A 53,110-nucleotide genomic window follows, 5' to 3' on the forward strand; every position below is an offset into this window, starting at 1 on the left:
GAGGTTCACATGCATCTGGAACCTCATTCGACCAGCATCTTACGGGCGCTTTGCCGTGGTCACGGGCGGAACACGGGCATTGACCCGACAACATTCGCGAACTAGGGCGTTTCCCGACAAAAGGATCATCGTCGAGGGTACTGTCACCGGCCGTCCGGCGGCATTCGTGGCCGGATCCGGTCAGCCGGCGTGGAACTCGTTCTGTGCCGCCGCCAGCCCCCGCGCCAGCAGCGCCTCCACCGCGTCCGCCGCCCGGTCCACGTCCAGATCGAGGCCCTTGCGCTCCGCCGCGGAGAAGTCCTTCAGGACGAACGCCGCCGCGTCCATCCGCCCCGGCGGCCGGCCCACCCCGAACCGCACCCGCAGGTACTCCTTCGACCCCAGCGACTTCGTCACCGACCGCAGCCCGTTGTGACCGTTGTCACCGCCGCCCTGTTTCAGCCGCACCGCGCCGAACGGGATGTCCAGCTCGTCATGGACGACGACCAGCCGCTCCACTGGGACCTTGTAGAAGTCCCGCAGCCCCTTCACCGGCCCGCCCGACTCGTTCATGAACGAACGCGGCTTCGCCAGCACCGCCCGCGCCCCGGCCAGCCGGCCCTCCAGCACGTCCGCCCGCGCCCGGTGCGACTTGAAGCGGCCCCCGGCCCGCGCCGCCAGCACGTCCAGCACCATGAACCCCGCGTTGTGCCGGTTCTTCGCGTACGCCGGGCCCGGATTGCCCAGCCCCACCACCAGCCAGAGATCCGCGCTCACCCGAACTCCTCACGCACGAGCACGGCCCCCGCCGGTGCGCACACACCCGCGGGGGCCATGGAAGAACGATGCGGCCGGCTGAGCGCGGCCGCGCCTGCGTCACTCGCCGGCGGGCTCGCCCTCGCCCTCGGCGCCCGCGCCCTCGGCCTCCGCCTCGGGAGTCTCCGGCTCGGTCGCCGCCGTCGCGTCGGAGATCTGCAGGATCAGCGTCTCCTCGTCCGCCACGAGCGTCGCCCCCGCCGGGAGCTTCAGGTCCTTCGCGAGGACCTGCGAGTCGACCTGCAGGCCGGTGATGTCGAGGTCGACCGACTCCGGAATCTTGGTCGCCTCGGCCTCGATGGAGATCTCCACCACCGTCTGCGCCACCTGGCCGCCCGGGACCACGTCGCCGATGACGTTCACCGGCAGGTCGACGACGACCTTCTCGCCGCGCTTCACCAGCAGCAGGTCGACGTGCTCCAGGAAGCCCCTGATCGGGTCGCGCTGGACGTCCTTCGGCAGCGCCAGCTCCGCGCCGTTGCCGAGCCCCTCGATGGTCAGCAGCACGTTCGGGGTCTTGAGCGCCAGCATCAGGTCGTGCCCCGGCAGCGAGATGTGCTGCGGGTCGGTGCCGTGACCGTAGAGGACGGCGGGCACCTTGCCGGCCCGGCGGGTGCGCCGCGCGGCACCCTTACCGAACTCGGTGCGCGGCTCGGCGGCAATGCGTACCTCGGACACGGCGAAAACTCCTTGTTGTTGCGATCCACGGCCGTCCGGCACTGGACGTCCGCTACGGACAGAGCGAATCAGGCGATGCTCGATGCGTCAGGCGCCTCGAAGACTCTTTGCGTTCCCCGGGGAGTGCGGCTCCTGTACCGGCACCGCACTGAACGACCCGAGGCATGCGCGATTCAAAGAGTCTAGCCGATGGCCGCGCCGCCCCACGCCACCGGCCGCCGGGACTCCCCCCGCCTCGCACCGGCACGCACCGGCACCCGGCGCCGCGCGGAACTAGCTGTGGCCGCCGAAGAGGCTGGTGACCGAGCCGTCGCTGAAGACCTCGTTGATCGCGCGGGCGATCAGCGGGGCGATCGGCAGGATGGTCAGCTTGTCGAACTGCTTGTCCTCCGGGATCGGCAGCGTGCTCGTCAGCACCACCTCGGAGATCCGCGAGTTCTTCAGCCGGTCCACCGCCGGGCCCGACAGCACGCCGTGCGTCGCCGCGACCACGACCCTCGCCGCCCCCTGCTCGAACAGCGCGTCCGCCGCCTTCACGATCGTCCCGCCGGTGTCGATCATGTCGTCGACCACCACGCAGGTGCGGCCCTTGACCTCGCCGACGACGTCGAAGACCTTCACCTCGTTCGCCACGTCCGGGTCGCGCTTCTTGTGGATGATCGCCATCGGCACGCCGCCCAGCCGGTCCGACCACCGCTCGGTCACCCGCACCCGGCCCGCGTCCGGCGCGACCACCGTCACCTGCGAGGTGTCCAGCCGGCTCTCGAAGTGCCGGGCCAGCAGGTCCAGCGCGAACAAGTGGTCCACCGGGCCGTCGAAGAAGCCCTGTATCTGCGCGGTGTGCAGATCCACGGTGATCAGCCGGTCGGCGCCCGCCGTCTTGAACAGGTCCGCCATCAGCCGCGCCGAGATCGGCTCGCGGCCCCGGTGCTTCTTGTCCTGCCGCGCGTACCCGAAGAACGGCGCCACCACGGTGATCCGCTTGGCGGACGCGCGCTTCAGCGCGTCCACCATGATCAGCTGCTCCATGATCCACTGATTGATGGGAGCCGTGTGGCTCTGGATCACGAAGGCGTCCGAGCCGCGGACGGACTCCAGGAACCGTACGAACGTCTCACCGTTGGCGAAGTCGTACGCGGACGTCGGAGTCAACTCGATCTGGAGGTTGTCGGCGACTTCCCTGGCCAGGTCCGGGTGGGCTCGGCCGGTGAAGAGCATCAGCTTCTTCTGACCGCTCGCTTTGATCCCACTCACCTCTGACAACTCCCCCTCAATGGAACTGTTCCTCTACTTGTGGGTTGTTGTCCCCACTCACCGCGCGCGCATGAGCCGAGCACGCGGGTTGCTCTGTTGTCATCGGAGGACGCCGCTGTCCTCCACATCCCCGCCCTTGGCGGCGGGGCAGTCCTCACCGAGCGCCCAGCTACGGCGCGCCCTCGTCGTCGCTCTTCGCCCGCCGGGCCGCCTCGGCCGCCGGCGTTCCCGGCCGCCGCCGCTCCACCCAGCCCTCGACGTTGCGCTGCCGTGCCCGCGCGACCGCCATCGCGCCCGGCGGGACGTCCTGGATGATCACCGACCCGGCCGCGGTGTAGGCGCCGTCGCCCACCGTCACCGGAGCGACGATCATGTTGTCGCTGCCGACCTTCACGTGCGAGCCGATGACGCTGCGGTGCTTCTCCACACCGTCGTAGTTCACGAACACCGAGCCGGCGCCGATGTTGGAGCCCTCGCCGATCTCGGCGTCGCCCACGTAGGTCAGGTGCGGCACCTTCGTGCCCTCGCCGATGTCGGCGTTCTTCGTCTCGACGTACGTCCCGACCTTCGCCTTCCGCGCCAGCCGGGTACCGGGCCGCAGGTACGCGTAGGGCCCGACCGAGGCCTCGGGCCCGATCTCCGCCTCCACGCAGACGGCGTTGATCACGGACGCGCCCTCGCCGACCCGCGTATCGGTCAGCGTGCACCCCGGCCCGACCCGCGAGCCCTCCGCCAGGTGCGTCTTCCCGTGCAGCTGCGTCCCCGGGTGGATCTCGGCGTCCTGCTCCGCGGTGACGTCCACGTCGATCCACGTGGATGCCGGGTCCACGATCGTGACCCCGGCCCGCATGTGCGCGTCGAGGATCCGGTCGTTCAGCTGCCTGCGCGCCTGCGCGAGCTGGACCTTGTCGTTCACGCCCTGGGTCTCCACCCAGTCGGCGACCAGGTGCGCGCCGGCCCGGTGGCCGTCCCCGCGCACGATCGCCACCACGTCGGTGAGGTACTCCTCGCCGCCCGCGTTGTCGGTGGTCACCCGCTTCAAGGCGTCCGCGAGGAGGGCTCCGTCGAACGCGTACATGCCGACGTTGATCTCGTTGACGGCGCGCTGCTCCTCGGTGGCGTCCTTGTGCTCGACGATCGCCTCGACGCTGCCGTCCGCCGCCCGGACCATGCGCCCGTAGCCGGTCGCGTCCGGCATCTCGGTGGTCAGCACGGTCGCGGCGTTGCCCTCGTCCTCATGGACGCGCACGAGCGCCCGCAGCGTCTCGCCCCGCAGCAACGGGTGATCGCCGTTCGTGACGACCACGGTGCCGTCCAGGGCCCCGGTCTCCTCCAGCGCGATCCGCACCGCGTGCCCGGTTCCGCCCTGGTACTCCTGGACGACGGCCTCGGCATCCGGCGCGTGCTCGGCGAGATGCTCGACGACCTGTTCGCGCCGGTGCCCGACGACCACGACGAGCCGCTCCGGCTCCAGCCGCCGCGCGGCGGCCAGCACGTGCCCGAGCATGCTGCGCCCGCACAGCTCGTGCAGGACCTTCGACTTGCGGGACTTCATCCGGGTGCCCTCGCCCGCGGCGAGAACGATGACGGCGGCCGGTCGGCTCGCAGCGCTCACAAGGAGGCTCCTCGGCATCGCGGACGGGATCGGTCTCGGACGCGCCCACCTGCGAGATCACACCAAGGCAGGCCGGTACGCACCCGACACGGGCAGGATACCGCCCGCTCCCCACCTGTCACCCCGCCGCCCGCCCGCTCCGCCGTGCGCCGATGATGTGGGGCCGACGGCTCCGACTCGGTATCGTTGGCCGTGGCAAGGCGGGCGCCCACCGTCGAGGGACGTCCGATTTGCCCTATCCCGGGTCGTCTAATGGCAGGACTGGGCGTTTTGGTCGCTCATATGGGGGTTCGAATCCTCCCCCGGGAGCCCGTCCGACCTATTCACACCCAACTTCTCACCCCGACTTCCCCCCGACCGCGCAGAGCGTCCCGCCCCGTGGCGCCGCGCGATCCGCAGTGGCATGAGCTGGTGATTTGCCCCAGATCGGTTTACTGCGTCCGTTATAAGGCAAGCCCTCTTCGTATCCGGCGCCCCGGTGGGGAGCTTGCGACCGGGCTACGTTGCGCCTGGACGGAGGGCGTTGGCTCACCGGCTCGCAGCTAGCGGGGCAGACGAGGGTTTTGTGGCCGTAGAGGCAGTTTCCCACTGAATTTACCGTTCGAACCTGTCCAACTTACGGTTGCGTAGGTTACGTTGGCGTAGGTAAGGCTTCCCCTAGTCACAGGAAGTGGTGACGCATGACAACGGCTCCAACCGTGGACCCTCCCCGCCCGCAACCGCGTCCCGAGATCAACGCCGACGCGCGGGGCAACGGCGAACGCGTGCTCATCGCACTGTTCACCGGTGTGCCGTTCCTCGCGCTGTTCGCGGCGGTTCCACTGGCCTGGGGCCGGTTTCTCGGCTGGACGGACGTCGTGCTCACGGCGGTGTTCTACGTGCTGTCCGCCGGCGGCATCACGGTCGGGTACCACCGGTACTTCACGCACGGATCGTTCAAGGCCAAGCGCGGCCTGAAGATCTTCATGGCGCTGGCGGGGAGCATGGCCATCGAGGGACCGGTGATCACGTGGGTCGCCGACCACCGGCGCCACCACAAGCACTCGGACAAGGAGTTCGACCCGCACTCGCCGTGGCGGTTCGGCGACGACTGGAAGGCGCTGGCGAAAGGGCTGGTGTGGGCGCACTACGGCTGGCTGTTCGACGCCAACCGGACGTCCAAGCAGCGGTTCGCCAAGGACCTGCTGAACGACCGTGACATCCGGCGCATCCACATGGCCTTCCCGGGGCTCGTGGCGGTGTCGTTCCTGCTGCCGGCGGTGATCGGCGGGCTGGTCACGATGTCGTGGATGGGCTTCCTCACCGCGCTGTTCTGGGCCGGGTTCGTCCGGATCACGCTCGTCCACCACGTGACGTGGTCGATCAACTCGATCTGCCACACCTTCGGCAAGGAGGAGTTCGAGGTCCGCGACAAGTCCCGGAACGTGTGGTGGCTCGCGATCCCGTCGCTGGGCGAGTCGTGGCACAACCTGCACCACTCGGACCCGACGTGCGCGCGGCACGGGGTGCTGAAGGGGCAGGTCGACATCAGCGCGCGGATCATCCAGGGCTTCGAGAAGGCGGGCTGGGCCTACGACGTCCGGTGGCCGAACAGTGACAGGCTGGCGGCGAAACGCACGAAGCAGGCGGTTTGACCGCCACAATTGATCCCGTGACAGAACCCGCTCCCAGGCCCCGCAGAAAGCGGATGACCGGCAAGGAACGCCGCGAGCAGCTCCTCGACATCGGCCGGTCCCTGTTCGCCGAGCGCGGGCTGGACGGCACCTCGGTGGAGGAGATCGCCTCGGCGGCCGGCGTGTCGAAGCCCGTGGTCTACGAGCACTTCGGCGGCAAGGAGGGGCTGTACGCGGTCGTCGTCGACCGCGAGTTCGAGCGGCTGCTGAGGCTCGTCACGGACGCGCTGAACTCGGCGATCCACTACCGCGGGAAGCTGGAGAAGGCCGCGCTGGCGCTGCTGGAGTACATCGAGGGCCATCCGGACGGGTTCCGGATCCTCGTCCGCGACTCGCACGGCGGCACGGGCACCGGCAGCTACGCCAGCCTGCTGAGCGAGATCGCCGGTGAGGTGGAGCACGTCCTCGCGCAGGAGTTCGACCGGCACGACTACGACGACAAGTTCGCGCCGATGTACGCGCAGATGCTGGTCGGCATGGTCGCGATGACGGGCCAGTGGTGGCTGGACGTCCGCAAGCCGCGCCGCGAGGAGGTCGCCGCGCACGTGGTGAACCTCGCGTGGAACGGCCTGGCGGCGCTGGAGCCGAAGCCGTCGCTGGACCCGCGCCGCCGCCGCAAGGAGCAGGAGCGCCGGGAGCGGGCCGCGGAGAAGGCGGCGGCGAAGGCCGAGAAGGCCGAGGAGAAGGCGGCGGCGAGGGCGGAGCGGGCGCAGCGGGCCCAGCGCAAGGCGCGCCGGGACCTGGACGGGCTCGCCGACCCCTCGACGTGATGGAGCGGGCATGACAAACCGGTGGCCGCCCGGAGTTCGTCTGGGCGGCCACCGGCCAGGGGTCGCCGGGCTCGGGTCGCGAGTCCGGGATCTGCGGACGCCGCCCTCCCCGTCCGAGCTGGCACACCGCAGGGGAACGAGTCGCTTCCCTCGGCGGGCCGGGCGGCATCCCGTCTAGGTGGTGTTCCGGGTGGCGATCACGAAGATCCTCCTGAACGGGAACACGGTGCCGTACGGGGCGGCCGGGTAGGCCCGGCGGAGCCGGTCGCGGTAGGCGGCGAGGAATTCGCCGGTCTCGGCCGGGCCGAGGGCCGACAGGACGGGCCGCAGCGCGGTGCCCTTGACCCATTCGAGGACGGGGTCGTCGCCGTGGAGCACCTGTAGGTAGGTGGTCTCCCACGCGTCGACGGCGCATCCGCGGCGGGCGAGGAGGCCGAGGTAGCCGGCCGGGTCGAGGACGGGCGCGTCCCGCTGGAGGTGGCCGAGCTTCGCGCGCCAGCGGTCGGAGCGGGCGAGTTCGCGCAGCAGGACATGGCTCGGGGCGCCGAAGTTGCCGGGGACCTGGAAGGCGAGCCGGCCGCCGGGCGCCAGGGCGTCCACCCATGCGGGCAGCAGGTCGAGGTGCTCCGGGACCCACTGCAGGACGGCGTTGGAGACGATGAGGTCGACGGGCCCGTCGGGCTTCCAGGCGGTGACGTCGCCGACGCGGAAGGAGAGCCGTCCGGGGATCTCGTGCTCGCGGGCCTCGGCGATCATCTCGGGCGAGCTGTCCAGGGCGTCGATGACGGCGCCGGGCCAGCGGGCGGCGAGGGCCGCGGTCAGTTCGCCGCTGCCGCAGCCGAGGTCGGCGACGCGGGCGGGCGCGGCGTCGCCGAGGCGGGCGATGAGCTCGGCGAACGGCCTGGCGCGCTCACCGCCGAAGATCCCGTACTGCGCGGGGTCCCACTCGGCACCATTTTCTCTCGACATCAAGACACAGGATGCCCCGCCTGTATCTTGATGTCAAGAGTCCTTGCGGGCCCAGGTCTCGCCGCCGATCGGCGGCGAAGCGGATCGGCGGAGTCCGCCGGCTTGATCCGGGGCGTGTGTCTCGATATCGAGACAGGTAGGCTGGCGGGATGCGCGATGAGGTCGACGGGCTGGTCGAGGCGTGGCAGACCGAGCGTCCGGATCTGGACGTCCGGCCGCTGCAGGTCCTCAGCCGCGTGTCCCGGCTGGCCCGGCACCTGGACCGGGCCCGGCGCGCGGTGTTCGTGGCGCACGACGTGGAGTCGTGGGAGTTCGACGTCCTCACCGCGCTGCGCCGGGCGGGCGCGCCGTACCAGCTGAGCCCCGGGCGGCTGCTGCGCGCGACGCTGGTGACGTCCGGCACCATGACGAACCGCATCGACCGGCTGGCGGCGGCCGGGCTGGTCGAGCGCCATCCGGACCCGCAGGACAAGCGCGGCGTGCAGGTCCGCCTCACCGAGGCGGGCCTGACGCGCGTGGACGCGGCGTTCGCGGACCTGCTCGAACGGGAGCAGGCGATCCTGGAGGGCCTCACCCCCGAGCAGCGGGACGCGCTGGCCCATCTCCTCCGCACCCTCCTGATCCCGTTCGACCGGGACTAGGCCAGCGCCGCCTCCAGGGCGGCGGCGAGCCCGCAGAGCCGCTCCTCTCCCCCGGCCGGGCCGATGAGCTGGACGGACGCCGGCAGGTGCGAGCCCGGCAGCGGGACGGGGAGCGCGAACGCGGGCAGCCCGGCGACGTTGACCTGGCCCGTCAGCGCGGTCAGCAGGAGGTCGGATTCGTCCGCCTCGTCGGGTTCGGGGGCCACGCAGGTGAGGACGGGCAGGGCGATCGCCGCGTGCCGGGCGAGGATCGCGTCGAGCTCGGCCCGGAGCGTCTTCCGGGCGCCGAGCGCCCAGTCGAGCATCCCGGCCTCCGACACGTCCTTCATCTGCTGGATGCGCCGGTGGATGCGCCCGCTCAGCTTGGCCGGGTCGCCTAGCAGGTGGCCGTTCTGCTCCCAGCCCTCGGCGCTGACGATGACGCCGTTGACGGTGGCCGCCTCCTCGTAGTGCGCGGACGTCACATCGGCGAAGGGGCCGAGGCGGCGCAGCGCGTCGTCCACGGCCGCGTCGATCGCGGGATCGACACCGGGCACGCGGAGCCGCGCGACCGGCAGCGACGCGTCGTACGGGACGGGCGTGAACCCCGGCTCGATGAGGCCCATGCCGAGGACGACGGCGGCGACGTCGCGTCCCATCGGCCCGACGACGTCCAGGGTCGGCGACAGCGGGTACACGCCGTCGAGCGGCACCCGCCCGCCGGTCGTCTTCAGCCCGGCGATGCCGCAGCACGCGGCGGGGATGCGGATCGACCCGGACGTGTCGGTGCCGAACGCGACGTCGGCCTCGCCCGTGGCGACGGCGACGGCGGAGCCGCTGGACGACCCGCCCGGCACCCGCGACGGGTCGAGCGGGTTCACCGGCGTGCCGGACCACGGGTTGACGCCGTCGGCGGCCATGCACAACTCGTTCAGGTTGGCCTTGCCGGCGATGCGGGCGCCCCGCGCGCGGGCGGAGGCGACGACGGGCGCGTCCGCGGCGGCAGGCTCGGCGCGCTCGGCGATCGCCCGGCAGCCCGCCGTGGTGGGCAGCCCGGCCACGTCGATGGCGTCCTTGACGGCGAGCCGCGGGCCGTCGCCCGGCGCGTCCGTCTGGATGATCCAAGTCGTCATTGGGGGATCATCCCCGGTCGGCCCCGGTTACTCCACCGCCGTCCTGCTAACCGAGATCCTCGGCGAGCATCAGCCACTCCTCCTCGACGCCGGCGGCCTCGGCCTGGACCTCCCGCAGCCGGGCGTCCAGCTCCTGGAGCTTGGCGTAGTCGGTGGCGTGCGCGGCGAGCTGCTCGTGGAGGCGCGCCTCCTGCGCGGCGAGCTTCTCCAGGCGGCGTTCGAGCCGGTCGAGCTCCTTGCGGGCCTTCCAGTCCTGCCCGCCCTTCGGCTTCGGCGGCGCGGGCCTCCCGTCGTCCTTCCGCACGGGCGCCGCGCCCGGCTTGGGCGCGGTGCCGGCGGCGCGCCGTTCGAGGTACTCGTCGACTCCGCCGGGCAGCATCGACACGCGGCCGTCGCCCAGCAGCGCGACCACATGATCGGTGATGCGCTCCAGGAAGTACCGGTCGTGGCTGACGACGACGAGCGTGCCCGGCCACCCGTCGAGCAGGTCCTCGACCTCGGTGAGCGTCTCGATGTCGAGGTCGTTGGTGGGCTCGTCCAGCAGGAGGACGTTGGGCTCGCCCATCAGCAGCCGGAGCAGCTGCAGGCGGCGGCGCTCACCGCCGGACAGGTCGCCGACGGGCGTCCACTGCCGGTCGCCGGCGAAGCCGAGCCGTTCGAGGAGCTGGCTCGCCGTCCAGTCGCGCTTGCCGACGGTGATGCGGCGCTGGATCTCCTCGACCGACTCCAGCACGCGCCGGGCCGGGTCGAGCTCCTCCAGGTTCTGCGACAGGTGCGCGAGCTGGACGGTCTTGCCCTGCACCACCCCGCCCGACACCGGCCGGACCGCCCCGTCCAGCAGGCGCAGCAGGGTGCTCTTGCCGCTGCCGTTGACGCCGACGAGGCCGACCCGGTCGCCGGGCCCGAGCCGCCACGTCATCCGCGTGAACAGTTCCCGGTCGCCGAGCCGGACGGTGACGTCCTCGAGGTCGAAGACGGTCTTGCCGAGCCGCGCGGTCGCGAACCGGGTCAGCTCGACGGAGTCGCGCAGCGGCGGCTCGTCGGCGATGAGGGCCTGCGCGGCGTCGACCCGGAACTTCGGCTTGGACGTGCGGGCCTGCGGGCCGCGGCGCAGCCACGCCAGCTCCTTGCGGAGCAGGTTCTGCCGCTTGGCCTCGGTGGCGGCGGCGATCCGGGACCGCTCGGCCTTCGCCAGGACGTAGGCGGAGTAGCCGCCCTCGTAGCGTTCGACCTTGCCGTCGACGACCTCCCACGTCCGGTCGGTGACCTCGTCGAGGAACCAGCGGTCGTGGGTGACGACGAGCAGCGCGACCTTGCGGGCCTTGAGGTGCCGGGCGAGCCAGTCGATCGCCTCGATGTCGAGGTGGTTGGTGGGCTCGTCCAGCATCAGCAGGTCGGACTCGGGGACGAGGAGCCGGGCCAGCGCGACGCGGCGGCGCTCGCCGCCGGACATGCCCGCGAGCGGCGCGTCGAGGTCGAGGTCGGCGAGCAGCCCGGCGAGGATGTCGCGGACGCGGACGTCCCCCGCCCACTGGTGCTCGGCGCGGTCGCCGAGCACCACGGACCGGACCGTCGCGCCCTCCGCGAACTCGTCCCGCTGGGTCAGGTAGCCGAGCCGCACGCCGCGCGCGTGCGTGACGCGCCCGGAGTCGGGTTCGGTCTCCCGGGCCAGGACGGACACGAGGGTGCTCTTGCCGCCCCCGTTGCGGCCGACGACGCCGACGCGGTCGCCCTCGTCCAGGCCGAGGGACACGGCGTCGAGCAGCGGCTCGGGCCCGTAGGCCTTGGCGACGTTCTCAAGGTTGATCAGATTCACGACACCGTCAACCCTATTGCCCCCGCCGCGCGGCTCAGGCCCCGGACGCCCCCGGCCGCTCTCCGGGCGGAGTCTCCGGCTGATTCGCTCAGCGGACGGCCGGGGGCGCGGAGGTATCTCCGGCATGATCGCGGACAGTGACGTCCGGTGCGGTCGCCCCGGGCGCATTGTGGCGTATGTCACGGTCGCGGCGCACGGCCAGGACGACCAGCGCCGCCATCATGGCGAGCGCGACCATACCGAGGAGCCCGGACAGAATCGTCATCGCCCCACCTCGCCGAGGGGATCGGTGGGGAAGGAAATCGCTGTCACGGAGAGTAGGACGCCCGTCGCACACGGGAGGTTCACACGGCGGGTTCACATGACGGTCGCGCCGGGGACGGGGCCGGACGCCCGGACGATCTGCTCGGCGACGCCCGCGCCGTGCAGCGCGTCCGCGAGGTCGGCGGCGTCCTCGGCGCTCTCGGCGAGGAACGCGCAGGTCGGGCCGGAGCCGGAGACGAGCGCGCCGATCGCGCCGAGGTCGTGGCCGGCGTCGAGGGTGCGGCGCAGCGACGGGCGCAGCGACAGCGCCGCCGGCTGCAGGTCGTTGGAGAGCGCGGCGCCGAGGGCCTTGGCGTCGCCGGTGGCGAGCGCGGTCATCAGCGCCTCCGACACCGCCGGCTCCGCCTGGAGGGGCGTCGCCGTCCACCCCGCCTCCAGGCGGAGCCGGTCGCATTCCCCGTACACGGCGGGCGTGGACAGGCCGCCGTCGGCGGTGGCGAACACCCAGTGGAAGGTTCCGCGGGCGAGGGCGGGGGTGAGCCGCTCGCCGCGCCCGACACCGACGGCGGTGCCGCCGAGGACGGCGAACGGGACGTCGCTGCCGAGGTCCGCGCCGATCTCCATCAGGTCGTCCCGGGACAGGACGGGCCGCTCCCGCTCGTCCCACAGCCGGGCGCAGGCGACCAGCGCGGCGGCGGCGTCGGCGCTGCCGCCCGCCATGCCGCCCGCGACCGGGATCGCCTTGCGGATCCCCAGCGCGACCCGCGGTTCGACGCCGAGCCGGTCCGCGACGAGCCGGGCGGCCTTCGCCGCGAGGTTGTCGTCGCCGGTGGGGACGCCGCCGATCTCCACCCGCGCGTGCGGCGCGGCCTGGACGCGCACCTCCAGCCGCGGCGCGGGCTCCGCCGTCACCTCGTCGAACAGCGACACGGCGTGGAAGACGTTGACGAGGTCGTGGTAGCCGTCGTCGCGGATCGGCCCCACACCCAGCTGGAGGTTCACCTTGGCGGGGACGCGTACCCTCACTGCGCTCACGATCGAAACCCTACGGGACCGCTACCCCCCGCTCGTGACGGGGAGGTTGCGGGGGTTGAAGTACGGGGTCGTCGCCAGCTCGCGGAGCGCGGACATCGCGTGCTTGTCGCCGTTCACCGAGTAGGCGCGGCGCTTGTCGCGGGCGTCCTCGGCCTGCTCGTCGGAGTTGAAGTAGACGACGGCCTTGACCTGCGGGTCCTGCAGGGTCTTGGCGGCCTCGCGGAGCCAGTCGGCGCGGCGCGTGCCGTAGGCCTTCGGCGCCCCGAACTCCGCGACCATGATGGGCTTGCGGTGCTTGCGGGCCCACTCCATGAACAGCTTCACGGCCTCGGACAGGTCGCGGTAGTCGTAGTCGCCGCCGGGCTGGGCGTCGGCGCAGATCCAGTCGACCTGGTCGTCGCCCGGGTAGTAGGAGCCGGCGTCGGCGCCGCCGAACCCGCGGGCGGTGGGGCACCAGACCCACGCGACGTTGTCGACCTTCTCCTGCTCGAACACGTCGCGCAGGTGCTTCCACGCGGCGATGAAGTCGTCCGGGGAGTGGACGCGCTTCTCGGCGGACGCCCTGTCCATGTCCCGCGACCAGCGCAGGAACACCGGCTTGCCGAGGGCCTTCACGGCGCGGGCGCGCTTGGCGATGAGGTCGTCGTACTTGCCCTGGACGATCTCCCGGGTGTCGGCGCCGGCCCAGGTCAGCAGGAGGTAGCGGTTGCCGTCCGCGACGGACTTCTCCAGGTCGCCGGGGAAGTCGCTCTTCCACCCCCGGTAGCTCTGCACGATGTCGAGCTGCCGGCCGAGCCGGCTCTCGAAGCTTGCGATGGGCGCCATGCCCGGCTTGCCCGCGTCCCTGCCGGACGGCGAGCCCGAAGGCGACCCGGACGGCGAGCCGGACGACAAGCCGGACGGCGAGCCGGACGCGGCCGGGCTCGGGGACGACGACGGCCGCCCGGTGCCCTCCGGCGGCACCCAGGCCCCGAAGTAGGCGCCCTGCTTCGGCGGCACGGGCGCGACCCCGGCCCGCGCCGTCGTGGTGATCTTCGGTGCCGCGCCCGCGCCGTCCCCGCAGCCCGCCGCCACCGTCGCGATCATGCCTGCGGCCGCGAGCAGCGCCGTCCCCGCGAGGGGCACCCTCCTGCCCAGGAGGGGCACCCTGGTCCGCGCCGTCCGCGAACGCGCCTTCACATCGACCTCCGGCTAGTGCTGGTGTTGTGCCGCCCGCCCCGCGCGGGCGCCGCGCCCCCGGGGAAACGCCCGCCTAGGGGTTCGGGGATCGATCTCCCCGGCGTGAAGGACCATACTCGGCAATGCGGGCGAAGGCGGCCACGTCCAGAGCTTCTCCTCTGGCGCGCGGATCGACGCCCGCCGCGCGCAGCGCCTCCTCGGCGGCGGCCGCGGAGCCCGCCCAGCCCGCGAGGGCGGCGCGCAGCGTCTTGCGGCGCTGCGCGAACGCGGCGTCGACCACCGCGAACACCTCCGCGCGGGACGCGGTGCCCGGCGGCGGCTCGCGGCGGCCGAACGCGACGAGCCCGGAGTCGACGTTCGGCGCCGGCCAGAACACCGCACGGCCGACGGCGCCGGCGCGCCGGGCGTCCCCGTACCAGGCGAGCTTCACCGACGGGATGCCGTAGATCTTCCCGCCGGGCGCCGCGACCATCCGGTCGGCGACCTCCGCCTGCACCATGACCAGCGCGGTCCGCAGCGACGGCAGGGTCGCCAGCAGGTGCAGGACGACCGGGACGGCGACGTTGTAGGGGAGGTTCGCGACGAGCGCCGTGGGATCCGGCCCCGGCACACTTGTGATCTTCATCGCGTCGGCGTGCACGACCTCCAGCCGTCCCGCGAGGCCGGGTTCACGGGCCGCGACGGTGGCGGGCAGCTCGGCGGCGAGCACCGGGTCGACCTCCACCGCGACGACGCGCCGCACCTCCGGCAGCAGGGCGAGCGTGAGCGACCCCAGCCCGGGCCCGACCTCGATGACGACGTCGTCCGGCGACAGCTCCGCGGCACGGACGATCCGCCGGACGGTGTTGGCGTCGATGACGAAGTTCTGCCCGAGCGTCTTCGTCGGCCTGATGCCGAGCCGCGCCGCCAGCGCCCGCACGTCGGCCGGGCCGAGCAGCCCCCGTGTCTCCCCCATCCGGTGATTGTCTCAGCTCGGCGGAGGCTCAGGAGAACAGGTACTTGCCGCAGTTGGGCCACTGGCCCTGCCAGCGGCCGTTGACCTTGTTGTAGAGCAGCTGGGCGCGGTAGGTCTGCTCGCCGGCGCTGGCGTCCGAGGGCTTGCCCTGCCCGCCGACGCTCGTCCAGGTCTGCATGGAGAACTGGTAGAGGCCGTAGTACCCGGCCGGGTTCACGGACTTCGGGTTGTTGCCGGACTCGCACTTGGCGAGCCCCGCCCAGTTCAGGTTCGCCGCCGAGCCGGTGCCCGCCGACTTCGGGCCGACCGCGAGGATCCGCGCGACCGGCTTGCTCTTCACCTTCTGCGCGAGGACCTTCGGCACCTTCCTGCCCTTGCGCCGGACGTACGCCCACTTCACGATCTTGACGCCGTCCTTGCCCTCGCGCAGCACCTTCTCGCTCCACGGCGGCACCGACGAGCTCTTCTTCCGGACCGTCTTGGCGGGCGTCTTGACGACCTTGAGCTTCGGCGCGGACAGCAGCCGCATGATCTTGATGGTCGCGCCGGCCGGCTGGTCGACGGCCGGCTTGATCAGGTCGTGCGGGCCGAGCGCGATCTTCGCCTGTTCGAGCACCTGCTGGACGGTCGTGCCCGTCGTCATCGTCTCCGCCGTCTTGCCGTCGACGACGATCACGACCTTGTGCGGTGCCGGCGCGCTGGTCTCGGGGGCGTCCGCCACGGGCGCGGTGTTCTTCGGCCCCGCCGAGCCGTCGCCGCCGCACGCCGTGGCCAGCATCGCCGTGGCCAGCACGATCGAGACGGCCGGAAGCATGGGTGCGCGGCGGACCGTATTCGGAAGCACGGGGGTTTCCTCCAGGGGGGCCGGGCTCGGGGGCGCCCGCTCAATGGCCAGAGATTAGAGGCAGCCGGGCGTGCTCCGCCACCTCAACGGCCTCAGCGGCCCCCGTCGCCCCCTCGCGTCCCAGCTCACCAGGGGCCGAAGACGCGCTCCCCGTTCGCGGCGATCGCCTCGCACAACTCGGCCACGTCCACGCCCTTGACCTCGGCCATCGCCCGGACGGTGTGCGGGATCAGGTAGGACGCGTTCGGCTTGCCGCGGTGCGGGATCGGGGTGAGGAACGGCGCGTCGGTCTCCACGAGCAGCAGGCCCAGCGGCGCGGCCCGCAGCGCCTCCCGCAGCGGCTCGGCGTTCTTGAACGTGACGTTCCCGGCGAAGCTCATCAGGTAGCCGTGCTCGGCGCAGACCTCGGCCATCCGGGCGTCGCCGGAGTAGCAGTGGAAGACCACCTTCTCCGGCGCGCCCTCCTCCGCCAGGATCGCGAGCACGTCGTCATGGGCCTCGCGGTCGTGGACGACCAGCGCCTTGCCGGTCCGCTTGGCGATCGCTATGTGCGCCCGGAACGACCGGTGCTGGTCGTCCTTGGGCGCCCAGTCGCGGTAGTAGTCCAGGCCCGTCTCGCCGATCGCGCGGACCTTCGGGTGCGCGGCCAGCCGCGCGATGTCCTCCAGGACGGCGTCGGAGACCCCCGTCGTCTCGTTCGGGTGCATCGCGACCGCCGCGTACACGTCGTCGAACTCGCCGGCGGCCTCCACCGCGAACCGGGACGACGGCAGGTCGCAGCCGATCGTGACGATCCGCGCGATGCCCGCCGCCTTCGCCGCCTTCAGCTGCTCGTCGACCGGCGTCCCGACGATGTCGAGGTGGCAGTGGCTGTCGAAGACGTCGACGGGCAGGCGCTCGGGCAGCGGCGGGTAGGACCGCGAGGCCTGCCCGTCCTCGTCTCGGGTCACGTGTTCTCCAGCCTGGCGAGCTCCTCGTCCACGACGGACGGGTCCAGCTTCTTGAACAGCGGGGTCGGCTTGGCCAGCGGCACGCCCGGCTTGATCGGCGCGGACTCCCAGCGCGCCTCGGTCGCGTAGTCGCCGGTAAGGACGCGGTAGTCGGGGCCGCCCTCCTCCGACACCGTCTCCAGCCGCGGCATGCCGCTCCACACGCCCTCGCCGCCGAGCATCTCGTACACCTTCTGCGACGAGTTCGGCAGGAACGGCGTCAGCAGCGTCTTCGCGTCGTCCACGACCTGGAGCGCGGTGTGCAGGATCGACTTGACGCGGTCGGGGTCGTCCTTCAGCTTCCAGGGCGCCTGGTCCGACAGGTACCTGTTGGCGTCGCGGACGACGTCCAGTGCCTCGCTGATCGAGTTCTTGAACCGGGACCGGCCCAGCTCGGCGCCCACCGCCGCGAACGCGTCCCGGCTGCGCCGCATCAGCGCCCGGTCGGCGTCGGTGAGGTCACCGGCCTCCGGGATCGCGCCGAAGTTCTTCGCCGCCATGTTCACCGACCGGTTGACGAGGTTGCCCCACGCGGCGACCAGCTCGTCGTTGTTGCGGCGGACGAACTCCGCCCACGTGAAGTCGGTGTCCTGGTTCTCGGGCCCGGCGACCGCGACGTAGTAGCGCAGCGCGTCGACGTCGTAGCGCTCCAGGAAGTCCTTCACGTAGATGACGACGTTGCGGGACGAGGAGAACTTCTTGCCCTCCATCGTCAGGAACTCCGACGACACGACCTCGGTCGGGACGTTCAGCGCGCCCAGCGAGCCCGGCGTGCCGCCCTTGTCGCCCTGGCCGCTGTAGCCGAGCAGCATCGCCGGCCAGATCTCGGCGTGGAAGACGATGTTGTCCTTGCCCATGAAGTAGTAGGACAGGGCCTCCGGGTCCTGCCACCAGGCGCGCCACGCCTCCGGGTCGCCGGACCGCCGCGCCCACTCCACCGACGCCGAGAAGTAGCCGACGACCGCGTCGAACCACACGTACAGCTTCTTCGCCGGGTTGTCGCGCCAGCCGTCCAGCGGGATCGGCACGCCCCAGTCGAGGTCGCGGCTGATCGCACGCGGCTGCATGTCGTCCAGCAGGTTCAGCGCGAACTTCAGCACGTTCGGCCGCCACGCCAGCGACCCGGCCTGCTTGCCGCGCAGGTACCGGCCGAGGACCTCGGTGAACGCGGGCAGGTCGAGCATGAAGTGCTCGGTCTCCACGAACTTCGGCGTCTCGCCGTTGATCCGCGACACCGGGTTGATCAGGTCGACCGGGTCGAGCTGGTTGCCGCAGTTGTCGCACTGGTCGCCGCGCGCCCCGTCGTAGCCGCAGATCGGGCAGGTTCCCTCGATGTAGCGGTCCGGGAGGGTGCGGCCGGTGGACGGCGAGATCGCGCCCATCGTCTTGGTCGGGAAGATGTAGCCGTTGTCGTACAGGCCCTTGAAGACCTCCTGGACGACCGCGTAGTGGTTCAGCGTCGTCGTCCGGGTGAACAGGTCGTAGGTCATGCCGAGGCCGTGCAGGTCCTCGGCGATCACGGAGCTGTAGCGGTCGGCCAGCTCGCGGGCGGTCACGCCCTCCCTGTCGGCCTGCACCTGGATCGGCGTGCCGTGCTCGTCGGTGCCGCTGACCATCAGGACCTTGTTGCCCGCCATCCGCTGGTAGCGGCTGAACATGTCGGCGGGCAGCGCGAAACCGGAGACGTGCCCGATGTGGCGGGGCCCGTTGGCGTACGGCCAGGCGGGCGCGGTCAGGATGTGACGGCTTGACGGGGACATGCAATCAAGGGTAGTCGCGTCACGGGGGCCGCGGCACGCGAGTAACCTGGTCCGGGTTCCGGGGCAGGTTGATCAGCGGAGGCGGGGAGCCCAGGCATGGCCCAGACCACGTCCGACGAGGCCGTCGGCCGGACGCCGAGCGACGCCGGACCGGACGCCCCGCCGCGGCGGCTCGCGGCGCGGCTGGCCGGCCGGGCGCGGCGGACGAAGCGCGTGGTGTGGCTGTCCCTGCTGGTCGCGGCGTCCGCGGTGCTCGCCCAGTGGGTGATCATGCCGCCGCCGCTGTACTTCGACCCGTACTACGTGTGGCTCGCCGCCCGCGACTGGCCCGACATCCCGCTCGCCCAGTGGCCGTTCGACGAGGTCCCCCACCAGGTCACCCGGATCGGGCTGGTGCTGCCGGCGCGGCTCGTCCAGGAGGTCCTCGGGCCCGGCCAGGCCGCGTACTTCACCGTCGCGGCGCTCGGCGGGATCGCGTTCTTCACCGGGACGTACCTGGTCGTCCGGTCGCTGTTCGGGGACGTGGCGGGCCTCGCGTCCGCGGCGGTCCTGCTTGTCCACCCCTTCTTCACGATGACGAACCCGTTCGGCCACGAGATCACCTGGTCGACCGGCGTGATGCTGCCGGACATGCCGGGCGCCGGGCTGTTCGCGATCGGGATGGCGGGCCTCGTCGTCGCGAGCCGCAGGACCGGCCGCGCGCAGACCCGGATGCTGCTCGCCGCCGGGGTGCTCCTCGGCGCGTCGTTCCTCGTCCGGGAGTTCCTGGCGTTCCTGTTCCTCGCCATCCCCGCCTACCTGGCGCTGCTGCGGATCCCGTGGCGGCGCAACATCACGGTCGGCGCGCCGATGCTCGCGATCCTGGTGTTCAACTTCGTCCACAACCAGCTCGTGTGGGGCAGCCCGCTCGCCGGGCTGATGTCGGCGGCCGAGCACGGCGGCCAGTCCCGCGACTACGTGACCCGCGGGCTCGCGGCCCGCTCGTTCCTGCGCGCGATGCACGACTGGAACCCGCTCGGCGTCGTCTTCACCGCCGCGCTCGCCCTCACGATCGTCGGCTGGGCCGTCACGCGCGACCGGCGCCTCGCGCTGGTCCTGGTGTGGTTCTTCACCCTCGCCGTCCCGCTGACGGTCTTCTCCGGCGTGCTGGACCCCGGCGACATCAAGCTGCGGGCGTGGCTGCAGCGGTACTGGTTCGCGGTGCTGCCCGCGCTGCTCGCCGGCGGGTTCGGCTCGCTGGTCCTGATGTTCCGCATGCTGCCCGCGCAGTGGGCGTCCCGGCTGCGGCTGAAGACCGTCGTCGTGCCCGTCCTCGCGGTCGCGCTCGGCGGGACGTACGCGGTCGCCGCCGTCCGCGCCGTCCCCGACCTGCCGCGCGACAAGGCGTGGAACGAGCTGCGCGGCTACCTCGGCGACCACCGCGGCATCACGCTGATCTGCGCCGACCGGCGGCTCGCGCAGACCCTCACGTTCTACACGCGCGACATGTGGGGCGACCGGATCTGGCGCGGCGAGATCCGCGACTGGCCGCACTACATGCCGCAGGTCCCGCGCGACGCGATGAAGGGCCCGATGCTGTACACGCGCTGGCGCGGCATGGAGTCGCAGATCGCGGGCGGCTGGCGCCCCTCCCCCGCGCAGGGCTGGACGCTGATGTGGCGGTCGTCCGACGGCGTCCTGCAGCTGTGGAACCCGCCGCCGCTGCCGCCCGAGGACTAGCGGGTCCAGGCGACCCAGTCGCCCTCGATGGTGCGGCGGCTGTCGGCGACGTGCCAGCCGGGCGGGGCGCCCTTGGGCCACGACGCGGTCGCCGGGACGTCCTTGGGCCACGCCAGGACGACCATGTCGACGTCCTGCGGCGGCGGGGTCCAGCGGGCGTCGAAGACGCTGCCGTCGCTCCACCAGGCCCAGTAGAACTGGGAGAGCCGGATCGTCCACCAGATGTTCCAGTCGACGGCGATGGACCGCTGCGCGCGCACGTCGACACGGTCCCGCAGGTCGGTGTGCGCGGTCTCGGCGCGCACCATCGGCTGCGCGATCCGGTCGATCGCGGTGGCGCACATGGCGACCGCGACGGCGGCGAGCAGGCCGGCGAGCAGCACCGGGCCGTGCCGTCGCAGCCGGCCGGCCGCGGCGGACAGGCCCAGCAGGACCAGGCCGGCGAGCGTGGCGTGCCACAGCCGGAACGACGTCCAGTCCCAGGTCAGGAACGCCGTCTCCGGGAAGTCGTAGGGCGTGTAGGTGTACCGGCTGAGCAGGTCGCCCGCGTACCACTGGACGACGCAGGCCGCGGCGACGGTCATCGCGGCCGCCGACGACACCGCCCACAGCAGCGTCCGGCGCGGGGCGCGCATCAGGACCGCGACACCCGCGGCGAACAGCACCGGCGTGACGCAGGCGAGGTAGCGGCCGTAGACGTAGTTGCCGATGCGGTACTCGACCGGCAGCGCCGCCGAGGTCGCGAACGCGATGCCCGCCACGCTCGCGAGAACGGCGAGGGCCAGCGCCCGCGTCCGGCCCGGCGAGCCCGGCGAGCCCGGCGGGGACGGCGGGGACGGCGGGGACGGCGGGGACGGCGGGGACGGCGGGGACGGCGGCCGGATCGCGGCGAACGCCACCGCGAGCAGGCCCACCGCCGCGATGCCGCCGGTCGCGACGGCCTGGTACCAGAGCTGGCCGGTGCCGAGCGACAGCGTCCAGCCCCACCCGTCGTGCGTGGTGAGGCGCCGGACGACGTTGCCGCCGAGGTCGTTGTCGCCGTACGGGTACATGTGCGGCAGCAGCGAGCGGTTCAGCAGCGTCCCCGCGGCCGTCGCGGCGGCGAGGACGAGCCCGGCGGCGGACGCGTTCCGCCACGACCGCCACCGCAGCACCGGGGCGGCCACGACCAGCCCCGCGTGCACGGCCAGCAGGATCGCGCCGCGCGTGTGGCAGGTGGCGGCGTAGGCGACGAGCAGCGAGGCCCCCGCCCCGCACAGCAGCGCCCGGCGGGACGCGCGGCCCCCCAGCCGCCGCGGCGGCGCGGTCAGCCAGGAATGGGCGAGCAGCAGCCAGCCGGCGAAGACGACCGGCAGGATCGCGTCCGTCAGCACGAACTCGGAGTAGAACAGCACGCACGGCAGCAGCGCGGTCACGTGCGCGAACACGTACGACCAGCGCCGCCGCACCTGGAGGCGGCGCAGCATCAGGTACGCCAGCGGCAGCATCGCGGCACTGATCAGCGCGTTGACGGCCAGCGCGCACCGGTAGACGCCGACCGGGCCGCTGCCGAGCCAGACCGCGGGGGTCAGCAGCAGCGGGTAGCCGCCCCGGTAGACCGTCCCGAACGACATGTCGGCGTCGGGCCCGCCGGTGAGGACGCGGGCGGCGAACAGGTACCCGGACTCGTCCGGCGTCGCCACCGGGATCGTCTGCCCCGAGCCCAGCCACAGCCGCAGCGCGACCTGGGCCGCCCAGCCGAGCACGAACAGCCACGCCCAGCGGCGCCGCCCGGCCGGGGACGCGACAGGGGTGGGCTCCGCCGGGGCGGTCGGCGGCCGCGCGACGGACCGGGGCGCGGTCTCGGCGTCCGCCGGCGGACGGGCGCTCATCGGCGCGCCGCGCGCCGGGCGCGGGCTGTCGGCGAACGAAGATCCATTGCGGTCAAGCCTGTCACAGTGCGGGCGGGACGCCGGTCCCCGCTCGGGCGGCGCTCAGCACCTTCTCGGTACGGGGCGGGCGTCAGCGCTCGGACGCGCCGTCCTCGCCGCCGTCCTCGTCCCGCGCCCGCGCCGCCGGGACCTTCTCGTCCGCCGCCTGCTCGGCCTGCTCAGCCTCGGCCTTCTCGGCGGCGCGCCTGGCCTTGTGCGCGGCGGCGTCCACGACGCCCGCGGCCTCCTCGGCCGGGTCGGTGAGCGGCGGGTGCTGGCGGCGGCGGATGCCGAGGATGCTGACGAACAGTGAGGCGAAGATGGCCTGGAAGCTCATCACGAGCGCGGTGGCGGCGGGGACGACCATGCGCAGCGAGTGCCGCGGGTCGAGCTCGCCGAAGTTGTTGACCCGCCAGTGCAGCAGCGACGCGACGAGGCCGGCCAGACCGGCGACGGCGAGCAGCCCGCCGAAGAGCAGGCCGCGCTCCAGGCTCCACCAGTCGATGATCTTCTGCACCCGGCGGTCGTGCGGGAGGAATCCCTCCTGCATCGCGTACACCTTCGTGAGCAGTGCGAACAGCACCGCCTGGAAGCCGATCACCAGCGCGGCGGACGCGCCGACCAGCGTGTCGACGTCGAAGGCGATCTCCCCGATGGTCACCGGGCCGGTCGACAGCGCGATCCCGGCGACGAGGCCGAGAGTCATGAAGACCAATCCGGGGATGAGGAACAGCCAGCGAGGGCTGTAGAGCATGAGGAAGCGAAGATGACGCCATCCGTCACGCCAGGTGTTGAGGTGCGGGGCGCGGCTCCGCCCGTCCGGCGACAGCGTGGTCGGCACCTCGCGGATGTCGTAGCCCTGCAGGGTCGCCTTGACGACCATCTCGCTGGCGAACTCCATCCCGCCGGTCTGCAGCCCGAGCCGCATGATGGCGTCCTTCTCGAAGGCGCGCAGCCCGCAGTGGAAGTCGCCGCTCTTGCTGCCGAAGAACAGCCGGCCGACGAAGCTGAGCACCGGGTTGCCGAGGTAGCGGTGCAGCGGCGGCATGGCGCCGTCGGCGATGCCGCCCTTGAACCGGTTGCCCATGACGAGGTCGGCGCCGTCGCGCAACTCGTCCAGGAACGGCCCGAGGGTGGTGAAGTCGTAGGAGTCGTCGGCGTCGCCCATCGCGACGTACTTGCCGCGCGCGGCCCGGATCCCGCCCATCAGGGCGTTGCCGTAGCCCTTGTCGATCACCGGCACGACGCGCGCCCCGGCGTCCCGGGCGAGCTGCTGGCTGCCGTCGGTGCTGCCGTTGTCGGCGATGACGACCTCGCCGTCGATGCCGCTGTCCTCAAAGAAGCCGATCGTCTTGCGGACGCAGGTCTCGACCGTTTCGGCCTCATTCAGACATGGCATCACTACGGAGAGTTCCACGCGATCTCCTTCGTTACCCCTGGTGACCGTCTGCGGTGTTTTCCACTAATCTCAGTTGTTCCGCGGGGCGGCCCGTCGTTCGTTCATGATGCCCGCCGAAGACGGGTCATGATGGCCGCTCTCGTCAAGAGCACCCGTATCGTGTTGCCCACTTGCAACCGAAAAACCCTCTCCGGAACGGTCGCGGGCGGCAGGCTAGGACGTCAAGCATACGGGCACGGCGGCCCGGAAGGGGTGGGTCGGCTGTGACGCGCGCCGGAGAAGGCGGTGTCGGCGGCAGGAGTGCCGGCGCCAAGAGCAGTGCCACCGGACCGGGGACCGGACACCGAAGGGGAGGTGCGGCAGTGGCGGGGGAAACGCCGCAGAGCACCGCGCTGGACACAGGACTCGGCACCGCGCCCGGCACCGCGCCGGACGGCTCCGCGACCGCCGGGGACGGCGCGTCCGCCGAGGTCGGCGCGGCCGCGCCCCACGCGGAGGACGCCCTCGCCGGGAACGGCGCCGGGAACGGCGCCGGGAACGGCGCCGGGGCCGACACGCCCGGCGGGACGGGCACCGCGAAAAAATCCGGCAAAGCCATTGCGGCCGGCCCCGGAACCCCGGCTGAGGACGACCTGAAGAACGGCGCCACCTCCGCTGGAGAAAAGAGCGGCGACACTCCGCCGATAGGAGAAACCGCAGGATACGGGGCGGTTCCGGGTGGCAGGCGGCGGGCGCGCGGGCTGTGGACGCTGGCCCGCCGGCATCCGCTGTTCAGTGTGATCATTGCCACAGCGGCGCTGCTCCGGCTGATCGCGATGCTCGGCTACCAGCCGGTGATGTTCTTCAACGACAGCTTCGACTATCTGCACGTCGCGACCGACCCCTACCCGCACCCGCTCCGCCCCGACGGCTACGCGTTCCTCCTCTACGTCCTCAAGCCGTTCCACAGCTTCGCGCTCGTCGCCGCCCTCCAGCACCTGATGGGCCTGGCCATGGGCGTGATGATCTACGCGCTGCTGCGGCGGCGGTTCGGGCTGCCCGGCTGGGGCGCGGCGCTCGCCGCCGCGCCGGTCCTGCTGGACGCCTACCAGCTCCAGCTGGAGCACCTGGTCCTGTCTGACACGCTGTTCACCTTCCTGGTGATGAGCGCCGTCACGCTGCTGCTGTGGCACGACCGCCCGACCTGGCGGATCGCCGCGTCGGTCGGGCTGATCGTCGGGATGGCGTGGCTGACCCGCTCGGTCGGGATGCCCGTGCTGCTCGGCGTGCTGGTCTACCTGCTCATCCGGCGCGCCGGCTGGAAGCCGATCGCGATCACGCTCGCCGCGTGCATGCTGCCGGTGCTGGCGTACATGGGCTGGTACAAGGTCGACAGCGGCAAGTTCGCGATCACCGAGAGCAACGGGATCTTCCTGTACGCGCGGGTCTACAAGTTCGCCGACTGCCACCAGATGAAGGACCTGCCGGTCCGCGAGTACCCGCTGTGCACCGAGCCGGCGAACCGGCTTCCGAACTCCCAGGACGGCATCTGGAACGCCCAGTCCCCGCTCAACCGCTACACCGGCACCCGCTTCAGCCCGGAGAACAACGCGCTCGGCAACGACTTCGCCAAGCGGGCGATCGTCGCGCAGCCGGGCGACTACCTCCAGGTCGTCGCGCACGACTTCTTCCGGGTCTTCCGGTGGGAGCGGACGGTCTTCCCCGACCCCGCCACGTACTCGCAGTACGAGTTCGAGGGCAGGAGCCGCAAGCTGCCCGACTGGCACATGCCGGGCGGCGGGGTCGCGTCCCAGGAGGCCAAGGCGTACGAGCGCGGCAACGCCCAGACGCAGGTGGTGGAGCCGTTCGCCGGGGTCGCCCGCGGCTACCAGGACGTCTTCTACCTGCGCGGGACGTTGCTCGGCGGCATCCTGCTGCTCGGCCTGGCGGGGCTGGTCCCGCTGTGGCGGCGGTTCGGCGGCGAGGCGCTGCTGCCGGCGACGCTCGCGACCGGGCTGCTGCTCGCGCCGGCCGCGACCGCGGAGTTCGACTACCGGTACGTGCTGCCGGCCGTCCCGCTGGCGGCGCTCGCCGCCGGGACGGCGTTCAGGCCCGAGGTCCGCGCGGCGGTCGCCGGCCGGTGGCGCCGGCTCCGGCGGGGGCCCGAGGCGCGGGAGGTCCCGGCGCCGGACGTGCCGGAGATCGAGACCAAGGTCCCCGAGGTCGCGGCGAACTGAGCCGGCCCCGCCCGCTCACCAGGCGTCCGCTACCAGGCGTGCATGCGGCGGAGGTGGAACACCATCGCCACATCGCTGCCGGTGCGGGCCTTGGGGACCTCGCCCTCCTTGCCCCGCGTCGCCGAGAGCGCCTTCACGTTCTGGCTCTGGCAGTTCGGGCAGCAGCGGTCCATCCAGGGCGTCGTGCAGGGCTGCCCGCCGCGCTCATAGACGACGGCCTCGTTGCCGTGCCCGTCACCCGAGTGCCGGACCTCGAACTCCTCGTTCCAGGTCGTCGCGCAACTCAGGCACTCGAAGACCCATACCTCGTGGCTCGACCATGCGTCCTGCACGGCTGACACCCCCTCGCGCGCGTCGGGTTCACCGCGTCCACTTCCATGGTGACCCCGCCAGGCCCATAGTGCCCCCGTTGGCCGGCCACCGATCGGAGTTATTCCCGGAAAGAACTGGTTGGACCGGTCCCATGCCGGTGACTATTTCCTGGCCTTGACAACGGCGTCGTAAACCACGCGCTTCGGCGCGCCGTTCTCCCTGGCGACCTCGGAGATCGCCTCCTTGCGAGGCGTCCCGGCCTCCTCGCGGACGGCGACGGCGGCGGCCAGGTCGGCCGGTTCGGTCAGCCCGGCCCGCTCCGGCGCGCCCCCGACGACCAGCGTGATCTCGCCGAGCACCGGGCCCTCCGCCCACGCGGCCAGCTCGCCGAGCGTCCCCCGCCGGACCTCCTCGTAGGTCTTGGTCAGCTCGCGGCAGACCGCGGCCGGGCGGCCGGCGCCGAACGCGTCCGCCATCGCCGCGAGGGTGGCGCCCAGCCGGCGCGGCGACTCGAAGAACACCATCGTGCGGGGCTCGTCGGCCAGCGCGCCGAACCGGCGGGCCCGCTCCCCCGGCTTGCGCGGCGCGAAGCCCTCGAAGCAGAACCGGTCGGTGGGCAGCCCCGACACCACCAGCGCGGTCGTGACGGCGGACGGCCCCGGCAGCACCGAGACCGGCACCCCCTCGGCGACGGCGGCGCGCACCAGCCGGTACCCGGGATCGGACACCCCGGGCATGCCCGCGTCGGTGATGACCAGCACGTCCCGCCCGGCCAGCAGCTCCGCCACCAGTCCGGCGGCCCGCGTCCGCTCGTTCAGGTCGTTGTACGCCACGACCTTCGCGGCCAGCTCCACGCCGAGGTCGCTCGCCAGCCGGCGCAGCCGCCGGGTGTCCTCGGCCGCGATCACCGGCGCGTCCGCCAGTGCCTCCCGCAGCCGCGCCGACGCGTCCCCGGCCCGTCCGATCGGCGCCGCCGCAAGCACCAGAGTCCCTGTCACGCGCCCATTCTCCCAGGGGGCGGCCGCGCCCGTACGATGACAGGATGACGACCGACCTGGTCCCCGCCCCAGCCGTCGCGTCCCGCCGCCGGCCGCCCTCGCTGCGGGAGTGGCTCGCACCCGCGATTCCGGGCGGTGCGCTGCTGTCCTGGCTGGGCCCGCTGCTGGTCACGGTGCTCGCCGGGTACCTGCGGTTCGACCGGCTCGGGTCGCCGAAGGCGGTGGTCTTCGACGAGACGTACTACGCCAAGGACGCGCTCGCCCTGCTGAAGTTCGGCTGGGAGCACAACACCGTCGAGAACGCCGACAAGCTGCTGATCGCCGATCCGGACGCGCACATCTGGGCGAACGGGCCGGCGTTCGTCGCGCATCCGCCGTTCGGCAAATGGATGATCGCGGTCGGCGAGTGGCTGTTCGGCGCGACGCCGTTCGGCTGGCGGTTCGTGCCCGCGTTGGCCGGGACGCTGTCGGTGCTGATCCTGTGCCGGGTCGCCCGCCGGATGACCGGGTCGACGCTGCTCGGCTGCGCCGCCGGGCTGCTGCTCGCGGTGGACGGGCTGGCGTTCGTGACCAGCCGGGCCGCGCTGCTGGACGTCTTCGTGATGTTCTGGGTCCTCGCCGGGTTCGCGTGCCTGGTGAACGACCGGTGCCGGTCCCGCCGCGTCCTCGCCGAGAGGATCGAGCGCGGGGACCGCTCGATCTACGGGCCGTTCCTCGCGCACGGCTGGCGGTGGGCGGCCGGGGTCTGCCTCGGGCTGGCCTGCGCCACCAAGTGGACGGGGATCTTCTACGTCGCCGCGTTCGGGCTGATGGTCGTCCTGTGGGACTACGGCGCCCGCCGCGCGGCCGGGGTGCGGGCCCCCTTCGCCGGGACGATGCTGCTGGAGGCGGTCCCCGCGTTCGTCCAGCTGGTCGTGGTGGGGCTGGTGACCTACCTGGCGACCTGGTGGGGGTGGATCTTCAAGCCGGGCGGCTGGGGGCGCGGCACGGTGTCCGGCCATCTGCTGTGGCGGCCGGTCGAGGCCATGCCGAAGCTGTGGGACTACCACGCGCAGATGCTCGGCTTCCACACCGGGCTGCACTCGAAGCACCCGTACCAGTCGTGGCCGTGGGGCTGGCCGATCCTGCGCCGTCCCGTCGCGTTCTTCTACACCGAGCCGAAGGGCGGCTGCGGCGGCGCGGCGCGCTGCTCGCGGGAGATCCTCGGCATCGGCACGCCCGCGCTGTGGTGGGGCGCCCTCGTCGCGCTGATCATCGTCGCGTACCTGTGGCTGATGCTGCGGGACTGGCGGGCGGGCGCGATCCTGCTGGGCTTCCTCGCGGGCTGGGCGACCTGGTTCCCGTCGGCGTTCGCGGACCGGACGATGTTCCTGTTCTACGCGACGCCGCTGATCCCGTTCATGGTGCTGGCGGTCGTGCTCGTCCTCGGGTACCTGATAGGTCCGGCGCCCGCCGGGATGGCGGGCGCGCACGCGGCGCCGCTCGGGGAGAAGGGCCTCGACGAGACCTATGCGCTGCCCGGCGAGCCCCCGGGGGACGGCGGAGCGCACACACCGCCGGTGCCGGTCCAGGGGGCGGGCATGCGCCGGCTGATCGGCGCCGCGGCCGCGGGCGCGTTCCTCCTGGTGGTGCTGGCGAACTTCGCGTACTTCCACCCGATCTTGTCGGCGCAGACGATCCCGTACAACGAATGGAACGAGCGGATCTGGTTCCAGTCCTGGGTCTGATACGCGGCTAGGCCGCCGCCTCGGCGGTCGCGGCGCGCGGGGCGGGGCGGAGCGTCCGGCCGCCGAGCAGGCAGAGGCCCAGGGCGAGGACGCCGCCCACGCCGGCGCCGGCGAACGCCCCGGGGACGCCCGCCGCGTCCTGCCCGACGCCGGCGGCGAACGAGCCGAGCGACCCGCCCGCGCCGATCGCCGCGACGACCCACGCGAACGCCTCGGTGACGGTGCCGGCGGGCGCGAGCCGGTCGACGAGCGAGAAGCTGCACGCCAGCACCGGGGCGAGGGACACGCCGGACACGAACGCCAGCACCGACATGACGGGCAGGCCGGGCGCGAGGACGAGCGGGACGTACCCGGCGGCGAGCGCGGCCAGCAGCCAGCGCAGCCGGCGGTGCGGCTCGCCCGCCCACGGCCGGGCGCCGTAGCCGATCCCGCCGGCGAGGGCGCCGCCCGCCATGCACGCCAGCAGCAGCCCGGACGCGAGGTCGCTGCCCTGCTCTTCGGCGTAGGCGACGACGGCGACGGCGTAGACGCCGAGCGCGATCCCGGCGCAGGCGAGCGAGACCAGCAGCACCCGCAGGCCCGGGGAGCGCAGCGGCCCGGCCCAGTCGGCGGCGCGCGGCTCGCTCCGCCACCGGCGGGACGGCCCGGACAGCGCGACGACCAGCGTCCCGGCGACGCCGAGCGCGCCGGTGAGCAGCAGCGCCGCCTCGGTGCTCAGCACCGCCGCCGCGACGACGAGCAGCGGCCCGGCGGTGAAGAGGATCTCCTGGGCGGCGGCGTCGAGCGCGTAGGCGGCGTCGACCTGCTCCTGGCCGTCCAGGACGTCCGGCCAGAGCGCGCGCAGCCCGGCCTCCAGCGGCGGGGTGGCGAACCCGGCGAGGACCACGGCGGCGACGGCCACCGGCAGCGGGTGGGCGCCCACGGCGGCGAGGAGCGCGAAGCCCGCGGCGGCGGCGCAGGCGGCGGGCAGCAGGACGGGCGGCTGGCCGTAGCGGTCCATGACGCGGCCGAGGGCGGGCTGCCCGGCGGCGGTCGCGAGGCCGAAGACCGCGGCGAGCGTCCCGGCGAGCGGGTAGCCGCCGTCGTCGGCGCGGACGTGCAGGACGACGGCGAGCATGCCCATCCCGTTGGGCAGCCGGCCGAGCAGGGTGCCGCCGAGCAGCCGTGCCGCGTGCGGCCTCCGCAGGAAGACGACGTAGCCGCGCATCGATGGTCCCCCGAAGATCCCCGTCATACGTATTACCGACCCGTCATACGTACCACTTCCGGGGGCCTCCGCTCTAGTCTGTTTTCGTCCCAATGTTCGCCCAGGGAGGTGCGGGTGCCGGCGATCAGCCGTCCCACCAGCAAGGACGTGGCCCACGAGGCGGGGGTCTCGCAGTCCACGGTCTCCCTCGTGCTGGGCGGGAAGTGGACCGGGCGCGTCTCCCCCGCGACCGCGCGCAGCGTCCGGGACGCCGCCGAGCGGCTCGGCTACCGGCCCAACCAGGCGGCCCGCAACCTGCGGCTCGGCACCACCCGGACCGTCCTGCTGATGGTCCCGACCCTGACCGCGCCGTTCTTCGGCCCCGTCTACACGGGCGCGGCGCGGGTCGCGGCCCGGCACGGCTTCGGCGTGGTCGTCTCCACCTGGCCGGACGAGGCGGAGGGACCCGCCGGCGGCCCGTTCGGCTCGGACGAGGCGATCGACGGGATCCTCGCGTCCTCGATGGCCGTGGACGCGCTCGGCCGCCTCCGGGAGACGCCCGCCGTGATGCTCGACAGCGGCCCCGGCGGCGGCGTGCCCACGGTCGACTTCGGCGTCGCCGAGGGGATGCGGGCGATCGCCGGGCACCTGGCCGGACTCGGCCACCGCCGGTTCGGGCACGTGGCCGCCGCCGTCGACCAGTGGACGTTCCGCGCCCGCGCCGAGGCCCTCGCCGCCACCGTCGCGGCGCTCCCCGGCGGCGTGCTGACCCGCGGCACCTGCGCGATCGACGTCTCGTCGGCGAAGGACGCCGCGTTGCGGCTGCTGTCGGGCCCCGCGCCGCCGACCGCGCTGGTCTGCGACGACGACCTGATCGCCGCGGGCGCCTACAAGGCGGCGCGGGCGCTCGGCCTCGACGTCCCGTCCGACTTGTCGGTCACCGGGTTCGACGACGTGCTGCTCGCCACCGCGCTGGAGCCGGAGCTGACGACCGTCCGGCTGCCCGCCGAGGAGCTGGGCGCGCAGGGCATGACCGCCCTGCTGGAACTGCTCGCCGGCGGCCGGCCCGCCCCGCGCGTCCTGCCGGGGGAACTCGTCGTCCGCGACTCCACCGGCCGGGTATAGGAGGGCGCATGGGATCCGATCCGCCCGGCACGCCGCCCCCGAGGACCCGGGCATGGCGCGGCGGCAGCGTCGAGGCCGAGGACTTCCCCGTCGCGGAGGTGAGCGACTACCTGGAGCGCCCCGACGTCGTCGTGTGGGTCGACCTGTGCGCGCCGCACCACGAGGACCTGCGCATCATCAGCGACGAACTCGGCCTCGACCCGGTCGCCGTGGAGGACGCGGTGTCCCGGCACGAGCGGACGAAGCTCGACCGGTACCACGGGTACGCGTTCCTCAACGTCTACATCCCGCATGTGGACGGCGGCGCCATGGTCATGCACGAGCTGTCGGCCTTCATCGCGGAGCGCGTGCTGGTCACCGTCCGGCAGGAGCACGGCTTCGACGCGGACGCCCTCATCGATCGCTGGGACCAGAGCGCGGACCCGGGTTACGACAAGCCCACCACCGCGTTCCTCGTGCACGGCATGCTCGACCTCGTCGTCGACCTGCAACTCGCGGCCGTCCAGGCGCTCGACGACGAGGCCGACGAGGTCGAGGACCTGGTCTTCGGCGACGAGTTCCCGGTGAAGGAGATCCAGCACCGCAGCTACCGGCTGCGCAAGGACCTGGCCAAGCTGCGGCGGGTCGCGCTGCCGATGCGGGAAGTGCTGAACACCCTGCTCCGCCGCGACGTGGGGCTCGTCCCGCCGCCGCTGGTCCCCTACTTCCAGGACGTCTACGACCACACGCTGCGCATCGGCGAGTGGACGGACGCACTGCGCGACCTCGTCGCCGACCTCCTCGACACGCGGCTGGCGCTGCAGAGCAACCGGATGAACGAGGTGATGAAGAAGGTCACCAGCTGGGCGGCGATCATCGCGGTGCCGACCGCCGTCACCGGGTTCTACGGGATGAACGTCCCCTACCCGGGCTTCTCGCGGCACGACGGATTCATCGCCAGCGTGATCATCATCGTCCTCTGCAGCACCACCCTCTATGTGATCTTCAAGGTCCGCGACTGGCTGTGAGCCGCGCATCGGCGCGGACGCGATCGCCTACCCCAGCCCGGCCGGCGACGGTGACGTCATCGATTCAGCGACTTCAGGAACTTCGCGGCGATGGGGGCGGCGGCCTCGGCGCCGGTGCCGCCGCCCTCGACGATCACGGCGAAGGCGATGTCCTTGCGGTAGCCGATGAACCAGGCGTGGGTGGGCGGGTTCTTGCCCGAGCCGAACTCGGCGGTGCCGGTCTTGCCGGCCGTGCCGGGCGGGAATCCGACGCCGGACGCGGTGCCCTCGCTGACGACGGCGGGCATCAGGGCGTGCAGGGCCTTCTCGACGGCGGGTTCCAGCTTCTTCGGGGGCGCGGGCTCGCGGCCGCCGGCGTCGGCGGCCCGGCCCGCGAGGGCCGCGTCGACGAGGCGGGGCGACCGCCAGGTCCCGTCGGCCGCGGCGGCGGCGACGCTCGCCATGTTGAGGGGGCTGGTCAGCACCTGGCCCTGGCCGAAGGACGCGGACGCGAACGCGGTGTCGTCCCGGTTGCCGGGGAACGCCGCCCGGACGGCGGGGAGCCCGGCGATGATCGGGACGTTGAACCCGAACTGGGACGCGACCTGCGCGAGGCGCTTCTCGCCCAGCTTGTCCACGGCGAGGCGCGCGAAGGTGGTGTTGCAGGAGTGCGCGAACGCCTCGCGGAACGGGATCGTCCCGAAGTCCTCGTGCTGGTAGTTGTGGAACGACCGGCCGCCGACGTTGGTGGTGGCGGGGCAGCCGACCCTGGTGGACGGGGACACGCCGCCCGCGACGAGGGCGGCGGCGGTAACGACCTTGAACGTGGAGCCGGGCGGGTACTGGCCCATCAGCGCCCGGTTGTAGCCGCCGGGCTTGTTCGCGACGGCGAGGATCTCGCCGGTGGACGGGCGCAGCGCCACCATCGACGCGGGCTTCTCCGCGTCGCCGAGGGCCTTGCCGGCGGCGGCCTGGGCCTTCGGGTCGATCGTGGTCTTCAGCGGCCGGCCGTCGATGTCGCCGAACCGCTTGAGCGTCTTCACCGGCTTGTTCCCGGCGTCCACGATCTGGACGGTGAGGGCGGGCGTGCCGGCGAGGCGGCGCTCGTACTGCTTCTGCAGGCCGTCCGCGCCGACCGGGTCGCCCTTGCGGTAGGGGGCGCCGAGCTTCTTCGCGGCGTCCGCGGACGCCGCGCCGAGCGGGCCGGCGAGCTGCCGGGCGGACCCGGACGGGGAGCCGCTCAGGTCGCTGCCGTCCGCCGCGAGGACGGCGGCGCGGCCGGGCCAGGCGCGGGCGGCGCGCAGCCGCTGCCCCTCGGCGAGCGTCGGGAAGATCACCTGCGGCGACCAGCGGACGAGCCACTCGCCGTCCCGCTCGACGAGCGGCAGCGACCCCTCGTACGTCCAGCTGCGGTCGCCGGCGAGGGTCAGCTCGGCGGTGTAGGAGCCGCCGGCCCGGCCGCCGTCGGCCTTCCCCACGGACGCGACGGTGTAGCGCTGAGCGGTGACGCCCAGCTCGTCCCGCATGCCGGTGAGCCGCTTCTCGAAGTCGGCGGGCGGGCGGTCGGTCAGCGCCTTCATCGCGGCGAGGTCACCGCCGCTCCAGGCCGCGAGGAAGCGCTTCGCTGCGTCCTCCGGGTCTTCTCCGTCGCGCAGGAACCACACCGTCCCCGCTCCCACGACGAGCACCGCCACCGCGATCGCGGCGACGGCCAGCACACGGGATCGGCGCATCGTCGATCTCCCTTCCCCCTGACATGGAGGCACAAGAACATCAGGCGCCGTCCGGAAAGTCCAAGATTGATATCAATGTCGCAAAGATATCCGTATTGATATCCTCGCTGGTCGTGGACCTGGTCGGGCATCTGCGGTGCTTCGTCATGGTGGCCGAAGAGCTGCACTTCGGGCACGCGGCGGAGCGGCTCGGCATGGCCCAGCCGCCGCTCAGCCAGCGGATCCAGCGGCTGGAGCGGGAGCTCGGCGTGCGGCTGTTCGACCGCACCAGCCGGAAGGTGGAACTGACCGCGCCCGGCCGGCTGCTGCTGGACGAGGCCCGTGACATCCTCGCACCCGGTCGCCGCTCTCCACGGCGGTGCTGCCGCAGGCCGACGCCGTCATCGGCACCGCGGCCCGGCTGGCGGTCGAGTCGCTCGGTCGCTCATGAACGCGACGGCGCTCGAATACGAAAACGTGTCACATTCAATACCACGGATCCGCGTGAGAGCTCCACCGGCACTCTCCGCACTACATAGGCTGTACCCCGGTTTTGACTTCCTGGGGAGTGTTCTTTGCGGCTGCCAGACCATCTGGAGCTACTGCTCACCGACGAGCCGGTGCTCGACGTCTACTCGCACGGCCCCTGGCGCGTCCCGGACGGCCTGTTCGAGGAGATCTCGGCGCGGATCGACGGGCTGGCGGCCGATCCGCGGGCCGCGGAGCTGACCACCGACGAGCACAAGCTGCTGACCCTGCCGGCGTCGCTCGTCACCGCGGAGATCTTCGGCATGCTGGCCTTCCTGCCGGGCGGCGGCGCCATCAAGGCGGGGTCGTGGTCGCAGCTGCCCGAGCGCCTGCTGAACGGGCACCTGGTCAACCCGGGGCCGCTCAGCACCCGGATGACGCGGTGGGACGCGCCGGGCGGCCGGTGGCGGCCGCCGGTGGACTGGCTGATCGAGGCGCCCGACCGGGGGCTGGCGATCGAGCTGGCGCGCGACTGCCTGTCGGTGCTGGAGGGCATCGAGCCGCTGGAGGAGCGCCGCAAGGCGCTGCTGCGCCTCTACGACGACCCGCCCGAGTGCGAGACGGGCCTGCCGAAGTCGGAGCTGCGCGAGCACTGGCACGCGCACGCCGGCGACGACATCGTCGCGGCGGTGCCGGAGCTGCTCGGCCCGGTCGGCTACCTGGAGTGGGCGTGCGCGGGGCTGCTCGCGTCCTACGAGCATCTGACGGACGTCGCGCCGCGCGACGAGACCGTCGAGGTCCACCTGATCCAGCTGCTCCTGCAGGGCAGCATGGAGCACGTCCCGGCGGAGCTGGCGGTGGCGCTCGGCGAGGACCGCTACGCCGAGCTGCAGCAGCGGTTCGCGGCGGAGCGCCGCGGGTTCAAGGCCGGCGCGTGGCAGGAGCGGACGCGGGCGTGGCTGGTCCGCGCGCTGGTCGCGGGGGCGGCGGACGCGTGCCGGGGCTGGCTCGACATGGCGATGCGGTTCATCGCCATCGTGCAGGGGCTGCCGGGCGACCCGTGGTTCCCGAAGGCGGAGTGGATCCCGGTCGGCCAGTTCCAGACGGACCTGCGGCGCCTGTACGCGCCGCGGCGCGTCGTCGTGAACCCGCTGACCGAGACGCTGCGGAAGGCGCCGTCGGCGGACCGGGCGGCCGGCGGGGCGGCCGGGGGACGCCGGGCCGCCCGCCCGGAGATCGCGACCTCGCTGGTCGGGCAGCCGGAGGTGGCCGCGGCGCTGGAGGAGCTGACGAGCGGCGGCGATCCGGTCCGGCTGCTGCTGGCGGGCCCGGACGGCACCGGCAAGCGCGACGCCGCGCAGGAACTGGGGAAGGCGCTCGCGCTCGGCCGCGACCCGCACTGGGTCACCGACAACCTGTACACCGGGCAGCGGCTGCCGGACGCCGTCGCCAGGCTGCACGCCGACGCCCGCGACTGCGCCGGCGACCGGCTGCTCGTCGTCGACGGCCTGGACGGGATCGTCTCCGACCCGGGCAACGGGGAGGCGCTCGCCGCCGAACTGCACCGGCTCCTGTCCGTCCACCCCGACCTGCACCTGGTGGCGCTGTGCGACACGGGCGGGGAGGAGCGGATCCGGGAGATCAACCCCGTCCTGCCGCAGCTGTTCCGGGTCGCGCGGACGACGCCGTTCACCGAGGAGGGGCACGCCGAGCTGTTCCGCCGCGCGCTGACCGCGCGCGGCGCCCGCGGCACCCGGCAGGCGGTCGCGGCGGCGGGCGAGCTGCTGGCCGCGACGCCGCCGATGCAGACGCTCCGCAACGCGCGGCTCGCGCCGTATCTCGCCGACCAGCTCGTCGCGGCGGTGCGGGCCCGGCTCGGACCGGACGCCGAACTCGTCGTCCGCAAGCAGGACGTCCCCGACACGCTGGACATCTCCCGGGCCGTCGGGAACCCGCTGGCGGAACTGAACGACCTCACCGGCCTCGACACCGTCAAGCACGAGATCGCGCTGCTCGTCGCCGGGACGCACGCCGCGCGGCTGCGCAGCGAGAACGGGCTGAGGATCACCCCGCCGACCCGGCACATGGTGTTCACCGGCAACCCGGGGACCGGCAAGACGATGGTGGCTCGGCTGCTCGGCCGCATCTACAAGCGGCTCGGCGTCCTGTCGTCCGGGCATCTCGTGGAGGCGTCCCGCGCCCACCTGGTCGGCGAGTACATCGGGCAGACCGCGCCGCGCACCCGCCGGCTGGTCGAGCGGGCGCTCGGCGGCGTGCTGTTCATCGACGAGGCGTACACGCTGACGCAGTCGCCGCTGAAGGGCGACTACGGGCACGAGGCGATCGCCGAGCTGGTCAAGCTGATGGAGGACCACCGCGACGACCTCGTGGTGGTCGTCGCCGGCTACGAGCAGGAGATGGCGGAGTTCCTCGCCGCCAACCCCGGCCTGGACTCGCGGTTCCCGAAGCAGATCCACTTCCCCGACTACACCGACGACGAGCTGATCACCGTGTTCGGGCAGCTCGCCGCCGCGGACGGGTTCGAACTGGCGCCCGGCACCGACGAGCTGCTGGCGACGATGCTGCGCCGCGCGCCCCGCGGCCCGTCCTTCGGCAACGGCCGGCTGATGCGCAACATGCTGGACGTCGCCGTCGCCAACCAGGCGGACCGGGTCGCGTCCGCCGCCGTCCGCGCCCGGCAGGAGCATGCCCAGAAGGACGGCAGGGCCGAGCACGGCGGCGAGCCGACCGGATCGCCTACGAGGCAGGAACTGATCACCATCACCGCCGACGACCTGCCCCCGCTGCTGGAGCACCCGGAGGAGTTCTTCGGCCTCTACCTCTGAGCGGCGAGCCGCTCGGCGGCGTCGAACAGCAGGCCCTCGGCGCCGCGCCGGGTGACGAGCTGGGCGCCGGCGGGCAGGCCGCGGACGGTTCCGGCGGGGACGCTGAGCGCGGGCAGGCCCAGCACGTTCCACGGCGACGTGAGGCTGACCAGCAGCGCGGTCAGCGGCCCGAACTCGACCTCGGTCGCGCCGAGTTCCGGCGCGGTGATCGGCATGGTCGGCATCGCCAGGTAGTCGTAGCGGTCCAGCAGCCCGGCGACCTCCCGCGCGTACCGCTCCCGCTCGCGCAGCGCGCGGACGAGCCGCCACCCCGGCATGCGCCCCGACTCCTCCAGCCGGGCGAGCGTCGCCGGCTGGTACCGGCCGGGCGCGCCGGCGATCCGTTCGGCGTGCACGTCGTACGCCTCGCTGAACTCGATCGCGATGAACACCTCCCGGAGCCCGGCGAAGTTGAGCGGCTCGGCGGGCGCGTCCGGGAACAGGGCCCGGACGGTCCGCACCACCTCGGGGTCGGCGGCGGGCGGCTCGATCCAGGCGGCGCGGCCGTGCGGCCGGCCGCCGTCCTCCGGCGACGGGTCGACGGGCGACGGGCGGGCCTCCTCCGGGCCGGTCAGCGCCCGGTAGGCGATCCGGCAGCCGGCGGCGGACCCGGCGATGACGCCCACATGGTCGAGAGAAGGCGACAGCGGGAACACGCCGCCGGCCGGGATCGCGCCGTGCGCGGGCTTGAACCCGGCGACCCCGCAGAACGCGGACGGGATGCGCACCGACCCGCCGGTGTCGGTGCCGATCGCGAGCGGGACCATGCCGGCGGCGACCGCGACAGCGCTGCCGCTGCTGGAGCCGCCCGGCATCCGCGTCCGGTCGTGCGGGTTGCGGACCGGCCCGTTCGCCGACACGTCACCGGTCGCGCCGAACGCGAACTCCTGCGTCCCCGTCTTCCCGACGATCACGGCGCCGGCGTTCCGGAGCATCGTCACGCACACCGCGTCCTCCTCGGCGACGTACCCGTCGAAGTGCGCGGACCCCATGCCGGTCGGCAGGCCGGCGACGTCGACGATGTCCTTCACCGCGACGGGGACGCCGTGCAGCGGGCCCCGGTCGATGCCGGACGCCAGCTCCCGGTCCGCCCACCGGCCGGCCGCGTCGGCGCCCTCCGGGTCGAGGGTCACGAAGGCGTTCAGGTCAGGGTCGGCCGACTCCAGGGCGCGCGCGGCCAGCCCCTGCGCCGTCTCCTTCCCAGAGCGCAGCGCCTGCCCGAGGTCCGCCAGCGTCCGTCCGGTGAAGAACCCGCCCATACCGCCTCCTACCTGATCAGCCGTCACGAACTGACTAGCACACCGCGGCCTTCGCGGACCAAGCCGGATGCTGCGCTCATGGCGTTCCGTCCCCGGCTCGTCGCTCTGCGTGAACCACTCGCCGCAGGCGTCCTACCGCTGACCGACCGCACGCCCCGTCCCGTGAACTTACGCGCGAGTAGGCGGCAGGCTTCAACACGCCCAGTGGAGACGCTCCCACCGGTTCGCTGGGGGGCGAGGCGGAGCCCGCACCGGGAACCGCCTCTGTAACCGGTGACGTCCACCCTGCCGACACGGCGCCTCCGGTGCCCTGTCAACACGGCACCTCCGGTGCCGGGCATCTCGGCGCCCGGCACCGGAGCCGCCGGGGACTTTCGGCCCTTGGTGCGGCATCCCTTGCGTGATGGGCTCTCCGTGACGGTTGATCACGCCGGAGGCGGGGACGTGGTCCCTGCGAGGCGGGACCGACACCGGAGGGGATCCACGATGGCCGAGTCCGTGATGTCCAACGACGAGGTACGGGCGATCGACGCGTACTGGAGAGCCGCCAACTACCTGTCCGTGGGGCAGATCTACCTGCTCGCGAACCCGCTGCTCCGCGAGCCGCTCGGGCGCGGGCACATCAAGCCGCGGCTGCTCGGGCACTGGGGCACCTCGCCCGGCCTGAACTTCTGCTACGCGCACCTCAACCGGGCGATCAAAGCGCGCGATCTCGACATGATCTACATCATGGGGCCGGGGCACGGCGGTCCATCGGCGGTCGCGAACGCGTGGCTGGAGGGCACCTACAGCGAGGTGTACCCGCACGTGTCGCGGGACGCCGCGGGCATGGGCCGGCTGTTCCGCCAGTTCTCGTTCCCGGGCGGCATCCCGTCCCACGTGGCGCCGGAGACGCCGGGTTCCATCCACGAGGGCGGCGAGCTGGGGTACTCGCTCGCGCACGCGTTCGGGGCCGCGTTCGACAACCCCGGCCTGGTCGTCGCCTGCATCGTCGGGGACGGCGAGGCGGAGACCGGGCCGCTCGCGGCGAGCTGGCACTCGAACAAGTTCCTCGACCCGGTGAAGGACGGCGCGGTCCTGCCGATCCTGCACCTCAACGGCTACAAGATCGCGAACCCGACGGTGCTGGCGCGGATCCCGGAGGAGGAGCTCGTCCAACTGCTCGACGGCTACGGGTACCGGCCGTTCCTGGTGAGCGGGGACGAGCCCGCGTCCATGCACCGGAAGATGGCCGCCGCGCTCGACCAGGCGCTCGACGAGATCGCCGGCATCCAGCGCGACGCCCGCGCGGGGCGCACGTCCGAGCGGCGCCGCTGGCCCATGATCGTCCTGCGGTCCCCCAAGGGGTGGACGGGCCCGAAGGAGGTCGACGGGCTGCCGGTCGAGAACACGTGGCGCTCCCACCAGGTGCCGCTCTCGGGCGTGTGCGACAACCCCGCGCATCTGGCGCAGCTCGAGGAGTGGCTGCGCTCCTACCGCCCGGACGAGCTGTTCGACGAGGACGGGCGCCCCGCCGAGGCGCTGCTGGCCCTCGCCCCCGAGGGCGAGCGGCGGATGAGCGCCAACCCGCACGCCAACGGCGGCCTGCTGCTGAAGCCGCTCGCCCTGCCCGACTTCCGGGACTACGCCGTGCCCGTCGACAAACCGGGCACGACGTTCACCGAACCCACCCGGACGCTGGGCTCCTTCCTGCGCGACGTCGTGAAGGACAACCCGTCCAACTTCCGCATCATGGGGGCGGACGAGACCGCGTCCAACCGGCTCGGAGACGTGTTCCAGGTCACCGACCGCGTCTTCGAGGGCGAGATCCTCCCGACCGACGAGCACCAGGCGACGTCCGGCCAGGTCATGGAGGTGCTGAGCGAGCACCTGTGCCAGGGCTGGCTGGAGGGCTACCTCCTCACCGGGCGGCACGGCCTGTTCAACAGCTACGAGGCGTTCGTCCACATCGTCGACGCCATGTTCAACCAGCACGCGAAATGGCTGAAGGTGACCCGGCACCTGCCGTGGCGGCGGCCCATCGCCTCGCTGAACTACCTGCTGTCGTCGCACGTGTGGCGGCAGGACCACAACGGCTTCACCCACCAGGACCCCGGCTTCCTCGACGTCGTCCTGAACAAGAAGCCGGAGATCGTCCGGGTGTACCTGCCGCCGGACGCGAACACGCTGCTGTCGGTCGGCGACCATGCGCTGCGGTCCCGCGACTACGTCAACGTGATCGTCGCCGGGAAGCAGCCCGCGCTGAACTGGCTGCCGATGGACGCCGCGATCGCGCACTGCACGCGCGGCATCGGCATCTGGGAATGGGCGTCCACCGACGGCGGCGAGGACCCCGACGTCGTGATGGCCTGCGCGGGCGACATCCCCACCCTGGAGACGCTCGCCGCCGTCGACATGCTCCGGCGGCTCTTCCCGGAACTGCGCGTCCGGGTCGTGAACGTCGTGGACCTGATGCGGCTGCAGCCGTCCTCCGAGCACCCCCACGGCCTGCCGGACCGCGAGTACGACGCCCTGTTCACCACCGACAAGCCCGTCATCTTCGCGTTCCACGGCTACCCGTACCTCATCCACCGGCTCACCTACCGCCGCACCGGGCACGCGCACCTGCACGTCCGCGGCTACAAGGAGGAGGGGACGACCACCACGCCGTTCGACATGGTCATGCTGAACGACCTGGACCGCTACCACCTGGTGATGGACGTCATCGACCGCGTCCCGTCCCTCGGCGGCCGCGTCGCCCACGTCCGGCAGCGGATGGCCGACCAGCGCCTCGCGATGCGCGCCTACACGCGCGATCACGGCGAGGACTCACCGGAGATAAGCGACTGGACCTGGCCGTACTGAGAGGGGCGTACTGATGCGCGTCCTCACGGTCAACCCGGGGTCGAGCAGCCTGAAGGTGAGCCTGCTCGACCCCGGCGACACGCTCCTCGCGGAGGAGTCCGGCGCGGGCCACGAAATGACCGGCCTGGTCGCGGACATGCCGCGACCGGACGCGATCGGTCTCCGCTTCGTCCACGGCGGCACCGACTACACCTCGCCCGTCCGCATCGACGCCGCGGTCACCGAGCGCCTGCGCGAACTCGCCGACCTGGCCCCGCTGCACCAGCCCGCCTCGCTGCACGCCCTCGCGGAGATCACTTCGGCGCTCCCCGGCGTCCCGGCCGTGGCCTGCTTCGACACCGCGTTCCACGCGACGCTGCCCCCGGCCGCCGCGACCTACGCGCTCCCGGCGGAGTGGCGCGAACGGTTCGGCCTGCGCCGCTACGGCTTCCACGGCCTCTCCTTCTCCTACGCCGCCCGCCGCACGCGCGAGGTGCTCGGCACGGACCCGGCCCGGACGGTCATCTGCCACCTCGGCGCCGGCGCGTCCCTCTGCGCCGTCGCCGACGGCCGCTCCGTCGACACGACGATGGGCTTCACCCCGCTCGAAGGGCTGGTCATGGCGTCCCGGGCGGGCAGCATCGACCCCGGCATCCCGCTGTGGCTGATCACGCACGGCCTCGACCCCGCCGGCGTCAACCGGGCCCTGGAACGCGACTCCGGCCTGCGCGGCCTCACCGGCACCGGCGACATGCGCCGCATCCGCGAGCTGGCCGCGGACCGCGACGTGAACGCCCTCGCCGCCCTCGACGTCTACCACCACCGCCTCCGCGCCTGCGCCGCCGCGATGACCGCGTCCCTCGGCGGCCTGGACGCCCTGGTGTTCACGGGCGGCGTCGGCGAACACGACCCGTCCGTCCGCATGCGCCTGGCCGGGGACCTCGGCTACCTGGGCGTCTCCGTCGACCCCGGCCGCAACGAGGCGGCCTGTGGCGACACCGACATCACCGCACCGGGCGCCTCCGTCCGCACCCTGGTGATCGAGGCCCGGGAGGACCTGGAGATCGCCGCCGGCGTCCGCGCCTCCCTCTGACGGGCGACTTCCTCGGTGCGCACGATCATTCCTGGGGGCCGCTCGCGTCCCGCCTTCCCTCCTTGGCCTTGCGGGCGCGTTTCTCCTCGTCCTCCAGGAGCGGGCCTATGCGGAAGGGGACCTGGTGGGTCAGGACGATCGACGTCGTGCTGCGGCGGACGCCGGGGCAGGCGAGGATCGAGTCGATGACCTCGTGCAGCTGCTTGCCGTTCGGGGCGACGGCGCGGACGAGGAGGTCGCCCTGGCCGGTGATGCCGAGGACCTCCAGGACGCGCGGGATCGCGGACAGCGCCACGGCGGCCTCGCGCAGGCGCCCCTGGGCGACTTCCAGCGTGACGAACGCGGTCAGCTCGAAGCCGATCGCGCCGAGGTCGACCTCCCGGCCGCGGTGCCCGATGACGCCCTCGCGTTCGAGCCTCTCCACGCGCGCGTGCGCGGTGTTGCGGGCGATGCCGAGCTTGGCGGCCAGCTCGGTGATGCCGACGCGGGGCTGCTCCACGAGGCGGCGCAGGATCTGCAGGTCGAGAAGAGTGGTGCGCGTCACAATGCTCAGCTCCGATGAGTGACTCCGGTCCGATTTGAGCAATCTGCTCAAGTATCTCCCCGCCATCTTGCACACCGCTCAGGAACTGGGCTCAATGCAAGCATGAGCACTACCGTTTCCTCCTCTCCGCTCCGCGACCGGCTGGAGCTGGAACGCGGCCGGATCGCGATCGGCGGGGTCCACGCGCTCGTCCGGCTGCTGCTCGACCAGCGGCGGGCGGACGCCCGGCGCGGCTGGACGACCGCCGGGTTCGTGTCCGGCTACCGGGGGTCGCCGCTCGGCGGGCTCGACCAGCAGCTGATGCGGGACGCGGAGCTGCTGGAGGGCAGCGGCATCCGGTTCGTCCCCGGCGTGAACGAGGAGCTGGCGGCGACGGCGGTCTACGGGTCGCAGCTCGCCGAGCACCTGCCGGGGCCGCGGTACGAGGGCGTCTTCGGGCTCTGGTACGGCAAGGCGCCCGGCGTCGACCGGTCGCTGGACGCGTTCAAGCACGCGAACTGGCTCGGCACGTCCGAGCGGGGCGGGGTGCTCGCGGTGGTGGGCGACGACCCGTCCGCGAAGTCGTCCACGCTGCCGTCGGCGACGGAGGGCGCGCTCGCCGAGGCGTTCATGCCGGTGCTCGTGCCCGCGTCGGTGGGCGACGTGCTCCGGCTCGGCCGGCACGGGTTCGAGATGTCGCGGTTCAGCGGAGCCTGGACGGGCTTCAAGATCGTGACCGATGTCGCCGACTCGCACGAGACCGTGGCCGCGGAGCCGGTGCCCGACCCGGTGCTGCCCGAGTTCGCGTGGCGCGGACGCCCGTGGAAGCCGACGCGCAAGCCCGGTGTCGACCTGAAGGGCACGACGTCCATCGAGGCCGAGGTCCTGCAGGGCCGGCTGCAGGCCGCGACGGCCTACGCGGCGGCGAACGGGCTCGACCGGATCGAGGGCGCGAAGGACGCGGCCCTCGGTCTCGTCGCGGCGGGCCGCACCTACCTTGAGCTGCGCGAGGCCCTCGACCGGCTCGGGCTGGACGACGACGCGCTCGCGCGGCGCGGGGTCAGGCTGCTGCGCCTCGCGCTGATCCATCCGCTGGACGCGGACCGGGTGCGCGAGTTCGCGGCCGGGCTCCGCGAGATCGTCGTGGTCGAGGAGAAGCGCGCGTTCATCGAGACGCAGATCCGGGACGTGCTCTACGACCAGGCCGAACGTCCGGCCGTGTACGGGAAGTACGGGCCGGACGGCGCCGGGCTCGTCCCGGCCGACGGGGGCCTGGACGCCGACCGCGTCACCAAGGCGCTCGCCCGGCTCCTCGCCGACCAGGTCGGCGAGGAGCACGTCGACCTGCGCGACCCCGTGCTGCGCCCGCGCAAACCCAAGATCAACCTGCTGGGCCCCGCGCGCACCCCGTACTTCTGCTCCGGCTGCCCGCACAACCGGTCGACGGTCGTCCCGGACGGGTCGATCGCGGCGAGCGGCATCGGCTGCCACGTGATGACGGTGTTCCAGGACCGCAGCATCGGCACGACGCAGATGGGCGGCGAGGGCGCGATGTGGGTCGGCGCGGCGCCGTTCAGCGAGACCCGGCACATGTTCCAGAACCTCGGCGACGGGACGTTCTTCCACTCGGGCAGCCTCGCCGTCCGGCAGGCCGTCGCCGCCGGCACCGACATCACGTTCAAGCTCCTCTACAACGCGGCCGTCGCGATGACCGGCGGGCAGGACGCCGACGGCGGCTCCGACCCGGCCGCGATCACCCGGATGCTGCACGCCGAGGGCGTCGCGAAGATCACCGTGGTGGCGGACGACCCGTCCCGCTACCCGCGCGGGACGGACTGGGCCCCGGGCGTCCGCGTCCGGCACCGCGACGACCTCGACGCCGTCCAGCGGGAGCTGCGCGACATCCCCGGCGTGACCGTGCTGCTCTACGACCAGGCGTGCGCGGCCGAGACGCGGCGCAAGCGCAAGCGCGGCCTCGCGCCCGACCCGCGCACCCGCGTGCTGATCAACGAGGCGGTCTGCGAGGGCTGCGGCGACTGCGGCGTGAAGTCGAACTGCCTCAGCGTCGAGCCCGTCGAGACCGAGTTCGGACGCAAGACGCAGATCAACCAGACGTCCTGCAACAAGGACTACTCGTGTGTGGACGGCGACTGCCCCTCGTTCCTCACCGTGACCCCGGGCGAGAAGAAGGCGCGGCCCGCGCTGCCGGAGATCGGTGAGCTGGAGGAGCCCGAGACGCGTCCCGAGTCGGCGGACGTCCTGCTCGTCGGCATCGGCGGCACGGGCGTCGTGACCGTCAACCAGGTCCTCGCCACCGCCGCGCTCATCGACGGCCGGCACGCCCGCGCGCTCGACCAGACCGGGCTGAGCCAGAAGGCCGGCGCGGTCGTGTCGCACCTGCGGATCGGGGACGCCGACCGGGACCGCCCCGGCATGGTCGGCGCGGGCGGCGCCGACGCCTACCTGGTGTTCGACGCGCTCGCCGGGACGTCCGAGACGAACCTGCGGCGCTGCGCCCCCGGCCGGACCGCCGCGGTCGTGTCGACCAGCGAGGTCCCCACCGGGCGGATGATCACCGACCCGGCGGCGTCGCTGCCGCCGAGCGCGTCGCTCGTCCGGCAGATCGCCGACCGGACGCGGGCCGGGAGCCTGGTCGCGCTGGACGCCCTCGCGCTCGCCGAACGCTGGTTCGGGAGCACGACCACGGCCAACTTCGTCGTGGTCGGCGCCGCCTACCAGGCGGGGCTGCTGCCGCTGTCGGCGAAGGCGGTCGAGGAGGCGCTCGCGCTGAACGGCGTCCAGGTGGCGGCGAACGTCCAGGCGTTCCGGGCGGGGCGGCGGCTCGTCCTCGAACCGGAGTGGGCGGCCGGGCCGGCCCCGGCGGCGGCGGCCGCGCCGCGGCCGCTGGACGTGACCGCGCCCGCCGCGACGAGCCTGGTCGAGGCGGCCGGCGCGGACGGCGAGCTGGCCCGCGTGCTGCGGATCCGCGTCCCCGACCTCGCCGCCTACCAGGACCTCGCGCTCGCCGAGCGCTACCTGGACGCGGTCATGCGCGTCGCCCGCGCCGAGCGGGAGACGGGTGCGGACGGGCAGCGGCTCGCGGTCGCCGTCGCGCGCAACCTCCACAAGCTGATGGCCTACAAGGACGAGTACGAGGTCGCCCGCCTCCACCTCGACCCCGAGCTCACCCGGCGCGTCGAGGAGCAGTTCGGGCCGGGCTCCACCGTCCGGTACATGCTGCACCCGCCGCTGCTGCGGGCGATCGGGGTCGGCAAGAAGATCGCGCTCGGCCGGACGGCCCGCCCGGCGTTCCACGCGCTGCGCGCCATGCGGCGGCTGCGCGGCACCCCGTTCGACCCGTTCGGCGCGACCGCGCAGCGCCGCGCCGAGCGCCGCCTCGCCGCCGGCTACGTCGCCGTCGTGAACGAGCTCGCCGCCGGGCTGGACACGGGCCGGCACGACCTCGCCGTGCGGATCGCGGAGCTGCCGGACGTGATCCGCGGCTACGAGGACGTGAAGACCGCGAACATCGCCCGCTACGAGGAGAGCCTGCGCGAGCTGCTCGCCGAGTGGCGCGCCGGGCGGTCCGCGAGCCGGGTCTGACGATCAGGTGATCGCGCGGGCCGGCCGCCGATCGAACCCGGCGCGCCGGGCCGCGCGTACCTCCTGACGCGCCGGGGACCACGCCCGGCATCGGACCACAACGCCGGCATCAGAGTGCGATGAGGGTGACGTCCAGTGGAATCGGGCTTGCGGCTGACAGAGCGCTACCGGCTCGTGGAGCGCCTGGACGACGGCGGGACGATGGAGGTGTGGCGCGCCCGGGACGAACTGCTCGACCGTCCCGTCGCGGTCAAGCTGCTGGCGCCCGCGCGCGCCGGCCTGAACCCCGCCTTCCAAGAGGGCGTCAACCGCGCCGCCGGGCTGTCCCACCCGGCGCTGGAGACGATCTTCGACAGCGACCAGACCCGGGACGCGTCCGGGCGGCTCGCGTCGTACCTGGTGACCGAGTTCCTGGACGGCACGACCCTCGCGGACCGGCTCCGCCGCGGCCCGCTCACCGCCTACGAGACCGCGGACGTGTGCGGCCGGGTCGCCGCCGCGCTGGCCACCGCCCACGCGGCCGGTGTGGCGCACGGCGACCTGAGACCCGGCAAGGTCGTGCTGCTCCGCGACGAGGTCAAGCTGGTCGACACCGGCATCGGCGGGGTCGTCCGCAGCGCCCGCGGGCCCGCCGCCTGCCGGACCGACGTCGCCCAGGTGCCCGGCGGCGAGAGCGAGGCGGCCGACATCCGCGCGCTCGGCGCGCTCATCTCCGCCTGCGTCGCCCCCGGAGCGTCCGAGGACCTTCCGGTGCTCGTCGCCCGCTGCCTGAGCCAGGAGCCGCCGTCCGCCCGGCAGATCGCCGACCTGTTGGGCCGCGAGGACGACCCGCCGGAACAGGTCTTCGCGGCGCGCCCCGCCGCGGCGGGTCCCGCCCCGTCCCAGCGGACGAGGACGCTGCGACCGCCGCCGCCGGTGCGCCGGCACCGCACCCGCCCCACCCGCCTCGCGGTGGCCGCGCTCTGCGTCGCGGTCCCGGTCACGGCCGCCGCCGCGATCCTCGTCTCGTCGCCGCGCGCCCCCGTCACCGTCCCGCCGCCCGGCCGCGCCGAGTCCGGCCCGGCCCCGTCCCGGACGGCGGCGCCGGACACGCGGCCCGCCACCGGGCCGGCCGGGACGCGGGTGAGGGGCGCGCTCGGCCGGCTGCGCCCGATCGTCAGCCGCGGCTACGCCTCCGGCGAGATCCGCTCCGACGTCGCCATCGACCTCAACAACGTGATCACCAACCTGGAGAACGACCTCACCGCCGACCGGAACGTGGACGTCGGACGCCGGGTCGCCCTCCTGCACGACAAGATCGACACACGGCGGCGGGAGCGCGCGCTCACTCCCGGTCTCGCGGACGAGCTCAACGGCGTCCTCGCGACGATCCAGGCATGACCGGCGAACGGGCACCCGGGCGGTGGCGGCGCGAGGAACTCCGCCACTCCCGGCCGGGCTTCCGGATCCCGTGGCTCGCGCTCGCGGGCGTCGCCGCGACGATCATCGCCGCGACGACGCTCGTCGCCGGGATCGGCGACAGCCTGTCCAGCCGGGACCGCTCCGCCGGCCGCCTCCTCCCGCTGCAGGCGGCGTCCCCGCCCCCGGCGGCCGCCCCGGGTCGGGTCGCGCCGGGTCCGGACACGCCGGCCGCGGAACTACCGCCCGCCGGGGACGCCGAGCCGCCCGAGACCTCCGCCTCGCCGGAGAGCCGCATCCACGCCGCGCTGCTGAGGCTCCGCTCCTCGGTGTACCAGGGCGTCGCGATCGGCGACGTCCGCGACGACGTCGGCCTCGACCTCACCAACGTGATCGAGGGCATGCTCGGCCGGCAGTGGTCGCCCCTCGACCGGCGCCGCGCCGACGTCGCCTACCTCCAGCACAAGATCTCGACCCGCACCCGCGAGGGCGCCATCACCAGCGGCCGCGCCGAGCAGCTCCACCTGATCCTCGACAGGGCGACCGGCGGCTAGGCGCACCCCCTCGGACTGCCTGACTACGTGCGCATCAGCCGCGAGGCGCCGCGGCCATCCGGCCTTCCACCTGCCCGGATACGGCCGGTGAAGTAGCATTCGAGGCATCACAGGACGGACTTTCATGCCCATGGACGAGGTGCGCGTGCAGGAGCTCAGCCAGGAGGAGTTCACCGCTCTGCTCGCGTTCCGCACCGGGCTGCGCGGCTATCTGCGCTGGAGCGAAGTGGCGGCGCGCGCGGCCGGGCTGACGCCGGCCCAGCACCAGCTTCTCCTCGCCGTCAAGGGCCACGACGCCGCGCGCCCGCCCACGGTCGGCGAACTCGCCGAGTACCTGCTGCTGCGCCACCACAGCACGGTCGAGCTGATCAACCGGGCGGAGAACGCGGGCCTGGTCACCCGCGAGCGCGACCCCGCCGACAACCGGGTGATGCGGATCCGGCTGACCACCGCCGCCGACCGCGTCCTGGCCGAGCTGACCCGCGTCCACCTCGCGGAGCTGCGCAGCCTCGCGCCGATCCTGGACCGCCTGAGCGCCGAGCTGAAGGCCCTGGAGAACGAGCCGGAGGGCAGCTAGCCGGCCACCGCGGCGGCGACCGCGCCGAGCATGACGATCGCCGCGATGAGCACCACGGCCAGCAGCCGGCACAGCCGCCGGCTCGGTTCAAGATGCTCCCGGTGCGGCAGCGTCTCCGCGGCCGCCAGCCGGTTGAACATCGCGAACCGGGCCGCGAGCTCACGGTCCTCTCGGCACAGTCCCATCTCGATGAGCGCGAGAACGCGGCTCTCGTGCAACGGCAGGCTCATCGCTCCTCCAGCCCCATCGACGTCGGCTACATCAACGCTCTTTGACTGACTAACCCGGAGAAGCAAGATCTATCGCCCGGATCAATCGCGATCCGGGCCGAACCGGGACAGTTCACTCACCGCGCGGGCCGAACTCCACGCAGCAGTAGCCGGAGTGCGGGGCGAGCTTCGCCTGGACGGTGGACGCTCCGAGACCGTCCACCATGCCGGACAGGAAGGCGTGGTTGACCCCGCACACCAGGCCGGGATCGTCCTCGGCCATCGGATGGAACGGGCAGTTGCGCAGCCGCAGCCGCGCCGGCCCCTCCCGGTCGGGCTCGAAACCGTGCCGCTCCAGGATCTCCGCCGCGCACGTCAGCGCCCGCTCGGTGCCGAGGCGCCCGCCCCGGACGGGACGGCTCTCCGCCGCGCCGAGCGCCCGGCCGCGCTCCCCGGCGGCCCGCAGCGCCGCGTCCTGGGCGCTCTCCCCCGCCTGCTGCCCGCGCACGGCGTCCAGCAGGATGCTCGCGAGCAGCCCGTGCTCGCGCTGCGGGATGCTCACCCGCACGTCGACGCCGGACGGCTCGTACACCTTGGGCGCCCGGCCCACCCGCCGGACGCCGGACGGGCTGGCGTAGCGGGCGCACAGCAGCCCCGCGTCCACCAGCTTGTCGAGGTGGAACGCGGCCAGCTTCCGGGAGATGCCGACGCTCGCCGCCGCCTCGTCCCGGGTCACCGGCGCCTGCGCCGCGCGGATGAACGCGTACATCCGGCGCCGCAGGTCGTCGCTGAGGATCGCGGCGGCCGCCAGCCCGGCGGAGTCCGAAGTCACCCCACCACCCTAACCCTCGATCGGCATAACACCCAAAAATCTCCTCGAAACCCGACAACACCCCCCTCGGAGGCGACAAAGTTGACGCGCGACTGCTATAACGCCAATACTTGTTAGTGAAATAGGAGGTCGTCATGGACGATCCGCACCGGCAGTCGAAACGCCCGGTGAGCATGCTCGCCGGGAGCTACGGCCATCCCCTGCACCCGATCCTCGTGACGGTGCCGATCGGGGCGTGGGTGGCCAGCCTCGTGTTCGACATCGCCTCGCATCTGGTGGGGGACCCGGGCTTCCTGGCCAAGGGCTCGCTGTGGCTCATCGGCCTGGGCGTCGCGGGGGCGCTCGCCGCCGCCGCGACCGGGTTCCTCGACCTGCTCGCCGTCCCGCCGGGGACGCGCGCCTTCCGCACCGCGCTCGTCCACATGTCCCTGAACCTCGCCGTGACGCTGGCCTACGCGGCCGCCTTCGGCTGGCGCTTCCAGGACGTCACCGGCCCGGTCGCCCCAGCCCGCATCGCACTCTCGGTCGCGGCCCTGGCCGCCCTCACCGCGTCCGGGTTCCTGGGCGGAAAGCTCGCCTACCGCTACGGCGTCCGCGTGGCCGACGAGGAGACCCAGGCCGAGGGCTTCACCCGAACCGAATCCCGCACCACCGCCGACCAAGGAGAGACACGTTGAGCGTCGCCGCACTAGTCACCTGGCTGATCACCGCCCTGGGCGGCTTCTACATGCTCGGCACCTGGATCGCACGCGGCGGCGTGCGCGGCGGGACGTCCCGCCTCCCGGTCCCGGTCATCTTCGGCCACTTCCTGCTCGCCGCCGCCGGCCTGGTCGTCTGGATCGTCTACCTGCTGGCCGACACCGCCGCCCTCGCCTGGACGGCCTTCGCCCTCCTGCTGCCGGTGGCCCTGCTCGGCTTCGTGATGCTGTTCCGCTGGCTGGCCGTCATCCGCACCCCGTCCGTCCGCACCGCCGCCGCCCCCGGCTCCGCGCAGGCGGCCGACGCCCCGGAACACGCCTTCCCCATCCCCGTCGTCCTCGGCCACGGCCTCTTCGCCGTAGCGACCCTGCTCCTGGCCCTGCTCAGCGCCCTTCAAGCCTGAAATACAGCAGGCACCTCTGGCCATGAGGTGCCTGCTGTGGTGCGGGCGGTCGGGACGAACCGGGCCTTGCGGTCCGGGTCAAGGCTTCGTCCGATGCCCGGGTTCTGCGGTTGTTCTCAAGGCGGGGTTAGGTGCCGGCGACCACTTCCTTCTCTGGCTCGGGGACGGTGGGGGACGGCCGAAGGCGGCGCGGGGTCATGCCAAGGGCGGCGATCGCTGCGATCACCATGAACCCCGCGACCATCAGCCAGGAGTCGACGTAGGCGGTGTGCGCCTCGGGCCAGCCGTGCGGGGTGCCGAGGGCGGCGACGGCGAGGCTGACGCCGAGGACGGTGCCGATCTGCCGGCTCATGTTCACCACGGCGCTGCCGGTGGCGTAGCGGTGCGGCGGCAGTTCGACGGCGGCGGCCGACAGGATGGTGGGGAGGGCGAGGCCGACGCCCGTCCCGCCGATGAGCCAGCCCGGCAGCAGCTGCGACGCGTAGGCCGGTGCCGGGCCGAGGCTCATCGCGATCATGACGACCCCGAACGCGCACAGCATGCACCCGACGGCGGTGATCAGGCCGACGGGGACCCTGGCCGCGGCCAGGCGTCCGGCGATGAGCGCCATGATGGGGACCATCAGGGGGCCGGGCGCTACGGCGAGCCCGGTCCTGATGGGCGAGTAGTGCCAGACCTGCTGCATCCACAGGACGCCGAGGAGCAGGTTGGCGGCGAACGCGACGGTGAACAGCAGGACCGCGGCGTTGGACCAGAAGAAGGTGCGGACGGCGAGCAGCGCGGGCTCGATGACGGGCGCGGGGTGCCGCAGCGAGCGCAGCCAGAACCAGGCCAGGCCGAGCAGCGCGGCGCCGACGACGACCGTGGTCCGCTCACCCGGCCAGTCGTTGATCTTCACCAGGCCGAGCGCGAGGAGGGCGATGGCGCCGGTCAGCACCGCGGTGCCGGGCAGGTCGGGGACGCGGGCCGTGACGCCTTCGCGGGAGTCGGGGACGAGCCGGAGCACGAGGACCACCGCGGCGATCCCGATGGGGACGTTGACCTCGAACACCCAGCGCCAGGAGACGTCCACGAGGACGCCGCCGATCGCGGGGCCGGCCGCGGCGGCGATCGCCGAGGAGGCGGACCAGATCCGCACCGCGCCGCCGCGCCGCGCCGCCGGGAACGCCGACAGCAGCAGCCCGAGGCTGGTGGGGATGAGGGCGGCGGCGCCGGCGGCCTGCAGGACGCGGAAGCCGACGAGCCACCACAGGTCTGGGGCGGCGGCGCACGCCTGGGACGCGAGGGTGAAGACGGTGAGGCCGATGACGAGGCCGGCCTTGCGGCCGTACCGGTCGGCGAGCCGGCCGAGCGGGACGAGCAGCGCGGCGAACACGATCGCGTAGGCGTTGAGGACCCAGGACAGGTCGGCCATCGGCGTTCCGGCGAAGTCGCGGCCGATGTCGTCGAAGGCCACGTTGACGATGAACAGGTCGAGGCCCGCCATGAAGGAGGCGACGGAGAGCACCGCGAGGACGGGACCGGTGCGTACCTGACTTTGTTTCACCATAGTCAGGGACGCTAGCGCCCGACCTGACTTTGGTCAAGCGAAGTCAGCAGGTTTATAGTGGGTCGCGTGACAATCGCACTTGAGGGGCACTTCGCCGACCGCGACGCCTGGTCGATGCAGAACTGCCCGGTCGCCCGTACCCTGGCCGCGCTCGGCCCGCCGTCGGCGGTGCTGGTGCTCAGCGAGGCGTTCTTCGGGACCAATCGTTTCGGCGACTTCGTGCGCAACCTCGGCATGACCGAATCCGCCGTCACCGCCCGCCTGCGCCACCTCGTCAAGGCGGGGCTGCTCACCCGGGAGCCGTACCAGGAGCCCGGTCAGCGCACGCGCTACGAGTACCACCTGACCAAGATGGGCCTGGACCTCGCGCCCACCCTCGTCAGCCTCATGGAATGGGGCGAGACCTATCTGCCGCACGAGGAGGGGCGCCAGGTCATGCTGACGCACGCCCGCTGCGGCGAACGCGTGACGGCGCAGGTCAGATGCGCGGAAGGCCACGACGTCGGGGTGGACGAGATCATCATGCGTCCCCCCCGACCCGAGGAGGCGGACGAGATCTAGCCGGCCCGCCGCAAGGAACTCCCGCCGGCCGGCTC

General features: G+C 73.0%; 44 protein-coding genes and 1 tRNA gene. 20 read left to right on the forward strand and 25 right to left on the reverse strand.

What is annotated here, in order from left to right; translation table 11 throughout:
* Positions 1 to 180: 180 nt before the first annotated feature.
* The 4 genes from pth to glmU form a co-directional block, all read right to left on the reverse strand.
* Positions 181 to 756 (reverse strand): aminoacyl-tRNA hydrolase, encoded by a 576-nt coding sequence (gene pth / locus AL2_RS34640; protein WP_067641317.1) that lies wholly within the window; start codon positions 754 to 756, stop codon positions 181 to 183.
* A gap of 99 nt (positions 757 to 855) precedes the next feature.
* A complete protein-coding gene (locus tag AL2_RS34645; RefSeq protein ID WP_067641319.1) occupies positions 856 to 1,473 on the reverse strand; it encodes a 50S ribosomal protein L25/general stress protein Ctc in 618 nt (205 codons plus the stop codon).
* Positions 1,474 to 1,746: 273 nt separating this feature from the next.
* Positions 1,747 to 2,727 carry a ribose-phosphate diphosphokinase gene (locus AL2_RS34650; RefSeq protein WP_083947221.1) on the reverse strand — a complete coding sequence of 327 codons (981 nt, stop codon included), beginning with the start codon at positions 2,725 to 2,727 and terminating at the stop codon, positions 1,747 to 1,749.
* A gap of 169 nt (positions 2,728 to 2,896) precedes the next feature.
* Positions 2,897 to 4,342, reverse strand: a complete 1,446-nt coding sequence (glmU, locus tag AL2_RS34655; protein WP_281181651.1) for a bifunctional UDP-N-acetylglucosamine diphosphorylase/glucosamine-1-phosphate N-acetyltransferase GlmU — start codon at positions 4,340 to 4,342, stop codon at positions 2,897 to 2,899.
* Positions 4,343 to 4,580: 238 nt separating this feature from the next.
* Here glmU and AL2_RS34660 point away from each other — a divergent pair.
* The 3 genes from AL2_RS34660 to AL2_RS34670 all read left to right on the forward strand — a co-directional run bounded on the left by AL2_RS34660 (position 4,581) and on the right by AL2_RS34670 (position 6,785).
* Positions 4,581 to 4,651 (forward strand) — tRNA-Gln (locus AL2_RS34660).
* A gap of 371 nt (positions 4,652 to 5,022) precedes the next feature.
* Positions 5,023 to 5,976, forward strand: coding sequence for an acyl-CoA desaturase (locus AL2_RS34665; RefSeq protein WP_067641325.1), 954 nt, complete (start codon positions 5,023 to 5,025; stop codon positions 5,974 to 5,976).
* A gap of 17 nt (positions 5,977 to 5,993) precedes the next feature.
* A complete protein-coding gene (locus AL2_RS34670) occupies positions 5,994 to 6,785 on the forward strand; it encodes a TetR/AcrR family transcriptional regulator (protein ID WP_245667117.1) in 792 nt (263 codons plus the stop codon).
* Positions 6,786 to 6,959: 174 nt separating this feature from the next.
* Here the strand turns inward: AL2_RS34670 and AL2_RS34675 are convergent, their stop codons facing one another.
* Complete coding sequence (locus tag AL2_RS34675; protein WP_067641329.1) at positions 6,960 to 7,754, reverse strand: trans-aconitate 2-methyltransferase; 795 nt, start codon at positions 7,752 to 7,754, stop codon at positions 6,960 to 6,962.
* Between the two features lie 149 nt (positions 7,755 to 7,903).
* On the opposite strand from AL2_RS34675, the gene AL2_RS34680 reads away from it, so the two are divergent.
* Positions 7,904 to 8,395: a MarR family winged helix-turn-helix transcriptional regulator gene (locus AL2_RS34680; protein ID WP_067641331.1), complete on the forward strand. Its 492-nt coding sequence runs from the start codon at positions 7,904 to 7,906 to the stop codon at positions 8,393 to 8,395.
* Here AL2_RS34680 and AL2_RS34685 read toward each other — a convergent pair.
* From AL2_RS34685 to metG, 9 genes are all read right to left on the reverse strand, one after another.
* Complete coding sequence (locus tag AL2_RS34685; protein WP_067641333.1) at positions 8,392 to 9,507, reverse strand: amidase; 1,116 nt, start codon at positions 9,505 to 9,507, stop codon at positions 8,392 to 8,394. The genes AL2_RS34680 and AL2_RS34685 overlap by 4 nt on opposite strands.
* A 46-nt stretch (positions 9,508 to 9,553) precedes the next feature.
* The gene (locus AL2_RS34690) at positions 9,554 to 11,323 is read right to left on the reverse strand and encodes an ABC-F family ATP-binding cassette domain-containing protein (RefSeq protein WP_067641335.1); all 1,770 of its coding nucleotides are present in this window, start codon (positions 11,321 to 11,323) and stop codon (positions 9,554 to 9,556) included.
* Positions 11,324 to 11,411: 88 nt separating this feature from the next.
* The gene (locus tag AL2_RS37890) at positions 11,412 to 11,588 is read right to left on the reverse strand and encodes a hypothetical protein (RefSeq protein WP_157438560.1); all 177 of its coding nucleotides are present in this window, start codon (positions 11,586 to 11,588) and stop codon (positions 11,412 to 11,414) included.
* Between the two features lie 92 nt (positions 11,589 to 11,680).
* Positions 11,681 to 12,613 (reverse strand): 4-(cytidine 5'-diphospho)-2-C-methyl-D-erythritol kinase, encoded by a 933-nt coding sequence (locus AL2_RS34695; protein ID WP_157438563.1) that lies wholly within the window; start codon positions 12,611 to 12,613, stop codon positions 11,681 to 11,683.
* Between the two features lie 30 nt (positions 12,614 to 12,643).
* Positions 12,644 to 13,801: a glycoside hydrolase family 26 protein gene (locus AL2_RS34700; protein WP_245667118.1), complete on the reverse strand. Its 1,158-nt coding sequence runs from the start codon at positions 13,799 to 13,801 to the stop codon at positions 12,644 to 12,646.
* Between the two features lie 73 nt (positions 13,802 to 13,874).
* Entirely contained in the window at positions 13,875 to 14,756 is an 882-nt protein-coding gene (gene rsmA / locus AL2_RS34705) for a 16S rRNA (adenine(1518)-N(6)/adenine(1519)-N(6))-dimethyltransferase RsmA (RefSeq protein WP_067641340.1), read from the reverse strand.
* Positions 14,757 to 14,784: 28 nt separating this feature from the next.
* Positions 14,785 to 15,600 carry a resuscitation-promoting factor gene (locus AL2_RS34710; protein ID WP_245667119.1) on the reverse strand — a complete coding sequence of 272 codons (816 nt, stop codon included), beginning with the start codon at positions 15,598 to 15,600 and terminating at the stop codon, positions 14,785 to 14,787.
* A gap of 125 nt (positions 15,601 to 15,725) precedes the next feature.
* Positions 15,726 to 16,550, reverse strand: coding sequence for a TatD family hydrolase (locus tag AL2_RS34715; protein ID WP_067641342.1), 825 nt, complete (start codon positions 16,548 to 16,550; stop codon positions 15,726 to 15,728).
* A complete protein-coding gene (metG, locus tag AL2_RS34720; protein ID WP_067641344.1) occupies positions 16,547 to 18,349 on the reverse strand; it encodes a methionine--tRNA ligase in 1,803 nt (600 codons plus the stop codon). Before metG ends, AL2_RS34715 begins: the two co-directional genes overlap by 4 nt.
* A 96-nt stretch (positions 18,350 to 18,445) precedes the next feature.
* On the opposite strand from metG, the gene AL2_RS34725 reads away from it, so the two are divergent.
* Positions 18,446 to 20,068: an ArnT family glycosyltransferase gene (locus AL2_RS34725; protein ID WP_157438561.1), complete on the forward strand. Its 1,623-nt coding sequence runs from the start codon at positions 18,446 to 18,448 to the stop codon at positions 20,066 to 20,068.
* On the opposite strand, the gene AL2_RS38350 is transcribed toward AL2_RS34725, so the two are convergent.
* Together AL2_RS38350 and AL2_RS34735 are read right to left on the reverse strand one after the other, a co-directional pair.
* Positions 20,065 to 21,939 (reverse strand): hypothetical protein, encoded by a 1,875-nt coding sequence (locus tag AL2_RS38350; RefSeq protein ID WP_083947223.1) that lies wholly within the window; start codon positions 21,937 to 21,939, stop codon positions 20,065 to 20,067. The genes AL2_RS34725 and AL2_RS38350 overlap by 4 nt on opposite strands.
* Positions 21,940 to 22,069: 130 nt before the next feature.
* On the reverse strand, positions 22,070 to 23,395 hold the full coding sequence (locus AL2_RS34735) for a glycosyltransferase family 2 protein (RefSeq protein ID WP_067641346.1): 1,326 nt from the start codon (positions 23,393 to 23,395) through the stop codon (positions 22,070 to 22,072).
* 344 nt (positions 23,396 to 23,739) lie between these two features.
* Between AL2_RS34735 and AL2_RS34740 the strand changes: the two genes are divergently transcribed.
* On the forward strand, positions 23,740 to 25,593 hold the full coding sequence (locus tag AL2_RS34740; protein ID WP_083947225.1) for a hypothetical protein: 1,854 nt from the start codon (positions 23,740 to 23,742) through the stop codon (positions 25,591 to 25,593).
* Positions 25,594 to 25,622: 29 nt separating this feature from the next.
* Here the strand turns inward: AL2_RS34740 and AL2_RS34745 are convergent, their stop codons facing one another.
* Positions 25,623 to 25,925 carry a hypothetical protein gene (locus AL2_RS34745; protein ID WP_067641348.1) on the reverse strand — a complete coding sequence of 101 codons (303 nt, stop codon included), beginning with the start codon at positions 25,923 to 25,925 and terminating at the stop codon, positions 25,623 to 25,625.
* A 141-nt stretch (positions 25,926 to 26,066) separates the two neighbouring features.
* Positions 26,067 to 26,903, reverse strand: a complete 837-nt coding sequence (rsmI, locus tag AL2_RS34750) for a 16S rRNA (cytidine(1402)-2'-O)-methyltransferase (protein WP_245667120.1) — start codon at positions 26,901 to 26,903, stop codon at positions 26,067 to 26,069.
* A 44-nt stretch (positions 26,904 to 26,947) separates the two neighbouring features.
* Between rsmI and AL2_RS34755 the strand changes: the two genes are divergently transcribed.
* On the forward strand, positions 26,948 to 28,630 hold the full coding sequence (locus tag AL2_RS34755; protein WP_067641352.1) for a dolichyl-phosphate-mannose--protein mannosyltransferase: 1,683 nt from the start codon (positions 26,948 to 26,950) through the stop codon (positions 28,628 to 28,630).
* A 7-nt stretch (positions 28,631 to 28,637) separates the two neighbouring features.
* Here AL2_RS34755 and AL2_RS34760 read toward each other — a convergent pair whose 3' ends face one another.
* Complete coding sequence (locus tag AL2_RS34760) at positions 28,638 to 29,837, reverse strand: MFS transporter (protein ID WP_067641354.1); 1,200 nt, start codon at positions 29,835 to 29,837, stop codon at positions 28,638 to 28,640.
* A gap of 114 nt (positions 29,838 to 29,951) precedes the next feature.
* On the opposite strand from AL2_RS34760, the gene AL2_RS34765 reads away from it, so the two are divergent.
* Together AL2_RS34765 and AL2_RS34770 are read left to right on the forward strand one after the other, a co-directional pair.
* Entirely contained in the window at positions 29,952 to 30,941 is a 990-nt protein-coding gene (locus tag AL2_RS34765) for a LacI family DNA-binding transcriptional regulator (RefSeq protein ID WP_067641356.1), read from the forward strand.
* Positions 30,942 to 30,949: 8 nt separating this feature from the next.
* Complete coding sequence (locus AL2_RS34770; protein WP_067641358.1) at positions 30,950 to 31,948, forward strand: magnesium transporter CorA family protein; 999 nt, start codon at positions 30,950 to 30,952, stop codon at positions 31,946 to 31,948.
* 56 nt (positions 31,949 to 32,004) lie between these two features.
* Here AL2_RS34770 and AL2_RS34775 read toward each other — a convergent pair whose 3' ends face one another.
* Entirely contained in the window at positions 32,005 to 33,660 is a 1,656-nt protein-coding gene (locus AL2_RS34775; RefSeq protein WP_067641360.1) for a penicillin-binding transpeptidase domain-containing protein, read from the reverse strand.
* A gap of 23 nt (positions 33,661 to 33,683) precedes the next feature.
* On the opposite strand from AL2_RS34775, the gene AL2_RS40290 reads away from it, so the two are divergent.
* Together AL2_RS40290 and AL2_RS34785 are read left to right on the forward strand one after the other, a co-directional pair.
* Positions 33,684 to 34,178: a LysR family transcriptional regulator gene (locus tag AL2_RS40290; protein ID WP_376741346.1), complete on the forward strand. Its 495-nt coding sequence runs from the start codon at positions 33,684 to 33,686 to the stop codon at positions 34,176 to 34,178.
* Positions 34,179 to 34,214: 36 nt separating this feature from the next.
* Entirely contained in the window at positions 34,215 to 36,953 is a 2,739-nt protein-coding gene (locus AL2_RS34785) for an AAA family ATPase (RefSeq protein WP_157438562.1), read from the forward strand.
* Here AL2_RS34785 and AL2_RS34790 read toward each other — a convergent pair.
* On the reverse strand, positions 36,944 to 38,251 hold the full coding sequence (locus AL2_RS34790) for an amidase (RefSeq protein ID WP_067641366.1): 1,308 nt from the start codon (positions 38,249 to 38,251) through the stop codon (positions 36,944 to 36,946). The genes AL2_RS34785 and AL2_RS34790 overlap by 10 nt on opposite strands.
* A gap of 486 nt (positions 38,252 to 38,737) precedes the next feature.
* Between AL2_RS34790 and AL2_RS34795 the strand changes: the two genes are divergently transcribed.
* Positions 38,738 to 41,095 carry a phosphoketolase family protein gene (locus AL2_RS34795; RefSeq protein WP_067641368.1) on the forward strand — a complete coding sequence of 786 codons (2,358 nt, stop codon included), beginning with the start codon at positions 38,738 to 38,740 and terminating at the stop codon, positions 41,093 to 41,095.
* 13 nt (positions 41,096 to 41,108) lie between these two features.
* A complete protein-coding gene (locus AL2_RS34800) occupies positions 41,109 to 42,167 on the forward strand; it encodes an acetate/propionate family kinase (protein ID WP_067641370.1) in 1,059 nt (352 codons plus the stop codon).
* A 25-nt stretch (positions 42,168 to 42,192) separates the two neighbouring features.
* Here the strand turns inward: AL2_RS34800 and AL2_RS34805 are convergent, their stop codons facing one another.
* Entirely contained in the window at positions 42,193 to 42,711 is a 519-nt protein-coding gene (locus AL2_RS34805; protein WP_245667121.1) for an Lrp/AsnC family transcriptional regulator, read from the reverse strand.
* A 102-nt stretch (positions 42,712 to 42,813) separates the two neighbouring features.
* Here AL2_RS34805 and AL2_RS34810 point away from each other — a divergent pair, with 102 nt between their 5' ends.
* The 4 genes from AL2_RS34810 to AL2_RS34825 all read left to right on the forward strand — a co-directional run bounded on the left by AL2_RS34810 (position 42,814) and on the right by AL2_RS34825 (position 48,822).
* Positions 42,814 to 46,293 (forward strand): indolepyruvate ferredoxin oxidoreductase family protein, encoded by a 3,480-nt coding sequence (locus AL2_RS34810; RefSeq protein WP_067641371.1) that lies wholly within the window; start codon positions 42,814 to 42,816, stop codon positions 46,291 to 46,293.
* Positions 46,294 to 46,440: 147 nt separating this feature from the next.
* Positions 46,441 to 47,673: a protein kinase domain-containing protein gene (locus AL2_RS34815; protein ID WP_067641373.1), complete on the forward strand. Its 1,233-nt coding sequence runs from the start codon at positions 46,441 to 46,443 to the stop codon at positions 47,671 to 47,673.
* The gene (locus AL2_RS34820) at positions 47,670 to 48,245 is read left to right on the forward strand and encodes a hypothetical protein (protein WP_067641375.1); all 576 of its coding nucleotides are present in this window, start codon (positions 47,670 to 47,672) and stop codon (positions 48,243 to 48,245) included. Before AL2_RS34815 ends, AL2_RS34820 begins: the two co-directional genes overlap by 4 nt.
* 130 nt (positions 48,246 to 48,375) lie before the next feature.
* Complete coding sequence (locus tag AL2_RS34825; RefSeq protein ID WP_210748480.1) at positions 48,376 to 48,822, forward strand: MarR family winged helix-turn-helix transcriptional regulator; 447 nt, start codon at positions 48,376 to 48,378, stop codon at positions 48,820 to 48,822.
* Here AL2_RS34825 and AL2_RS34830 read toward each other — a convergent pair.
* Together AL2_RS34830 and AL2_RS34835 are read right to left on the reverse strand one after the other, a co-directional pair.
* On the reverse strand, positions 48,819 to 49,052 hold the full coding sequence (locus AL2_RS34830) for a DUF3040 domain-containing protein (protein ID WP_067641379.1): 234 nt from the start codon (positions 49,050 to 49,052) through the stop codon (positions 48,819 to 48,821). The genes AL2_RS34825 and AL2_RS34830 overlap by 4 nt on opposite strands.
* Before the next feature lie 112 nt (positions 49,053 to 49,164).
* Entirely contained in the window at positions 49,165 to 49,863 is a 699-nt protein-coding gene (locus tag AL2_RS34835) for a helix-turn-helix transcriptional regulator (protein ID WP_083947227.1), read from the reverse strand.
* Between the two features lie 134 nt (positions 49,864 to 49,997).
* Here AL2_RS34835 and AL2_RS34840 point away from each other — a divergent pair, with 134 nt between their 5' ends.
* Together AL2_RS34840 and AL2_RS34845 are read left to right on the forward strand one after the other, a co-directional pair.
* Positions 49,998 to 50,540 (forward strand): DUF2231 domain-containing protein, encoded by a 543-nt coding sequence (locus AL2_RS34840; protein WP_067641381.1) that lies wholly within the window; start codon positions 49,998 to 50,000, stop codon positions 50,538 to 50,540.
* The gene (locus tag AL2_RS34845) at positions 50,537 to 50,965 is read left to right on the forward strand and encodes a hypothetical protein (RefSeq protein WP_067641383.1); all 429 of its coding nucleotides are present in this window, start codon (positions 50,537 to 50,539) and stop codon (positions 50,963 to 50,965) included. Before AL2_RS34840 ends, AL2_RS34845 begins: the two co-directional genes overlap by 4 nt.
* Before the next feature lie 127 nt (positions 50,966 to 51,092).
* On the opposite strand, the gene AL2_RS34850 is transcribed toward AL2_RS34845, so the two are convergent.
* Positions 51,093 to 52,514, reverse strand: coding sequence for an MFS transporter (locus tag AL2_RS34850; protein ID WP_067641385.1), 1,422 nt, complete (start codon positions 52,512 to 52,514; stop codon positions 51,093 to 51,095).
* A gap of 66 nt (positions 52,515 to 52,580) precedes the next feature.
* Here AL2_RS34850 and AL2_RS34855 point away from each other — a divergent pair, with 66 nt between their 5' ends.
* The gene (locus AL2_RS34855; RefSeq protein WP_210748481.1) at positions 52,581 to 53,075 is read left to right on the forward strand and encodes a winged helix-turn-helix transcriptional regulator; all 495 of its coding nucleotides are present in this window, start codon (positions 52,581 to 52,583) and stop codon (positions 53,073 to 53,075) included.
* Positions 53,076 to 53,110 lie beyond the last annotated feature (35 nt).

Origin of the sequence: Actinomadura latina NBRC 106108, assembly GCF_001552195.1 — a bacterium.
Taxonomy (GTDB): domain Bacteria; phylum Actinomycetota; class Actinomycetes; order Streptosporangiales; family Streptosporangiaceae; genus Spirillospora; species Spirillospora latina.

Excerpts from the sequence above, each read along its gene's own strand:
- AL2_RS34840 (WP_067641381.1), top strand. The coding sequence starts at position 49,998 with ATGGACGATCCGCACCGGCAGTCGAAACGCCCGGTGAGCATGCTCGCC.
- AL2_RS37890 (WP_157438560.1), bottom strand. The coding sequence starts at position 11,588 with ATGACGATTCTGTCCGGGCTCCTCGGTATGGTCGCGCTCGCCATGATG.
- rsmA (WP_067641340.1), bottom strand. The coding sequence starts at position 14,756 with ATGGGGGAGACACGGGGGCTGCTCGGCCCGGCCGACGTGCGGGCGCTG.
- AL2_RS34675 (WP_067641329.1), bottom strand. The coding sequence starts at position 7,754 with ATGTCGAGAGAAAATGGTGCCGAGTGGGACCCCGCGCAGTACGGGATC.
- AL2_RS34850 (WP_067641385.1), bottom strand. The coding sequence starts at position 52,514 with ATGGTGAAACAAAGTCAGGTACGCACCGGTCCCGTCCTCGCGGTGCTC.
- AL2_RS40290 (WP_376741346.1), top strand. The coding sequence starts at position 33,684 with ATGGAGGCACAAGAACATCAGGCGCCGTCCGGAAAGTCCAAGATTGAT.
- AL2_RS38350 (WP_083947223.1), bottom strand. The coding sequence starts at position 21,939 with ATGAGCGCCCGTCCGCCGGCGGACGCCGAGACCGCGCCCCGGTCCGTC.
- AL2_RS34685 (WP_067641333.1), bottom strand. The coding sequence starts at position 9,507 with ATGACGACTTGGATCATCCAGACGGACGCGCCGGGCGACGGCCCGCGG.
- AL2_RS34825 (WP_210748480.1), top strand. The coding sequence starts at position 48,376 with ATGGACGAGGTGCGCGTGCAGGAGCTCAGCCAGGAGGAGTTCACCGCT.
- AL2_RS34810 (WP_067641371.1), top strand. The coding sequence starts at position 42,814 with ATGAGCACTACCGTTTCCTCCTCTCCGCTCCGCGACCGGCTGGAGCTG.
- AL2_RS34795 (WP_067641368.1), top strand. The coding sequence starts at position 38,738 with ATGGCCGAGTCCGTGATGTCCAACGACGAGGTACGGGCGATCGACGCG.
- AL2_RS34770 (WP_067641358.1), top strand. The coding sequence starts at position 30,950 with ATGGGATCCGATCCGCCCGGCACGCCGCCCCCGAGGACCCGGGCATGG.
- metG (WP_067641344.1), bottom strand. The coding sequence starts at position 18,349 with ATGTCCCCGTCAAGCCGTCACATCCTGACCGCGCCCGCCTGGCCGTAC.
- AL2_RS34830 (WP_067641379.1), bottom strand. The coding sequence starts at position 49,052 with ATGAGCCTGCCGTTGCACGAGAGCCGCGTTCTCGCGCTCATCGAGATG.
- AL2_RS34800 (WP_067641370.1), top strand. The coding sequence starts at position 41,109 with ATGCGCGTCCTCACGGTCAACCCGGGGTCGAGCAGCCTGAAGGTGAGC.
- AL2_RS34775 (WP_067641360.1), bottom strand. The coding sequence starts at position 33,660 with ATGCGCCGATCCCGTGTGCTGGCCGTCGCCGCGATCGCGGTGGCGGTG.
- AL2_RS34725 (WP_157438561.1), top strand. The coding sequence starts at position 18,446 with ATGGCCCAGACCACGTCCGACGAGGCCGTCGGCCGGACGCCGAGCGAC.
- AL2_RS34820 (WP_067641375.1), top strand. The coding sequence starts at position 47,670 with ATGACCGGCGAACGGGCACCCGGGCGGTGGCGGCGCGAGGAACTCCGC.
- AL2_RS34755 (WP_067641352.1), top strand. The coding sequence starts at position 26,948 with ATGACGACCGACCTGGTCCCCGCCCCAGCCGTCGCGTCCCGCCGCCGG.
- AL2_RS34790 (WP_067641366.1), bottom strand. The coding sequence starts at position 38,251 with ATGGGCGGGTTCTTCACCGGACGGACGCTGGCGGACCTCGGGCAGGCG.
- AL2_RS34680 (WP_067641331.1), top strand. The coding sequence starts at position 7,904 with ATGCGCGATGAGGTCGACGGGCTGGTCGAGGCGTGGCAGACCGAGCGT.
- AL2_RS34760 (WP_067641354.1), bottom strand. The coding sequence starts at position 29,837 with ATGCGCGGCTACGTCGTCTTCCTGCGGAGGCCGCACGCGGCACGGCTG.
- AL2_RS34665 (WP_067641325.1), top strand. The coding sequence starts at position 5,023 with ATGACAACGGCTCCAACCGTGGACCCTCCCCGCCCGCAACCGCGTCCC.